Genomic DNA, 56,179 nt, shown 5'->3' on the forward strand with positions numbered 1-56,179 from the left:
CCGCCCCGCCCTGGCCGCCCCGCCCCGGCCGCCCCGCCCCGCCCTGGCCGCCCCGCCCCGGCCGCCCCGCCCCGCCCTGGCCGCCCCGCCCCGGCTGGCCGGCTCCGGCCGCCCCGTCCGGCTACCCGAGTCCGGCCGCCGGCCTGCGCTGTCGGCCGGCACGGGCTTGGGCGGCCGGCGGGCACGGGTTTGCGTGGCTGGCGGGCACGGGCTTGCGTGGCCGGCGGGCGCGTGTCCGGGCTGGCCGGCGCCGGGACGCGACGGAGCCCCCGGGTCGGTCGACCCGAGGGCTCCGTCGTGCGTGCGTCAGCCGGCCTGCTCGGCGAGCTGGAGGAACTGCCGCTTCGAGGCCAGCGCCGACTCGGCCTCCTTGACCCGGCGGGCGTCACCGGCCGCCTGGGCCCGGGCCAGCCGGTCCTCGGCCTCGGCGACCTGGGCGCGCATCTGCGCCAGCAGCGGATTGTCCTCCTTGGAGGTGCGCCGCCACGCCGAGTCCATCACCTCGCGGACCTTCTCGTCCACGGCCCGCAGTCGCCGCTCCAGACCTGCGGCCGCCTCGCGCGGCACCCGGCCGGCCTCGTGCCACTGCGCCTGGATGTCCCGCAGCTTCGCCTGGGCGCCCTTCGGGTCGCCGTCGACGTCGAGCGCCTCGGCCTCGGCCAGCAGCGCCTGCTTGCGCTCCAGGTTGGCCTTCTGCTCGTTGTCCCGCGCGGAGAAGACCTCGCTGCGCCGGGTGAAGAACTCGTCCTGGGCGGCGCGGAACCGTTCCCAGAGCTTCTGCTCGGCCTCCTTGGCGGCGCGCGGCGCGGCCTTCCACTGGGCCATCAGGTCCTTGAGCTGGCCGGCGGTGACGCCCCAGTCGGTCGACTCCTTCAGCTTCTCGGCCTCGGCGACCAACTCCTCCTTGACCGTCTGCGCCTGCTTGCGCTGCTGGTCGAGGGAGGCGAAGTGGGCGCCCCGGCGGCGGGTGAAGCCGTCCCGCGCGGCGGCGAACCGCTTCCACAGCTCACCGTCGGACTTCTTGTCGACGCCGCGGATGGTCTTCCACTCGTCGAGGATCTCCTTGAGCCGGTCGCCGGCGGTCTTCCAGCCGGTCGACTCGGCGGCCAGCTTCTCGGCCTCCTCGACCAGGGCGGTCTTGCGGGCCAGCGCCTCGCCGCGGGCGGCCTCGCGGGCCGCCTTGGCCTCGCCGGCCTTCTCCTCGGCGACCGTGGCCAGCTTGTCCAGCCGGGCGGCGAGGGCGTCGATGTCCCCGACCACGTGCGCCTCGGGCAGCGACGCCCGGATCCGGCGGATGGTGGTCAGCGACCCGCCGGCGTCGGCCGCACCCGAGTTGAGCCGGGCCTCGGTCAGGTCGACCTCCGTCACCAGGTCGGAGAAGCGCCGGGCGAAGTGGGCGAGCCCTTCCTCCGGGGCCCCCGCCTGCCAGGATCCGACCACCCGCTCGCCCTCGGCGGTCTTGACGTAGACGGTGCCGTCCTCGTCCACCCGTCCGAAGGCAGTCCAGTCGCTCATGTGCCCATCCTCGTTCTCCCGGCGTCGGGGGAGCAGCCCCCGGTCGCCGCCACGGCGCAGCAAACTTTCTCCCGGCATTGTCACAGGTCCGCCCCCGTCCGTGTCGAGCGCCTGTCGTCGACCGTGACCATACGGTGTCGTACGCCCTCGATGACCGGATCGGCGCGGAGACGCACCGGGTGGCGGCGATAGGTTGGAGCCGTGCCACTGGTCGCTGCCGCCGTCTGCCCCCACCCGCCCCTGCTCGTGCCCGAGGTGGCCGGCGCCGCCGCGCCCGAGCTGGACGACCTGCGCGCCGCCGCCGACGCCGCGGTCGCCCGGCTGCTCGCCGCCGAGCCCGAGGCGCTCCTGCTGCTGGGCGCGGGGCCGGAGACGGCCCGGTTCGACGCCACCGACCACGGCTCGCTGCGCCCGTTCGGGCTGCGGCGCGACGTGCGGCTCTGGAAGGTGAACCGCGCGGGTGGCGACGTGTTGCCGCTGAGCCTCACCATCGGCGCCTGGTTGGTGAACCGGTCCGGCACGGCGCTGCCCCGGCTGGCCCGGGCGGTCGCCACCGACGCCTCCCCGGCCGAGTGCGCCGCCCTCGGCGCGGAGGTGGCCGCCGACCTGGACCGGCGGACCGCGTTGCTGGTGCTCGGGGACGGGTCGGCCTGCCGCGGCGTCACGGCGCCCGGCTATGACGACCCGCGCGCGTCCGCGTACGACGAAGGGGTCGCCACGGCCCTGGCCGGCGCGGACGTCGAGGCCCTGCTCGGCCTGGACCCGGTGCTCTCCGCCGAGCTGCGGGCCGCCGGGCGGGCGCCGTGGCAGGTGCTGGCCGGCGCGGTCCGAGCGGCGGGCGGGGACTGGCGCGGTGACGTCGGCTACCACCGGGCCCCGTACGGCGTCGCCTATCTCGTGGCGAACTGGGAGCGGGTGTGAGCGCGGGCGGCGCGGTGGTCGCGGTGGTCGGGCCGACCGCGGCCGGGAAGTCGGCACTGAGCATCGCGCTGGCGCACGCCCTCGACGGCGAGGTGGTCAACGCCGACTCGATGCAGCTCTACCGGGGCATGGACGTCGGCACCGCGAAGCTGACCCCGGCCGAGCGGGAGGGCGTGCCGCACCACCTGCTGGACATCTGGCCGGTGACCGAGCCGGCCAGCGTGGCCGAATACCAGCAGTTGGCCCGCGCGGCGGTCGACGACATCCTGGCCCGGGGGCGGGTGCCGCTGCTGGTCGGCGGCTCCGGGCTCTACGTGCGGGCGGTGCTGGAGCAGTTCGAGTTCCCCGGCACCGATCCGGCGCTGCGGGCACGGCTGGAGGCGGAGCTGGCCGAGGTGGGCCCGGCGCCGCTGCACGCCCGCCTGGCCGAGGCGGACCCGCGGGCGGCGGCCGGCATCCTGCCCGGCAACGGTCGCCGGATCGTCCGGGCGCTGGAGGTGATCGAACTGACCGGCGCGCCGTTCACCGCGTCGCTGCCGGCGCCCACGCCCTACTACCCGTCGGTGCAGCTCGGCGTCGACCTGGACACCGCCCGGCTGGACGAGCGGATCGGGCTGCGGGTGGACCGGATGTGGGCCGACGGCCTGGTCGACGAGGTGCGCACGCTCGTCGGCGCGGGGCTGCCCGAGGGACGGACGGCGAGCCGGGCGCTCGGCTACCAGCAGGTGCTGCGCTTCCTCGCCGGCGAGCTGACCGAGGCCGAGGCGTACGAGGAGACGATCCGGGCGACCCGGCGCTTCGTCCGGCGGCAGCGCTCGTGGTTCCGGCGCGACCCCCGCGTGCACTGGCTGGACTCCGCCGCCGGGGACGTCGTCGACACGGCCCTGCGGTTGGCCGCCGGGGATCGGGGATGATGGGGGCGTGGAGTTCACCAAGGGGCACGGCACCGGCAACGACTTCGTCATCCTGCCCGACCCGGACGGCGCGCTCGATCTGACGCCCGGCCTGGTCGCCGCGCTCTGCGACCGGCGGCGCGGGCTGGGCGGCGACGGCGTCCTGCGGGTGGTACGCGCCGCGAAGCACCCCGACGGCGTCGCGCTGGCCGGCGAGGCCGAGTGGTTCATGGACTACTGGAACTCCGACGGCTCGTTCGCCGAGATGTGCGGCAACGGCGCCCGGGTGTTCGTGCGCTACCTGCTGGAAACCGGGCTGGTCGCGCCGTCGGGCGGGGCGCTGCCGGTGGCCACCCGGGCCGGTCTGGTGCGGGCCCGGGTCGAGGGCGCGGACGTGGCGGTCGAGATGCGCCGCCCCCGCTTCCACGACGCGGCCACCGCCACCCTGGGCGGGTTGACCCTCCCCGGCGCCGCGGTGGACGTGGGCAACCCGCACCTGGTGTGCGCGTTGCCCGCCGCGCTGGAACTGGCCGGCCTGGATCTCACCCGCGCCCCCGAGGTCGACGCCGCGGCCTTCCCGACCGGGGTGAACGTCGAGTTCACCACGCCGGGCGAACCGGTCGACGGCACCGACGCCCACGTGCTGATGCGGGTCTACGAGCGGGGTTCGGCCGAGACGCTCTCCTGCGGCACCGGGGCCTGCGCGGTGGCGGCGGTGGCGTTGCGGGACGCCGGCCGGGAGACCGGCATCGTGGCGGTGGACGTCCCGGGCGGCCGCCTCACGGTCACCGTGACCGCCGACTCGTGCTGGCTGTCCGGCCCCGCCGTGCTGGTGGCGACCGGAGCCCTCACCCCGGACGCCCTGCGCCCCTGACAGCCCCCAGCCGGTGGCACGGTGTCGGTGTGGCAGATGGCGCCCCCGGCGTGCTTTCTCGTGGCCAGGCCCGGGCGCGGCGCCGCGAACCGCGGTCGACAACAGGCGTTCCGACGTCCCGCACCGGCGTTGACTACGCTGTGTGACGGCTCCCGGATGATTTGATCTTTTCTGCGGTATGCCTGAGAGTCATAAATATGCCCCTGAGGTATACGACTCTCAGGACTACCTTCTTTCCTGGCGCGACACGCCCGGGTTCCCGCAAACCCACCTGGCCCGACAGCAACCGCGCCGCCCGGTCCGGTATCCGGCCCGTCGCCCCGTCGATCGGCACACCCGCGTTGGCCAGACGGTCGCCAGCAAGCCGAACGGCCGGCGTGGGCCGGGCGACCGGCGTGGGCCGGGGGTCTGCGGGGCGCGTCAGGGGGTGGCGCTGGCGTTGGCGGCGATCTCGGGGAGGTCGGCCGGGCCGGGGTCGGCAGCCGGCGGGGGAGTGACGGCCGGGTTCTGCGCGGCGGCGCGCACCGCGGCGGCCACCGCGGGAGCCACCCGCGAGTCGAACACGCTCGGCACGATCACCGTCGGGTTGATCTTGTCTTCGCCGACCACGTCGGCGATGGCCCGAGCCGCCGCGAGCGCCATCTCCTCGGTGAACTCCTCGGCGTGCGCGTCGAGCATGCCGCGGAACACGCCGGGGAAGGCGAGCACGTTGTTGATCTGATTCGGCTGGTCCGACCGGCCGGTGGCCACCACGGCGGCGTGCTTGCGCGCCTCCCGCGGGTCCACCTCCGGGTCCGGGTTCGCCAGCGCGAAGACGATCGCGTCCTTGGCCATCGCGGCAACGTCCTCGCCGGTGAGCAGGTTCGGCGCGCTCACCCCGATGAACACGTCCGCGCCGCGCACCGCGCCGGCCAGGTCGCCGGCGTAGTTCTCCTTGTTGGTGTTCTCCGCCAGCCACTGCCAGGCCGGGTTCAGGTCGGGCAGCCCACGGTGCAGAGCGCCCTGCCGGTCGTACGCGATGATGTCGCCCACGCCCTGGCGCAGCAGCAGCTTCATGATCGCGGTGCCGGCCGCGCCGGCGCCGGAGACCACGACCCGGACGTCCGGGAGCTGCTTGCCCACCACACGCAACGCGTTGGTCAGCGCGGCCAGCACGCAGATCGCGGTGCCGTGCTGGTCGTCGTGGAACACCGGGATGTCCAGCGCCTCGCGCAGCCGGGCCTCGATCTCGAAGCAGCGCGGCGCGGCGATGTCCTCCAGGTTGATCCCGCCGTACGCCGGCGCGATCGCCTTGACGATCGACACGATCTCGTCGGTGTCCTGGGTGTCCAGCACCACCGGCCAGGCGTCCACCCCGCCGAAGCGCTTGAACAGGGCCGCCTTGCCCTCCATCACCGGCAGCGAGGCGGCCGGTCCGAGGTTGCCCAGGCCGAGCACGGCCGAGCCGTCGCTGACCACGGCCACCGTGTTGCGCTTGATGGTGAGCCGACGGGCGTCGGCGGGGTTCTCGGCGATCGCCTGGCAGACCCGGGCCACCCCCGGGGTGTACGCGCGGGACAACTCGTCGCGGGTGCGCAGCGCGACCTTCGGGGTCACCTCGATCTTGCCGCCGAGGTGCAGCAGGAACGTCCGGTCGGAGACCTTGCGCACGTCCACCCCGTCGAGCCCGGTGAGCGCGTCGACGACCTGGTCGGCGTGGGTGGCGTCGGCGGTGTCGCAGGTCAGGTCGACGACCACGTTGGTCGGGTCGGAGTCGACCACGTCCAGCGCGGTCACGATGGCGCCCGCCTCGCCCGCCGCGGTGGTCAACCGGCCGATGGAGGAGGCGTCCGCGGGTACCGCGATCCGGATCGTGATCGAGAATCCGGCACTCGGCAGTCGGGTGATGGCCACGAGAAAACACTCCTCCGTCGGCGCTGAGCGGCTCGACTGGCATTTCTACCCCCAGGTCGGGGCCGGCCGGCAGCCGGCCCCACTACCGGTGGGTAGCGCCACGGGCATAACACACGTGCGCGTGGCGTTGTCACATGTCAGGATTGCTGTCACGCGCCGAAAATTCCCGGCGATGCACATAACGGACAGGAGACGCAGTTTGCGCGAGCAGGAGACCTTCCATCCCTACGAGGACGACGAGCTCGACGCCACCACCGGCGAGTACGAGCTGTCGGAGCGGCAGGCACTGCGGCGGGTCCCCGGCCTCTCCACCGAACTGACCGACATCACCGAGGTCGAATACCGCCAGCTCCGGCTGGAGCGGGTCGTCCTGGTCGGGGTCTGGACGGAGGGGAAGCAGTCCGACGCGGAGAACAGCCTGACCGAGCTGGCGGCGCTGGCCGAGACGGCCGGCTCGCAGGTGCTCGAGGGGCTGATCCAGCGCCGCACCCGGCCGGACCCGGCCACCTACATCGGTCGGGGCAAGGTCGACGACCTGGGCGCGGTGGTGCTCTCCACCGGCGCCGACACGGTCATCTGCGACGGTGAGCTGTCGCCGTCGCAGCTCCGCAACCTCGAACAGCGCACCAAGGTCAAGGTGGTCGACCGCACCGCCCTGATCCTCGACATCTTCGCCCAGCACGCCAAGAGCAAGGAAGGCAAGGCGCAGGTCGAGCTGGCCCAGCTCGAATACCTGCTGCCGCGCCTGCGTGGTTGGGGTGAGAGCCTCTCCCGGCAGACCGGTGGTAGCGGTCGCGGCGGTGGCGCCGGCGGCGGCGTGGGTCTGCGTGGTCCCGGTGAGACCAAGCTGGAGACCGACCGGCGCCGGATCCGGCACCGGATCGCGCGGCTGCGCCGCGAGATCAAGAGCATGACCACGGTACGCCAGACCAAGCGCGCCCGGCGCTCCCGCAACGCGGTGCCCGCGGTGGCCATCGCCGGCTACACCAACGCCGGCAAGTCCAGCCTGCTCAACCGCCTCACCGGCGCGGGCGTGCTGGTGGAGGACGCGCTGTTCGCCACGCTGGACCCGACCACCCGCCGGGCGACGACGTCCGACGGTCGGCTCTACACGCTCTCCGACACGGTCGGTTTCGTCCGGCACCTGCCGCACCAGATCGTCGAGGCGTTCCGCTCGACGCTGGAGGAGGTCGGCGACGCGGACCTGGTGGTGCACGTGGTCGACGGCACCCACCCGGATCCGGAGGAGCAGGTCCGGGCGGTCCGCGAGGTGCTCGCCGAGGTGGGCGCCGACCGGCTGCCGGAGCTGCTGGTGGTGAACAAGACCGACGCCACCGACGAGGAGACGATGCTGCGGCTCAAGCGGCTCTGGCCGGATGCGGTGTTCGTCTCCGCGTACCGCGGGCGCGGGATCGACGAGCTGCGCGAGGCGGTCGAGCGGCAGCTGCCGCGGCCGGCCGTCGAGGTCCGCGCGGTGCTCCCGTACGACCGGGGTGACCTGGTGGCCCGGGTGCACCGGCAGGGTGAGGTGCTGAGCACCGCGCACCTGCCCGAGGGCACGCTGCTGCACGTGCGGGTCGGCCAGGCGCTCGCCGCCGAGCTGGCTCCCTACCGCGCCGGTGACCGGCTCACCAGCGAGGAGCGGGTGGGCGCCGGGCGGTGAGCCGTCCGGCGTCACCCGCCGGAAACCCGGGTCGTGCGACACTGAGCGCCATGCGGCACGTTGTCTCCTCGGTCACGCTCGCGCTCGGCCTGGTCGGCGCGGTCGTGGCGCCGGCCGGGCCGGTCGCGGCGGCTCCCGCCGCGGCCCCGGTGCTGGCCGCGGCTCCCAAGAAGAAGTGCACGGTCACCGACGATCGCCTGCGTGAGCTGTCCGGCCTGGTCGCCACCGCCAACGGCTACGTCGTGATCAACGACGGCTCCGACGATCCCGCCCGCAAGCGGGTCTTCTACCTGGACGCCAAGTGCAAGGTCGACAAGGAGGTCCGCTACTCCGGTGACGGGCCCCTCGACACCGAGGACCTGGCGCTCGGGCCGGACCGTAAGACGCTCTGGATCGCCGACACCGGCGACAACGTCGAGAAGAAGACCCGGCGGGAGCGCGTCGCCATCTGGACGATGCCGCTGAGCGGGTCGAAGGAACCGGTGCTGCACCGGCTCAGCTATCCGGGCAAGCAGCCGCACGACGCCGAGGCGCTGCTGGTCGGCGACGACAACCAGCCGCTGGTGATCACGAAGGAGCTCTCCGGCAAGTCGGAGATCTTCACCCCGACCGCGAAGCTGAAGTCGAGCGGCGACCCCGAGCCGATCCCGATGAAGAAGGTCGGCGACGTCTCGCTGCCCAGGACCAACACCGAGAACAAGCTCGGTTCGCCCGGGCGGGCACTGGTCACCGGCGCGGCGCGGTCACCGGACGGCGCCAGGGTGGTCCTCCGCACCTACGCGGACGCGTTCGAGTTCGACGTGGCCGGCGGTGACCTGGTCAAGGCGCTCACCTCGGGCAAGCCCCGGGTCACGCCGCTGGCCGACCCGTTCGGCGAGGCCATCTCCTACACGCCGGACGGCAAGGCGTTCGTCACCGTCTCCGACGGCGGCTCCCTGGACCCGGCGGACCCGATCGACGTCCTCGGCTACACGCCGGCGACCACCGGGGTCGAGGCGTTGCCCAACGGCGGCAAGGTCCAGACCAAGGCTGCCGCCCAGAAGTCCTGGCTCGAAGGGCTCTCGCTCGACGAGATCACGTACCTGATCGCCGCGGTCGGGGTGCTCGGCGCGCTCCTGGTCGGCGCCGGGGTGTTCGGCATCCTGCGGGCCCGGCGCAAGCCGGCGCCCGCCGGCACGGCCAGCGGGTCCGAGCGCAGCGGCGAGTTCCCGGTGAACAGCGGTTTCCCGGCCGCCGACCGACCCGATGCTCCGCCGCGCGGCGGGGTCTACGGCGGCGGTCAGTCCGGCGGCGTCTACGGCGGTTCCGCGAGTGGCGACCGACCGGCGGGCGGCGGGGTCTACGGCGGTGGCCGTCCGCAGGGCGGCGCGGTGTACGGCGGCGCGGCGCAGGGCGGCGGCGGTCGCCCGCAGGGTGGCGGCGCCCCGGGTGGTCGTCCGCCAACCGGTACCCAGGGCGGTCGCCCGGCGGGTGGCGGCGGCGCCCCGGGCGGTCGTCCGGCGGGTGGCGGCGGCGCCCAGGGCGGTCGTCCGCAGGGCGGCGGCCGTCCCCAGGGCGGTCGTCCGGCGGGCGGTGGCCCCCAGGGTGGGGGCGGCTACGGCGGTGGTGACGGAGGCCAGGGCGGGGTCTACGGCGGCGGCCAGGGCGGCGGGCGGCCGGGTGGCCGGGGTGGCGCGCCGGGCGGTGCCGGATATCGCGGGCAGCCCGGCGGCGGTGGCCGCCGGGGTGACGGCGGCCGGGCCGAGCCGCCGCGTCGCGACTCCCGGGATCCGCGTGGCGCACGCCGCGACGACGGCTACGGCGACCCCGGGCGGTACGGGCAGGTTCCCGGCGGCCGGGAGCCGCGCGGCGACCGCTACTGACGTCCGGCACGGAAAGAGGGGGTGACCGACGTCGGTCACCCCCTCGCCCTCGTCAGCGGTCAGATCCGGCGCAGCACCGCGACCACGCGGCCCATGATGGTGGCGTCGTCACCGGGGATCGGGTCGAAGGCCGGGTTCTGCGGCATCAGCCAGACGTGCCCGTCGCGGCGCCGGTAGGTCTTCACGGTCGCCTCGCCGTCGAGCATGGCCGCCACGATGTCGCCGACCTCGGCGTTGGGCTGCTGGCGCACGACGACCCAGTCGCCGTCGCAGATCGCCGCGTCGAGCATCGAGTCGCCCTTGACCTGGAGCATGAAGACCTCGCCCTCACCGACCAGCTCGCGGGGGAGCGGGAAGATGTCCTCCACGGCCTGTTCGGCGAGGATCGGGCCACCGGCGGCGATCCGGCCCAGCATCGGCACGTAGGCCGGGGCGGGGCGCTGCGCGCGGGCGGCCTCGTCGTCGACGTCGCTGGGGGCGCGGACGTCGACCGCGCGGGGCCGGTTCGGGTCGCGGCGCAGGAAACCCTTCTTCTCCAGCTCCTTGAGCTGGTAGGCGACGCTGGACGGGGAGACCAGGCCGACGGCCTCGCCGATCTCGCGGACGCTCGGCGGGTAGCCGTGGCGCTCGACCCAGGTGCGGATGAACTCCAGGATCCGGCGCTGCCGGGCGGTGAGGTCGACCGTCGCCGGGTCGGGGAAGCTGCTGACCACCGGGGTGACCGGGCGTACCGCGGGCTGGGCGGCCCGACTGCGCGCGGTGCGGGGGCGGCGGGACGCCGGCGGACCCGCCCCGTCGATCGGCTGCGGGTTCTTCTGCCGGCTGGCCCGGTCCTCGGTCACGTCCGTCCTCCCTGGTCGGCGCTGGGTGCCTCGTCGGCTCGTGGTGCGTGTGGTCTGACCGTATAGGTGAGATCAGCCATTTTCAAACATCTGTACGACGTCATGTCGGCGTGTCGCGGCGAAATCCTGGATATCCGAACAGGTGTTCTGATAAATGGTACGTCCTGCTCGAACGGATGTTCCATCCTGGCGCCCCGTGACCGGGCGCGGCGCCCGGGCGTTGGGCTCCTCGGTGAGGTTCTCGCCGACGTGATCCTGATGACGCGCCGGACACGCCGACCAACTTGACCTCGCTAGGGGGACGGCATACGGTCAACCCCTAGATGTAGTAGTCACATGGGCGTAAGTTGCCTACAGGTTGGGTTCAACTACCGAACGCACTCCTGCACCACGCACGCGGCGACGGTCGTCGAAGGACGGCTCCGCCGGGTCGAAGCGTGCCCGGGAGTCGATCGGGGTGCCCGTGGTCGATGAAGGAGGTCGGGCGATGCGGTGTCCGTACTGCCGGCACGCCGACTCCCGGGTGGTCGACTCGCGGGAGGCCGACGACGGCCAGCTCATCCGGCGGCGACGCTCCTGCCCGGAGTGCGGCAAGCGGTTCACCACCGTCGAGGAGGCGGTGCTCGCGGTGGTCAAGCGCAGCGGGGTGACCGAGCCGTTCAGCCGCACGAAGATCATCGGTGGGGTGCGCAAGGCGTGCCAGGGCCGGCCGGTCGACGACGACTCGATCGCGCTGCTGGCACAGAAGGTCGAGGAGACCGTACGCGCCAAGGGGGCGGCCGAGATCCCCAGCCACGACGTGGGGCTGGCGATCCTCGGTCCGCTGCGTGACCTCGACGAAGTGGCCTACCTGCGGTTCGCCAGCGTCTACCGGTCGTTCGACTCGCTCGCCGACTTCGAGCAGGAGATCGAGACGCTGCGGGCCGCCGCGCGCGCCCGGGAGGGCGCCGGTGCCGGTGTCGCGGACGCCGCCGGCGCGATCAGCTGACATTTCTGAATTTCTGACAGTGTGACCAGGCGCGGTGGGTGACCGTGCCGACGAGGGGGGCGAGGGCGTGACGACCAGCAAGTCACGGAACAAGGCCGGGGCGGGGCTGAAGATCGAGCGCGTCTGGACGACCGAGGGGGTGCATCCCTACGACGAGGTCGCCTGGGAGCGCCGCGACGTCGTCATGACGAACTGGCGGGACGGCTCGATCAACTTCGAGCAGCGCGGGGTGGAGTTCCCCGAGTCCTGGTCGGTCAACGCGGCCAACATCGTGACCACGAAGTACTTCCGGGGCGCGGTGGGGACCCCGGAGCGGGAGTGGTCGCTCAAGCAGCTCATCGACCGGGTGGTCGACACCTACCGCACCGCCGGCGAGGAGTACGGCTACTTCGCCTCCCCGGCCGACGCCGAGGTGTTCGCGCACGAGCTGACCTGGATGCTGCTGCACCAGGTGTTCAGCTTCAACTCGCCGGTCTGGTTCAACGTCGGCACGCCGTCGCCGCAGCAGGTCAGCGCGTGCTTCATCCTGGCCGTCGACGACTCGATGGACTCGATCCTCGACTGGTACAAGGAGGAGGGGCGGATCTTCCAGGGCGGCTCGGGCGCCGGGGTCAACCTCTCCCGCATCCGCTCCTCGAAGGAGCTGCTCTCCTCCGGTGGCACCGCGTCCGGCCCGGTCAGCTTCATGCGCGGCGCGGACGCCTCCGCCGGCACCATCAAGTCCGGTGGCGCCACCCGGCGCGCCGCCAAGATGGTCATCCTCGACGTGGACCACCCGGACATCGAGGAGTTCGTGGCGACCAAGGCGCGCGAGGAGGACAAGATCCGCGCGCTGCGGGACGCCGGATTCGACATGGACCTGGGCGGCGCCGACATCGTCAGCGTGCAGTACCAGAACGCCAACAACTCGGTCCGCGTCTCCGACGAGTTCATGACCGCGGTGGAGAACGGCGGCGGCTTCGACCTGCGCGGCCGGCTCGACGGGCAGACCATCGAGACGATCGACGCCAAGAACCTGTTCCACACCATCTCCCAGGCCGCCTGGGAGTGCGCCGACCCGGGCCTGCAGTACGACGACACGATCAACGACTGGCACACCTGCCCGGAGACCGGGCGGATCACCGCGTCGAACCCGTGCTCGGAATACCTGCACCTGGACAACTCCTCGTGCAACCTGGCCTCGCTGAACCTGATGAAGTTCCTCCGCGCCGACGGTGGCTTCGAGGTGGAGAAGTTCGTCCGGTCGGTCGAGTTCGTCATCACCGCGATGGACATCTCGATCTGCTTCGCCGACTTCCCGACCGAGAAGATCGGCGAGACCACCCGCGCCTACCGGCAGCTCGGCATCGGGTACGCCAACCTGGGCGCCCTGCTGATGGCCTCCGGCCTGCCCTACGACTCGGAGCAGGGGCGGGAGGTGTCCGCCGCGATCACCTCGCTGATGACCGGCACCGCCTACCGCCGCTCCGCCGAGCTGGCCGGCATCGTCGGCCCGTACGACGGCTACGCCCGCAACGCCGAGCCGCACAAGCGGGTAATGCGCAAGCACGCCGCCGCCAACGACAGCATCCGGCCGACCGGCACCGTGGCCACCGCCGTCCAGCGCGAGGCGACCAAGCAGTGGACGCTCGGCAACAAGCTCGGTGACAAGTTCGGCTGGCGCAATTCGCAGGCCAGCGTGCTCGCCCCGACCGGCACCATCGGCCTGATGATGGACTGCGACACCACCGGCGTCGAGCCGGACCTGGCGCTGGTGAAGTTCAAGAAGCTGGTCGGCGGCGGCTCGATGCAGATCGTCAACCAGACCGTGCCGCGCGCCCTGCGCAGCCTCGGCTACCCCGAGGAGCAGGTCGAGGCGATCGTCGAGCACATCGCCGACCACGGCCACGTGGTGGACGCCCCCGGCCTGAAGCCGGAGCACTACCCGGTCTTCGACTGCGCCATGGGCGAGCGGTCCATCGCGCCGATGGGCCACGTCCGGATGATGGCGGCGGTCCAGCCGTTCATCTCCGGCGCCATCTCCAAGACGGTCAACATGCCGGAGCAGGCCACCGTCGCCGACGTCGAGAAGATCTACTTCGAGGGCTGGAAGCTCGGCCTGAAGGCGCTGGCGATCTACCGCGACAACTGCAAGGTGGGCCAGCCGCTGTCGGTGGCCAAGCCGAACAAGGGCGCCGCCGAGACGCAGGCCCCGGCCGGCGAGGTCGAGAAGGTCGTGGAGAAGGTCGTCGAGTACCGCCCGGTGCGCAAGCGGCTGCCGAAGAAGCGCCCGTCGCAGACGGTCTCCTTCTCGGTCGGTGGCGCCGAGGGCTACCTCACCGCCTCGTCCTACCCGGACGACGGCCTCGGCGAGGTCTTCCTGAAGATGTCGAAGCAGGGCTCGACCCTGGCCGGCGTGATGGACGCCTTCTCGGTGGCCATCTCCATCGGTCTCCAGTACGGCGTCCCGCTGGAGACGTACGTCAGCAAGTTCACCAACATGCGCTTCGAGCCGGCCGGCATGACCGACGACCCGGACGTGCGGATGGCCGCCTCGGTGATGGACTACATCTTCCGTCGCCTGGCGCTGGACTTCCTGCCGTACGAGCGCCGCGCGGAGCTGGGCATCTTCACCGCCAAGGAGCGGGCCGCCCAGCTCCGGGCCGAGGCGGAGGCGGAGGCGAGCGGTGCGGACCTCACCGCGATGGCCGCCTCCGCCCCGGTCGAGGCGCCCGAGCCGAAGACCGGCCCGGTGGCCCAGCCGGCGCAGGAGATGGCCGACGTCGCCGCCGCCAAGCCCGCGCCGTCGGTGGGCTCCAGCACGGAACTGCTGGAGGCCGTGATCGGCAAGGCCGCCGACGCGCCGCTCTGCTTCACCTGCGGCACCAAGATGCGGCCGGCCGGCAGCTGCTACGTCTGCGAGGGCTGCGGCTCCACCAGCGGCTGCAGCTGACCCGTTCCACCGCACGTCCCGCGAGCGCGGCAGGGCTTTCCTGCCGCGCTCGCGGCATTTCATGATCCACGCCACCTCGGGGATCCGGCGGCATCCACCCGTCCCCGAACCGGCCACTTCCCCGAACCGGCGGCGAAGCCGCCGTCCGGGTCGGCGACGGCCGGCCGGGAGCTGCCATGCTCGGGCGATGAGCACCGCCGACACCTATCAGGCGTTCGCCGACCGCGAGGCGCGCGACGTCTCCCCGACGTACCACCGGTTGTCGCGGGCCGTGGCGCGCGACCCGGAGCTGCTCGCGTTGCTGGACACGCTCCCCGAGGCCAAGCGCCAGCCGAACCTGCTGTTCGGCGTGGTCCGGCTGCGCGGCGGCCCGGTGGCCGACCCGGCGGCGTTCCGCGACCACGTGCTGGCGCACTGGCCGGACATCGCGGCGCAGATGCGGGTCCGCGCGACGCAGACCAACGAGGCCGGGCGCTGCGCGGTGCTGCTGCCGGTGCTCGCCGCGTTGCCGCAGCCGCTGGCGTTGCTGGAGGTCGGCGCGTCCGCCGGCCTGTGCCTCTACCCCGACCGGTTCGGCTACCGCTACGGCGACCGGCGGGTCGGCGACGGCGAGCCGGTGCTCGACTGCGCGCTCGCCGGCACCGCCCCGCCGGACCGGCGGCCGGAGGTGGTCTGGCGGGCCGGGTTGGACGTGCACCCGCTCGACGTCACCGACCCGGCGGACCTGGCCTGGCTGGACGCGCTGATCTGGCCGGAGCACACGCACCGCCGGGACCGGCTGCGCGCCGCCGCGGCGGTCGCGGCGGCCGACCCGCCGCTGCTGGTCCGCGGCGACCTGGTCGACGACCTGCCGGCGCTCGCGGCGCGGGCGCCGGCCGGCGCGACGCTCGTGGTGTTCCACAGCTCGGTGCTCTACCAGGTGCCGGCCGCCCGTCGGGCGGCCTTCACCGCGCTGGTACGCACGCTGCCCGGGCACTGGCTCGCCAACGAGGACCCGGCCGTGCTGCCGCACGCGGCGATGCCCGCTCCACCGGACGGCGGTTTCCACAACGTGCTCGCGCTCGACGGCCGGCCGCTCGCCTGGACCCGGGGTCACGGTCAGGCGGCCACCTGGTTCGGCTGACGGGCTACTCGGGCAGCGAGTCGACCGCCGAGGCGAGGACCCCGCGCAGGTCGGCCTCCGCGCCGGCCGGCAGCTTCTCCGGCTTGACCACCTGGTACGCGACGCGTACCTCGTAGTGCTCGCCACGCCAGGCATAGCCGTCGAACCGGGTCTCGCCGCCGTCCCACGGCGTCACCGCCACGCAGGAGCTGTCACCCGGTCCCTCGCCGGTCGGGTCGGTGGCGATCCGGGAGCACCGGTCCCGCCGCCATGTCTCGTCGTACATGCCGTCGGCGTCGACGGCCACGGTGACGGCGAGGTCGCCACGCATCGAGGTGCCGCTGGTCAGGTCGACAGCGCACTCCCGGGTGCCGCTGCGGTCACCGAGGTTCGCCGAGGCGCTGGGCCGCGCGCCGGGCGCGAGCCGGGTCAGCAGGTCGGCCGGGAGCAGCGCGCAGGGGTCGCGAAGCTCGTCCGGCGGGGCTGTGTCGTCGGCGGCGCAACCGGCGGTGGCCAGGAGCGCACCGGTGACCACGAGTATTGCGGCCGATCTCGTCATCTGTCCTCCTTGGACGGTCGCGGGGGACCGTAGCAGCGCCGTGCTACCCGCAGATTTCGCGGTCGCCACCTGTCCACATCCCGACCCGCAGCCCGGTGATCATGAAGTTGACGGTGCGACACGCCGTCCCGCGCACCGCCAACTTCATGATCGACGAGGAGGCCGGGGTGGGTGAGTAGGGTCGGAGAGGTGAGTGGACCGGGCTGGCTCAGCGAGATCCGCGACGCCTACGACACCGTCGCCGAGAGCTACGCGCGGGTGCTGCCGGACGTGGTGGAGCCGCCGCTGGACCGGGCCGTGCTGGCCGCGTTCGCCGAGACGGTCGGGCCGGGCCGGCCGGTGCTGGAGGTCGGGTGCGGCACCGGCCGGGTCGCCGCCCACCTGCACCGCCTCGGCCTCGACGTGTCCGGCGTCGACCTGTCGCCCGGGATGGTGGCGGTGGCCCGCCGGGTCCACCCGCAACTGCGCTTCGACGTCGGTTCGATGACGGAGCTGACCGCGCCGGACGCGTCGCTCGCCGGGCTGTTGTCCTGGTATTCGATCATTCACCTGCCGCCGGAGCTGCTGCCCGGGGTGTTCGCCGGCTTCCAGCGGGTGCTCGCTCCCGGCGGTCACCTGCTGCTCGCCGTCAAGGTCGGCGACCGGCTCGACCGGCGGGAGCAGGCCTACGGCCACCCGGTCGGGTTCGACGTGCACTGGCTGCCGCCGGAGCGGCTGGCCGCCCAGCTCACCGCCGCCGGGTTCACGGTGACGGCCACGCTGGTCCGCGAGCCGGTGGGCGCCGAACGCCAGCCGCAGGCATTCCTGCTCGCCGAGCGGGCCGACCAATGAGCATCGCCCTGTTCACCCTCGGCGGAACCATCGCGATGGCCGGCGCCGGCGCCGGGGGAGTGGTCACCCGGCTCACCGGCGCCGACCTCACCGCCGCCGTACCCGGTCTCGCCGACATACCGCTCGACGTGCGCGACGTCGAGGCGGTGCCCAGCGCCGCGCTCGCGTACCGGCAGATCCTCGACCTGGTGGACGCGGCGGCCGCGGCGGTCGACGGCGGGGCGACCGGCGTGGTGGTCACCCAGGGCACCGACACGCTGGAGGAAACCGCGTGGCTGGCCGACCTGGTGTGGCCGCACGCGGCGCCGCTGGTCTTCACCGGCGCGATGCGCAACCCGACGCTGGCCGGCCCGGACGGGCCGGCGAACCTGCTCGCGGCGGCCCGGGTCGCGGCCGCGCCGGCCGCCCGCGACCTCGGCGTCCTCGCCGTGCTCAACGACGAGATCCACGCCGCGCGGTTCGTCCGCAAGACGCACAGCACGAGTACGGCCACGTTCGCCTCGCCCAACGCCGGGCCGCTCGGGCACGTGATCGAGGGACGGGTACGGGTGCTGGCCCGGCCGCCACGGCGCGCGCCGCTGCCCGCGGTGGACCGGGACCGGCTGGCCGCCACCCGGGTGGCGCTGCACACGGTCACCCTCGACGACGACGTGTCCCTGCTCGACGCGGTGGCCGCCGGTCGGGACGGGCTGGTGGTGGCCGGGTTCGGGGTGGGGCACGTGCCGCCGTCGTTCGCCCCGGCGCTGGGCGCGCTGGCCGGACGGATGCCGGTGGTGCTCACGTCGCGGACCGGGGCCGGGTCGGTGCTGCGGGACACCTACGGCGCGGTCGGCTCGGAGCGGGACCTGCGGCGGCGTGGGCTGGTCGACGGCGGGTTGCTCGACCCGTACAAGGCGAAGGTGCTGCTGCGGGTGCTGCTCGCCGTCGGCGCCGACCGCGCGGCGATCGGCGAGGCCTTCGGGCGGCGCGGTTGAGAGGTGTTAAAAGGGGCCCCCGCCTATGCGGAAAACGTTAAGAAGGGGCCCCTCCTTACACTTCAGCGGTGGGTGACGAGCTGGCCGACCGGGCGCTGACCGAGCCGCACCCGTCGCGGCTGCCGCCGGCGCATCCGGAGCGGGCGCGGATCCTGGCCGCGCACGCCGCCGCGCTGGCTGCCGGGGAGGCCGGCTACCTCGACCCGGACACCGGGCTGTTCGTGCTCAGCGCCGGGTTCCTGGCCCGGCGGGGCACGTGCTGCGGGCGAGGATGCCGGCACTGTCCGTACGTGGCCGATTAGGGCCTTCCGTCCCCGTCGTACGCCCCGTACGGTGTCCGACGGAACTCCGGCGGGTCACCCGCCCGCCGCCGATCGCGGAGGTCTCCCCGTGCGCGCCCGTACCTGGCTGGCCGTCTCGGCCGTCCTGCTCGCCACCGGCTGCGCCGAGGACGCCCCGGCGGTCGAGGTGCCGGCCGCGCCGCCGCCGGCGGCCGACGTCGCCGCAGCCTCCTCCGGCGGGGCCTGCCGGCTGCTCGACTTCGCGGTGATCGCCGCGCACACCGGTGGCACGTTCGACGTGGCCGCCGCCACCGACCGGGGCGACACGCACACCTGCGTGGTCCGCGCCCAGGCGGCGGCGCTGCCGGAGCTGACGCTCTCGGTGACCGACACGTCGATCGACGCGGCCACCTTCACCGCCGACGTGCAGCCGCGCGGCGCGGCCAAGGTCACCAAGCTGGGGAAGATCGCCTACCGGCGCACGGTGTCGAAGACCGGGAAGGCCGGCCCGGTCGCCGAGGTGGGCTGGCTGGCCGGCGAGGACCGGCTGGCCAGTCTCCGCTGGGCCACTCCGCCCGGCACCGCCTCGGCGGAGGCGGACCGGGCGACCGCCAAGCTGGTCGCCCTGGCCAAGGTGATCGACACCCGCAGGTTGTGAGCCCCGGACCGGGAGGTCAGCGGGCCGCGACGAAGACCCGGGAGGCGACCTCGCGGGGCAGCCGCACCCGGTCGCCGGAGCGGTCGATGGAGACGCCGTCGCGCTCCTGCGCCACCGTGACGGTCGCGCCCGGGTCGACGCCGGCGGCGTGCAACTGCCGGAGCACGTCGGCGTCGGTCTGCACGCTCTCGCAGATCCGCCGCACCACCACCGGGCCGGACAGGCCGGGGAAGGCCAGGTTGCGCTCGCCCTCGACGGTCTCGGCCGGGTGCTGGCCCGGGTCGCCCAGCTCCTCCAGGCCCGGGATCGGGTTGCCGTAGGGCGAGCGGGACGGGCGGTTGAGCAGGTCGTAGACCCGCTTCTCGACCGCGTCGCTCATCACGTGCTCCCAGCGGCAGGCCTCCTCGTGGGCCTCCTCGTAGGGCATCCCGATCACGTTGACCAGCAGCAGCTCGGCCAGCCGGTGCTTGCGCATCACCGAGACCGCGCTGTTGCGGCCCAGCGCGGTGAGGGTCAGGTGCCGGTCGCCCTCGACGGTGAGCAGGCCGTCCCGCTCCATCCGGGCGACGGTCTGGCTGACGGTCGGACCGCTCTGCCGCAGCCGCTCGGCGATGCGCGCGCGCAGCGGTGGCACACCCTCCTCCTCCAGCTCGAGGATGGTGCGCAGGTACATCTCGGTCGTGTCGACCAGGTCATGCTTCACGTCAGCGGCCTCCCGGCGTCCGATGCTACCCGTAACGACCGACGGCCCGCCGCAGGCGAACCCGGAGGTCGCTGCCCGGATGGTGTTGACTGGACCGCATGTCCGGAACCGCAGAGCTGCTGGTCGAGCCGGACCGGCTCGCCGTCGAGCTCGACCGCGCCGACCCACCCGTGCTGCTCGACGTCCGGTGGCGGCTCACCGGCCCGCCCGGCCGCGACGACTACACCGTCGGTCACCTGCCCGGCGCCGTCTTCGTCGACCTGGACACCGAGCTGTGCGGGCGACCCGGCGCTGCCGGGCGGCACCCGCTGCCCGACCCCGCCGCGTTGCAGGCGGCGCTGCGGGCCGCCGGCGTCCGGGCCGGTCACCCCGTGGTGGTGTACGACGGCGGCGACGGGATGTCCGCCGCGCGGGCCTGGTGGACGCTGCGCTGGGCGGGCCACCGGGCGGTGCGGGTGCTGCACGGCGGCTTCCCCGCCTGGACCGCCGTCGGGCTGCCGGTGGACACCACGGTGCCCGAGCCGGCCCCCGGCGACGTGACGGTCGCCCCGGGTGGGCTTCCGGTGCTCGACGCCGCGCGGGCCGCCCGGCTCGCCGCCGCCGACGCCGGGGTGCTGCTCGACGTGCGGGCCGCCCCGCGCTACCGGGGCGAGACCGAGCCGGTCGACCCGGTCGCCGGGCACGTCCCGGGCGCGGTCAACCTGCCCGCCCCGGGGTACGTGACGCAGGGTCGGTTCCCCGCCGCCGAGGCGCTGCGGGCGCGCTTCGCCGAGGCCGGGGTGGACGGCGCCGCGCCGGTCGGGGCGTACTGCGGTTCCGGGGTGACCGCCGCGCAGGCGGTGCTGGCGTTGCACCTGGCCGGCCGGCCCGACGCCGCCCTGTACGTCGGCTCGTGGAGCGAGTGGGTGACCGACCCGGACCGTCCGGTGGCGACCGGCGACGCCGCCGGCCGGTGAGCGCGCGGCTGGTGGGCGCGCCCCGGCCCGCGTGCGACGATGGCCGCATGGCCGACGACACGGTGGTGGTGTGGGATCCCGCCCTCCTCGCCTACGACATGGGGGACCATCCGCTCGACCCGGTGCGGGTCGAGCTGACCATGGCGCTCGCCCGTGAGCTGGGGGTGCTCGACCGGCCCGGGGTGCGCCTGGTCACGCCGGAACCGGCCGACGACGCGCTGCTGACCCGGGTGCACGATCCGGCCTACCTGGACGCGGTCCGGGCCGCGCCGCACGACCCGCTCTTCGCCGGCTTCGGCCTGGGCACCTCGGACAACCCGGTCTTCGACGGCATGCACGAGTCCAGCGCGCTGATCGCCGGCGCCACCGTGGCCGCCGCCGAGGCGGTCTGGCGGGGCGAGGCCCGGCGCGCGGTCAACGTGGCCGGCGGCCTGCACCACGCCATGCCGGCCCGGGCCGCCGGCTTCTGCGTCTACAACGACCCGGCGGTGGCCATCGCCCGCCTGCTCGACCTGGGCGCCGAACGGATCGCGTACGTGGACGTGGACGTGCACCACGGCGACGGCGTGCAGGAGATCTTCTACCGGGACCCGCGGGTGCTCACCGTCAGCCTGCACGAGACGCCGCTCGCGCTCTTCCCCGGCACCGGTTTCCCCGACGAGACCGGCGGGCCGGGCGCGGAGGGCACCGCGGTCAACGTGCCGCTGCCGCCCGGGATCGGCGACGCGGGCTGGCAGCGGGCGTTCCACGCGGTGGTGCCGTCGGTGCTGCGCGCGTTCCGGCCACAGTTGCTGGTCACCCAGTGCGGGGCGGACGGGCACCGCGCCGACCCGCTGGCCGACCTGCACCTGTCCGTGGACGGGCAGCGGGCCACCTACCGGGCGCTGCGGGCGCTCGCCGACGAGTTGTGCGACGGCCGTTGGGTGGCCACCGGCGGCGGCGGGTACGCGCTGGTCGAGGTGGTGCCGCGGGCCTGGACGCACCTGTTGGCGGTGGCCACCGGCGAGCCGATCGACCCGGCCGCGCTCACCCCGCCGGCCTGGCGGGAGCTGGCCGCGCGCCGGCGGCCCGGGCACGACGTCCCGCTGCGGATGACCGACGACGTCGACCCGGAATACCAGCCGTGGCAGCCCAGCGGCGAGCCGAACGCGGTGGACCGGGCGGTCGCGGCCACCCGCAAGGCGGTCTTCCCGCTGCTCGGCCTCGACCCGCACGATCCGCGCGACTGATCCCGTGACCACAGTCGAACAACCGGTGGACGTGCTGCTCAGCGACGGCAGCACCGTCCAGTTGCGACAGATCCGCCCGGACGACGCGGCGGCGATCGTGGCGATGCACGCCCGCTTCTCCGAGCGCACCCGCTACCTGCGCTACTTCTCGCCGTACCCGCGCATCCCGGAGCGGGACCTGAAGCGTTTCGTCACCGTCGACCACCGCGACCGGGAGGCGTTCGTGGTGCTGGCCGGCGAGCGGATCGTCGCCGTCGGCCGCTACGAGCGGCTCGGCCCCGCCTCGCCGGAGGCCGAGGTGGCGTTCGTGGTGGAGGACGCCTACCAGGGCCGGGGCATCGGCTCGGTGCTGCTGGAGCACCTGGCGGACGCCGCCGGCCGGCACGGCATCGTGCACTTCGTCGCCGAGGTGCTCCCCGCCAACGGGACGATGCTGCGGGTCTTCGCCGACTTCGGCTACCAGGTCCAGCGCCAGTACGCCGACGGCGTCGTGCACCTGAGCTTCCCGATCGCGGCCACCGAGGCGACGCTCGAGGTGCAGCGCGGCCGGGAGCACCGCACCGAGGCCCGGTCGATCGCCCGGCTGCTCGCCCCCCGTGGCATCGCCGTCTACGGCGCCAGCACCACCGGCCAGGGCGTCGGCGCGGCGCTGCTCGGGCACCTGCGCGACGGCGGGTTCACCGGCGCGATCGTCCCGGTGCACCCGAGCGCGGCGACGGTGGCCGGGCTGCCGGCTTACCCGTCGGCGGTCGACGCCGGCCTCGACGTCGACCTGGCGGTGGTGGCGGTCGCGCCGGAGGCGGTGACCGAGGTGGTCGACGACGCGGCCCGGGCCGGCGCGCACGGGCTGGTGGTGGTCTCGGCCGGGTTCGCCGAGTCCGGCCCGGCCGGCGCGGCGGCGCAGCGCGCCCTGGTCCGCGCCGCGCACCTGGCCGGCATGCGGGTGGTCGGCCCGAACTGTCTCGGCGTCGCCAACACCGACCCGGCGGTACGCCTCAACGCCACGCTCGCCCCGGTGCTGCCGGCGCCGGGCCGGGTCGGCGTGTTCAGCCAGTCCGGCGCGTTCGGGGTGGCGCTGCTCGCCGAGGCGTCCCGGCGCGGGCTCGGCCTGTCCAGCTTCGTCTCGGCCGGCAACCGGGCCGACGTGTCCGGCAACGACCTGCTGCAATATTGGCAGGACGACCCGGGCACCGACGTGATCACGCTCTACCTGGAGACGTTCGGCAACCCGCGCAAGTTCGCCCGGCTGGCCCGGCGGATCGGCCGGAGCAAGCCGGTGGTGGCGTTGGCGTCGCTGGCCCGGCCGCCGGGCGTGGGCGAGGCGCCGGCGCTGGACGCCGCCGCGGTCAGCGCGTTGTTCGCCCAGTCCGGCGTGATCCGGGTGGACACCGTGTCCGAACTGCTCGACGTGGGCGTGCTGCTGGCCCACCAGCCGCTGCCGGCCGGGCGGCGGGTCGCCGTGGTCGGCAACTCGTCGGCGCTGACCGGGCTGGCGGCGACCGCCGGCACCGGGCAGGGCCTGGTCGTCGCCGACGGTTACCCGCACGACGTCGGGCCGCGCGCCGGCGCCGCCGCGTACGCTGCCGCGCTGGCCGCCGCGGCGGCCGACGACCGGGTGGACGCCGTGGTGGCGGTCTTCGCCCCGCCGCTGCCCGGCCAGCTGAGCGACCCGGAGGCCGACTTCGCGGCGGCGCTGCCGGACGCGCGGGCCACCGGCAAGCCGGTGGTGGCGACGTTCCTCGCCGGCCGGGTGCCCGCCGGGGTGCCGGCCTATCCGAGCGTGGAGGAGGCGGTGCGGGCGCTGGCCCGGGTCACCCGGTACGCGGACTGGCTGCGCCGGCCGCCGGGCGCGCTGCCCGAGCTGACCCGGGTCGACCGGTCGGCCGGGCAGGCCGCGCTCGGTCCCGACGGGGCGGAGCCGGCCGCGCTGCTCGGCGCGTACGGGATCGACGTGGTGGAGTCGGCGCCGGCCGGCTCGGTCGACGAGGTGCTGGCGGCGGGGGAGCGGCTCGGCTGGCCGGTGGCGCTCAAGGCGGCCGACCCGGGGCTGCGGCACCGCCTCGACCTGGGCGCGGTCCGGCTCGACCTGGCCGACGCCGACGCGCTGCGCCGCGCGTACGCCGAGATGGCCCCGGTGTTCGGGGCGGAGGTGCTGGTCCAGCCGATGGTCGCGCCGGGTGTGGCGTGCGTGGTGGAGCTGGTGGAGGATCCGGCGTTCGGGCCGGTGGTCGGCTTCGGGCTGGGTGGGGTGGCGACCGAGCTGCTCGGCGACCGGGCCTGGCGGGCGGTGCCGCTGACCGACCGGGACGCCGCCGAGCTGGTCGACGAGCCGCGTGCCGCGCCGCTGCTGCACGGGCACCGGGGTGCCGCCCCGGTGGACCGGGCGGCCCTGGTGGACCTGCTGCTGCGGGTGGGCCGGCTGGCCGACGAGCAGCCCCGGGTGCGTTCGCTCACGCTCAACCCTGTGCTGGCCCGCCCGGACGGCATCTCGGTGCTGCACGCCACCGTCGGCGCCGGCGCGGCTTCGCCGCGCCCCGACACCGGCCCCCGCCGGTTGTAAGGAGGGGCCCCCGCTTAACGCATTCGGTATAGGCGGGGCCCCTTCTTAACAGGTTCAGGCCCGCGCGGAGATCTGCTGCACGGTCCACTCGTTGCCGTCCGGGTCGCGGAAGAAGACGAAGCCGACGTTGTCCAGCGGGTGCGGCACCGGGCCCGGGTTGCGCCCGACCACCTGGATCTCGCTGACCTCGACGCCGCGCTCGACCAGCTCCGCGCGGGCCTGCTCCAGGTCGGCCACGACCAGTTGCAGACCCTTGAGCGAGCCCGGCGGCATCTCCGGCACCACGCCCCGGCCCAGCACGATCGAGCACCCGGAGCCGCGGGGCGTGAGCTGCACGATCCGCCCCACCCCGCCCAGGTCGGTGTCGTGGTCGACGGCGAAGCCGACCCGCTCGGCGTAGAACTCCTTGGCCCGGTCCACGTCGGAGACGGGCACGATCACCACTTCCAGGGTCCAGTTCACCGCACCAGGGTGGCCGTGCCGGGGCGCCGGTTCAAGCGCGACAGGCCCCGGCGAACCGCCGGGGCCTGTCGGTGGCGCGTGCGGTCAGCAGGCGTACGCCTCCAGCCGGTTCGCCCGCTCCGGGTCACGCAGCTTGAGCAGCGTCACCTTCTCGATCTGCCGGATCCGCTCCCGGGACAGCCCGAACTCGCGGCCCACCTCGTCGAGGGTGCGCTGCCGGCCGTCGTCCAGGCCGAAGCGCAGCCGGATGACCGCCTGCTCCCGCTGGGAGAGGGTGGCCAGCACGATGCGGACCTCGTTGCGCAGCTCGCCGTTGGCGGCGGCGTCGCCGGGCTCGGTGCGCGGGTCGACGGCGGCGACGAAGTCGCCGAGCGCGCTCTCGCCGTCCTCGCCGACCGCCTGGTCCAGGCTCACCGGCTCCCGGTCGTAGGAGATCAGCTCGATCACCTGGTATTCCGGGACCTCCAGCGCGGTGGCGACCTCGCCGACGGTGGGCTCGCGGCCGAGCGTCACGGACAGCTCGCGGCGCACCCGGACCATGCGGTTGACCTGCTCGACCATGTGCACCGGGATGCGGATGGTGCGGGCCTGGTCGGCCATGGCGCGGGTGATGGCCTGGCGGATCCACCAGGTGGCGTACGTGGAGAACTTGTAGCCCTTGGTGTAGTCGAACTTCTCGACGGCGCGGATGAGGCCGAGGTTGCCCTCCTGGATGAGGTCGAGGAAGGCCATGCCCCGCCCGGTGTAGCGCTTGGCGATGCTCACCACGAGCCGCAGGTTCGCCTCCAGCAGGTGGTCCTTGGCGGCGCGGCCCTCGGCCGCGATCAGCGCCAGGTCCGCGCGCAGCTCGTCGGAGACCGGGGTGCAGGTGGCCAGCTTCTCGTCGGCGAAGAGGCCGGCCTCGATCCGCCGGCTCAGCTCGACCTCCTGCGCCGCGGTGAGCAGCTTGGTGCGGCCGATGCCGTTCAGGTACGCCCGGACCAGGTCGGTGGAGACGCCGCGCTCGTCGGTGGCGTCCAGGTCCGTGAGGGTGACGTCCATGTCCTGGTGCTCGATCATCTGCTGGGTCATCTCTGTCTCTCCCCGTGTCCTACGAGCCGTACCGGCCCCGTGCCGCCGGCGTGGTGGGCCGGTGACAAACAGCTTGGCGGTCGGGGCGTGAGACGGGAGTGAGGCGATCGGGGACCCGACAGGAATCCGCGTCGAACTCCGGTCGTCGCTTGCCGGAGCCGGTTACCGTGCCAGCGGACCGGCCGGCCCGGCCGGGCAGCACAGGCGATCGGAGAACACAGGTGGTCTTCAAGCGGCTCATGCAGGCGATGGGTGTGGGCGGGCCGTCGGTGCAGACGGTTCTGACCAACCCGAACTGCCGCCCCGGCGGCCTGCTGGAGGGCCGGATCCAGGTGGTCGGCGGCGACCACCCGGCGGATGTGAGCTACGTCTCGCTGGGCCTGGTCACCCGGGTCGAGGTGGAGAGCGGCGACTCGGAGTACGACACCAACCAGGAGTTCGGCCAGGTGCGGGTGACCGGCGCGTTCCGGCTGGAGCCGGGGCAGCGCCACGACGTGCCGTTCCGTTTCCAGGTGCCCTGGGAGACGCCGCTGACCGACCTGTACGGCCAGCACCTGCACGGCATGACCATGGGGTTGCGCACCGAGCTGGAGGTGGCCCGCGCGGTCGACTCGACCGACCTGGACGCGGTCGCGGTGCACCCGCTGCCGGCCCAGGAGCGGCTGCTGGAGGCGCTGCTGCGGCTGGGCTTCCGGTTCGCCCGCGCCGACGTCGAGCGGGGTCACATCTACGGCGTACGCCAGCAGTTGCCGTTCTACCAGGAGATCGAGTTCTACCCGGCGCCGCAGTACGCCCGGGCCATGAACCAGCTCGAGGTCACCTTCGTCACCGACCCGCACCAGGTGCAGGTGGTGCTGGAGATGGACAAGCGGGGCGGGCTGTTCTCCGAGGGCCGGGACGCGTTCGGCCGCTTCACCGTGGACCAGGCGACCGCGGACCGCACCGACTGGGCGGCGCAGCTCGACGGCTGGCTCCGCCAGTCGCTGTCCCGCCGCGGTTTGTTCTTCTAGGGGCCCGGTCCGTCAGAGGTCCAGCAGGAGGGTGCGGGGGCCGACGTTGACGCTCTCCACCAGCATGTGGGTGCGGAAGCGTCCGGTCTCCACCTTCGCGCCCCGGGCCCGCAGCTCCTCGACCACGGTTTCCACCAGGGGTTCCGCGAGCTGCGCGGGGGCGGCGGCGGTCCAGCTGGGCCGCCGTCCCTTGCGGGCGTCGCCGTAGAGCGTGAACTGGCTGACCACGAGCAGCGGCGCCCCGGTGTCGGCGGCGCTGCGCTCGTCGTCCAGGATGCGCAGCTCGTGCAGCTTGCGGGCCATCGTGGCGGCCACCTGCGGGGTGTCGGTGTGGGTGACGCCGAGCAGCACGAGCAGCCCGTCGGCGATCTCGCCCACCACCGCGCCGTCGACGGTCACCGAGGCCCGGCCGACGGTCTGCACCAGCGCCCGCATCAGTCGACCACCGGCTCGACGAGGCCGCGCTCGACCAGGTGCGCCACGATCGGGCCGGCCGCCTCGGCCAGCTCGCCGGGCGTCACGTCGTGCGCGGCGGCGAGCAGGGCGAGCTGGTCGCGCAGCGGCAGCCGGCCGTCCGCGCCGCCGACCAGGGCGAGCACCAGCGGGTCGATCTCCTCGGACCAGCGCAGCCCGCGCGGCGCGGCCAGGACCTGCCGGTCCACCGCCCAGCCGTCGTCGCCCATGGTGGCCTCCTGGCGCAGTTGCAGCCCGTCGGCGGCCCGGTAGCGGGCGGCGAGCAGCCCGTCGGCGTCCCGGGCGCGCAGCCAGTCCTGCCTGTCGAACCACTCGCCGATCCGGTCGCCGAGCGGCGGCTCGACCCGCTGGCGCAGGTCCTCGACCCGGACGATCGGCTGGTCGTGCCCGGCGCGGCGCAGCGACACGATGCCGAACCCGATCGCCTCCACCTTGTGCGCGTCGAACCAGTCCAGCCACGCCTCCATCCGGTGCGGGTCGGCGCTCTCCCCGACGTCGGTGAGCCACAGGTTCACGTACGCCATCGGGTCGGCCACCTCGCGCTGGATCACCCAGGCGTCCAGCCCGGTGCCGGCGAACCAGCCGGTGACCCGCTCCGCCCAGTCCTCGCCGGTGACGTGCACCCAGTTCGCCAGGTACTGCATGGTGCCGCCGTCGGTGAGCAGGCGCGGCGCGGCGGCGGCCAGCTCGGCGCCGATCGCGTCGCCGACCCGCCCCGAGTCGCGGTAGACGTGCGTGGTGGTACCGGGTCCGACCACGAACGGCGGATTGCTGACGACCAGGTCGAAGCGGCGCCCGGCGACCGGGGCGACCAGGTCGCCGCGGAGCAGCTCCCAGTCCTGACCGTTGAGCGCGGCGGTGGTGGCGGCGAAGCGCAGCGCCCGCTCGGAGACGTCGGTGGCGGTGACCCGGCGGGCGTGGGTGCTCAGGTGCAGCGCCTGCACCCCGGAGCCGGTGCCGAGGTCCAGCGCGGTCTCCACCGGGCGGCGTACGGCGGCGCCGATGAGGGTCTGGGTGGCCCCGCCGATGCCGAGCACGTGCTCGGCGTGCAATGGCCGGCCGGGACGGGCGCTGGCCGGCACGTCGGCGAGCACCCACCAGTCGTCGGCGTAGGGTTCCAGGTCGATGCCGGCGCGCAGGCCGTCGCCGTGCCGTTCGACGATGCCGCCGGCGAGCGCCTCGTCCACGCCCAGCGGGGCCAGCGCGGCGGCCACCACCGGTTCCGGTTCGGTCCGGTCGCAGATGAACACCCGGATCAGGGTGGCCAGCCGGTCGCGGTCCTCGGTGGCGCGCAGCGCGGCGCGGTAGTCGTTGCGGGCCACCCCGCCGGTGGCCTGGGAGCCGAGCCGCCCGGCGATGCCGTTGGCGGTGAAGTCGGCCCGCGTCAGCGCGGTGCGCAGCGCGTCGACCCCGGCGGGGGAGAGCAGCATGTCGTGACGGTCCACGTGGCCATCCTGCCTCGACGGCCGCCCGGCGCGGCGCGCACCCGCCGGATCGCCGGCGGTCGACGGTATTACCCGGCAACTATCTCTTTCATGAGCATCGATGTGTGGTTAGCATTCCTGCCAACATCCGTCGATGGGCGGCCCGCCGGCCACGAACCGGCCCGCCCGGTAGGGAGCCAGACGATGCCCGACGTGTCCGTTCCCCGGCGTCGCGCGCTGCGTGCGCTCGCCGTCACGGCCGCCGCCGCGGCCCTCACCGCCGCCGCCTCCACCCCGGCCCTCGCCGCGCCCACCGGCCAGATCCGGTACGCCGGGGCCGCCGACGCCGTCAGCGGCAGCTACCTGGTCGTGCTCAAGGGCGACGCGGTCGGCGCCGCGAACAGCCGTACCGCCCGCACCGCCGTGCCGGACCGGGCCGCCGGCCTGGCCAAGCGCTACGGCGGCAGCGTCGGCGCGGTGTGGACCGCCGCGCTCACCGGCTACCAGGCGAAGATGAGCACCGGACAGGCGCGCCGGCTGGCCGCCGACCCGGCCGTCGCGTACGTCGAGCAGGACCGCCGGGTCACCGTGCAGGGCACCCAGACCGGCGCCACCTGGGGCCTGGACCGGATCGACCAGCGGAACCTGCCGCTCAACAGCACCTACACCTACCCGAACACCGCCACCAACGTGCGCGCCTACATCATCGACACCGGCATCCGGACCACCCACAGCCAGTTCGGCGGCCGGGCCACCTGGGGCACCAACACGGTGGACAGCAACAACACCGACTGCAACGGCCACGGCACGCACGTCGCGGGCACGGTCGGCGGCAGCACCTACGGCGTGGCCAAGGGCGTGCGGCTGATCGCGGTGAAGGTGCTCAACTGCTCCGGCAGCGGCTCCACCGCCGGCGTGGTCAACGGCGTCAACTGGGTGACCTCGAACGCGGTCAAGCCCGCCGTGGCCAACATGAGCCTCGGCGGCGGCGTCAGCACCACGCTGGACAACGCGGTCGCCAGCTCGATCAGCTCCGGCATCACGTACGCGCTGGCCGCCGGCAACTCCAGCGCCAACGCGTGCAACTCCTCGCCGGCCCGGGTCGCCTCGGCGATCACGGTCGGCTCGACCACCAGCAGCGACGCGCGGTCGTCGTTCTCCAACTACGGTTCCTGCGTGGACATCTTCGCCCCGGGCTCGTCGATCACGTCGTCGTGGAACAGCAGCGACAGCGCGACCAACACGATCAGCGGCACCTCGATGGCCTCGCCGCACGTGGCCGGCGCGGCGGCGCTGGTGCTGTCGGCCAACCCGTCCTACAGCCCGTCACAGGTGGCCAGCTACCTCACCAGCAACGCCACCACCGGCAAGGTGACCAACCCGGGTTCGGGTTCGCCGAACCGGCTCCTCTTCGTGGTGAACTGACCCGCGTTTCGGGTCACGCGGCCCGGTGGACCCGTGGGAGTCCGCCGGGCCGCGTCGTGCGCGTCGGGGAGTCGGCGGCGGGACCGGCGCCCGGGGCGGCAGGATGGGGACATGACGCTCTCCCTGCCCATCGACCCGCAGGCCAACGAGCTGCTGACGCGCAGCCCGCTGGCCCTGCTCCTCGGCATGGTGCTGGACCAGCAGGTGCCGATGGAGAAGGCGTTCTCCTCGCCGCACGTGCTGGCGCAGCGGCTCGGCCACGAGCCGGACGCCCGGGAGCTGGCCGGGTACGACCCGGAGGCGCTGGTGGAGCTGTTCGCCCGGCCGCCGGCGCTGCACCGCTTCCCGAAGGCGATGGCGGCCCGGGTGCAGGAGGTCTGCCGGGCGCTGGTGGAGCGCTACGACGGCGACCCGGCCCGGCTCTGGTCCGAGGCGTCCGACGGCGGTGAGCTGCTGCGCCGGGTCGGTGAGTTGCCGGGCTTCGGCCGGCAGAAGGCGCAGATCTTCGTCGCGCTGCTGGGCAAGCGCTTCGGCGTGACCCCGGCGGGCTGGCGCGAGGCGGCCGGGAGCTACGGCGACGCGGACGCGTACCGGTCGGTGGCCGACGTGACCGACCCGGACTCGCTGCGTCGGGTGCGCGAGTTCAAGCAGCGGACGAAGGCGGAGGCGAAGGCCGCGAAGGGGTGACCGGGCAGCGGGGCGGGGCGCTGCTGCGCACCACGTCCAGCGCCGAGCGCGCCACGTTCCTGGAGCTCTTCTTCGACCTGGTCTTCGTCTTCGCGCTGACCCGGGTGTCCCAGCGCCTGGTGGCCGATGTCGACGGCGCGCAGATGACGACCGGCGTCCTCCGGACGCTGCTGCTCTTCCTGGTGCTCTGGCACGTCTGGACCATCACCACCTGGGTGACCAGCCGGTACGAGCCGGAGCGGGTGGTCATCCAGGCGGTCGTGGTCGGCGTCATGTTCGGCAGCCTGGTGCTCGGGGTGACGCTGCCGCGCGCGCTGGAGGAGCGGGCGCTGGCGTTCGCGCTCGCGTACGTGGTGATCATGGTCGGGCGTCCGCTGGTCCTGGTGGTGGCGTTGCGCGGGCATCCGCGGCGGATGGTGCCGGTGCGGCTGACCGGCTGGGCCGCGGCGACCGCCCCGCTCTGGCTGGTCGGCGCGCTGGTGCCCGACCTGCGCCTGCCGCTCTGGGTGGCGGCGTTGGCGGCCGACTATCTGGGCGCCTTCCTGGGCTGGCCGCTGCCCCGGATCGGTCCGTCCCGCATCCGGAGCTGGCTGGTCGCCGGGGAACACCTGGCCGAGCGCTACCAGCAGATCTTCCTCATCGCGCTGGGCGAGTCGATCCTGGTGATCGGCGTGTCCTACAGCGGGGAACGGTTCTCCGGCCGGTCGGCCGCCGCGTTCGCGCTCGCGTTCGGTGTCACCGCGCTGCTCTGGCGGCTCTACTTCCACCGGGCCGGGCACCTGCTCGCGGAGGCGCTGCGGCTGGCCGGCACGCCGGGGCGGCTGGCCGAGTCGGCCGCGCGGACCCACCTGTTCATGGTGCTCGGCGTGCTCACCGCCGCGGTCGGCTACGAGCTGGTCATCGCCCACCCGCACGAGGACGCCGACCCGCGCTGGCTGGTCTTCGTGGTGGGCGGCCCGGCGCTGTTCCTGGCCGCCCGGTCCCGCTTCGAGTACGAGATCTTCGGCCGGGTGTCCCGCTCCCGGCTGATCGGCCTGGCGGCGCTGGTGCTGGTCGCGCCGGTGCTGACGACCGGGCCGGCGGTCCTGGCGCTCGGTGTGGTGGCCGGGGTGCTGGCGCTCGTCGCGCTCGCCGACGCGCGGCGGGCCCAGGGCGCGCCACCGGAGTCCTCCGCGTCGCCGGTCGGGCGGGAGGCGCTCGGCGAGGCCGGCCCCGAGGCCTGAGCGCTCAGGCGGCGGTCGGGCGGGACAGCGAGGCCAGCGCGCGCCGCACGTCGGCCAGCGAGACCGTGGCCGAGTCGTCCAGGTCGGCGAGGCCGGCCTCGATCCACTGCCGCATCAGCGTGGTCACCCCGATGCCGCGCGCCTCGGCGGCGGCCCGGACCCGGTCGTAGGTCTCCAGCGGAAGCCGGACCGACCGGCTGACCATCGGCACGTCGGTGTCGGGGGTGGGCAGTTGCGCCGGCGGCGTCTCGTCGATCAGGTCGGCGAACGCGTCGCCGCCGCCGTGGAACCGCTTGGTCGCCTCGTCACGGTGCATCGTGACCGCCTCCTCGTCGGCGTGACCTCCGCACCGCCTCGTCGTAGCGCTTGGCCTCGACGTCGCTCAGCTCGCGGGCGGAGAGGATGTCCCAGTCGTTGTCGGTGCCGTCGGCCTCGGCCAGCAGCACGGCGAGCCGCCGGCCGCGGTGGTCGGTGGCGTAGACCACCATGACGTCGTCACCGAGGTGCCGGATGACCCGGCGGTTGCTGTGCAGGGCCTCCCAGACTTCCCCGGGCGTGACGTCGTAGACCCGCAGGTTGGCCAGCGCCTCGTCGGTGAAGCTGAACCGGTTGGCCACACTCCGGAGCGTACCACGGGCGTAACACGTGGACCGATTGTCGCCGATCGTCCGGGTGGAGTGACAGGATGGGCGTATCCCCTCGTAGGAGGTCCGTGGTGAAGCATCAGGCCTACCAGCCGATCCTGATCACCGACGCCTCGCGCAGCCAGGACGACCAGCTCAGCAGCCGGCAGAAGCGTTACGTGCTGATGATGGGCATCCGTGTCGCCTGCCTGGTCGTGGGCGCGATCCTGGTCGGCGTCCAGGCCCCGCTGCTGTGGCTGTGGTTGTCGCTGTGTGCGCTCGGCATGGCGATCATCCCGTGGCTCGCGGTGCTGCTGGCGAACGACCGCCCGCCCAAGGAGGAGCACCGCCTGGCCAACCGGTTCCAGCCCCGCGCCCGCGACGAGACCCCGCCGATGGCGCTGTCCGCCGAGGAACGCCCGCACAAGGTCATCGACGCCGAGCCCTGACCCCGAGCACTCTCCGTGACGCGCGCGGAGAGCGGTCCGGGAAAAGTCCCTATGACTGTCGGTCATATTTATGACTCACAGTCATAGCGCGGAAAAAGCAGTGCCTCGTCCCCGGCGCGACACGCCGGCAGCGGGGGGGCGAGGGCCGGGCCGGCGTGGCACCGGCCGGCCCTCCACCGGGTCAGGCTTCCGGGCGGGCCCCCACCCGGGTCACGGCAAGCGCGCCCAGGTCGCCGGCCCGGGCCAGCGCCGCGCCGGGCGAGGCGCCGGTCAGCCAGGCGGTGAGCAGGCCGGCGGCGAACGCGTCCCCCGCGCCGGTGACGTCGACCACGGCCACCCCGGGCGCCGGGGCGGCCTCCACCCGGCCGCCGCGCTCCACCCAGACCGCCCCGGCCGCGCCGCGTTTGACCACCACCCGGTGCGCCACCGAGGTCAGCGCCCGGGCCTGCGCCGCCGGGTCCAGGCCGCCGGCCAGCACCGTCGCCTCGTCCGTGTTGACCAGCAGCAGGTCGACGTCGCGTACCCAGGTCAGGAACGCCCCGCCGACGCGCCGCAACGGCGCCGCGGAGGCCGCGTCGACGCTCACCGTCAGCCCGCGTTCGCGGGCGGCGGCCAGCGCCCGCAGGCCCGCGCCGCGCGACCCGACGTCCAACAGGGTGTACGCGGACAGGTGCAGGTGCCCGGCGTCGGGCGCCCCGGCCAGCGCGGCGTCCACGTGGCGCGCGGTCAGCCGCAGGTTCGCGCCCCGCTGGCTGACCATGGTGCGCTCCCCGTCGTGGGTGAGCACGATCACCGTGCCGGTCGGGTAGCCCTCGTGCCGTTCCACCGCACAGTCCACGCCGATCCGGGTCAGCTCGGCCACCCGTTCCCGGCCGGTCTCGTCGTCGCCCACCGCGGCCACCAGCGTCACGGCCGCGCCCTGCCCGGCGAGCCAGGCCGCGGTGTTGGCCGCCTGCCCGCCACCGCTGAACCGGATGCCGGCCGCGGTGTCCGAGCCGGTCGCGAGCGGCCCGGACAGCATGGCCACCACGTCGGTGATCACGTCGCCGACCACGACGACGCGCGGCGCCGCGCTCACGGGGTGCCGGCGCGCAGGCCGGCCGCGGCGACCGCGATCCGCGCCGCCAGGTCGGCGTTGCGCAGGATGATCCGGACGTTCACCGCCAGGCTGGCGCCCTCGGTGGCGGCGTGGAAGTGGGCCAGCAGGAACGGGGTCACCGCCTTGCCGGTGATGCCCTCGCGGGCCAGTGCGGCCAACCCGTCGGCCAGGGTGCGGTCGTGCAGCGCCGGATCGAGCTGCTCGTCGGCCGGCAGCGGGTTGGCCACGATCAGCGCGCCCCGGTGCACGCCCTGCGCGGCCCGGGCGGCCAGCACGTCGGCCACCCGTTCCGGCGAGTCCACCGACCAGTCCAGGTCGAAACCGGCGTCGGTCAGATAGAACCCGGGGAACCGGCGGGTGCGGTAGCCCACCACGCCCACCCCCAGCGTCTCCAGCCGCTCCAGCGTGGCGCCGACGTCGAGGATCGACTTCACCCCGGCGCAGACCACCGCGATCGGGGTCCGGGCCAGCGTGACCAGGTCGGCCGACTCGTCGAACGTCTGCGCCGCCTCCCGGTGCACCCCGCCGAGCCCGCCGGTGGCGAACACCGGAATGCCGGCCGCCGCCGCCACCGCGCTGGTGGCCGCGACAGTGGTGGCCCCGTCCGCGCCGGTGGCCGCCGCCGGAGCCAGGTCGCGGACCGAGAGCTTGCTCACGCCGTCGACCGTGGCGAGCCGGGTCAACTGGGCGTCGTCCAACCCCACCCGCAGCTCACCGGCGACCATGCCGACGGTGGCCGGCACCGCGCCCGCGTCCCGGACCGCCTGCTCGATCTGCCGCGCCACGCGCAGATTGTCCGGCCGGGGGAGGCCGTGCGAGACGATGGTGCTCTCCAGCGCCACGACCGGACGGCCGTCCCGCAGGGCGTCGGCCACCTCACCACCGAGGCTGATGCGAAAGTTGGTCACTTCCGTTACGTTACGGGCCGCCCGCCGGGAGGGCTGTGGTGGACCCGACCCGGCCGGCCTGCGAAACTGGAAAGCCGGAGGTGGGACGTGAGCACTGAGATTCTCGAACGCCCGGAGCAGAAGGACGCCGACACCGGCCCCGAGATGTTCCACTACGTGCGTAAGGACAAGATCGCCGAGAGCGCGGTCATGGGCACGTACGTCATCGCGCTGTGCGGGGAGACCTTCCCGGTGACCAAGGCCGCCAAGCCCGGTTCCCCGGTCTGCCCGAAGTGCAAGGAGATCTACGAGTCCTGGGGCGAGTGATCGCGGGCGGCTCCGCCGCCCGCCCACGTAACCTGCGGCGGTGACCACCTCCACCGCCCTGCTCCTCGCCGACCTGACCGGCGTGGCGGTCTTCGCCGCCTCCGGCGCCTCCGCGGCGGTCGCCAAACGGCTCGACCTGTTCGGGGTGGTCTTCGTCGGCGTGGTCGCCGCCCTCGGCGGCGGCATCTTCCGCGACCTGGTCATCGACGAGGTGCCCCCGCTGGCGTTCGCCGACTGGCGCTACGCGGTCACCGCCGCGGTCACCGCCGCCGCGGTGTTCCGGCTGCATCCCCAGCTCGCCCGACTCCGCACCACGGTGCTGGTGCTCGACGCGGCCGGGCTGGCGCTGTTCACCGTCACCGGCACGCTCAAGGCGCTCGACGCGCACGTGCCGGCGGTCGGCGCCTGCATGATCGGCATGCTCACCGCGATCGGCGGCGGGCTCGGCCGGGACCTGCTCACCGGCGAGATCCCGGTGGTGCTGCGCCGGGAGATCTACGCCGTGGCCGCGCTCGCCGGCTCCGTCGTGGTGGCGCTGCTGTCGACGTACGGGCGGGCCACCACCGTGCCGCTGACCGGCGCGGCGGTCTTCGTCTTCGGGCTGCGCCTGATCTCGCTGCGCCGGCGCTGGTCCGCCCCGGTGCCGACGGTGCGGATGTGACCAGCGTGGCGTCGGGTGGGGCGGCACGCCCCCGCTGGTTATGCTGGGTCGGCCTTCGCGGCACCGGATGCGCGAGGGTCTTTTCATGGGGAGAGGAGCACGCGTGCCACCGCGGTTGCCGGCGCTCGACACGTTCCCGCCCCTCCGTTCCTGGCAACGCAGGGCGATGGTGGAATACCTGCGCCGCCGCGCCGAGGACTTCACCGCGGTCGCCACGCCCGGCGCCGGCAAGACCACGTTCGCCCTGCGGATCGCCGCCGAGCTGCTCGCCGACGGCACCGTCGAGGCGGTCACCGTGGTCGCGCCCACCGAGCACCTGAAGACCCAGTGGGCGCAGGCCGCGGCCCGGGTCGGCATCCAGCTCGACGCCGCGTTCCGCAACGCCGACCTGCACTCCGCCGCCGACTTCCACGGCGCGGTGGTCACGTACGCCCAGGTCGGCATGGCGCCGCAGGTGCACCGGCGGCGCACGATGACCCGGCGGACGCTTGTCATCCTCGACGAGATCCACCACGCCGGCGACGCCCGGACCTGGGGCGACGGCGTCAAGGCGGCGTTCGAGCCCGCGGTCCGCCGGCTGATGCTGACCGGCACGCCGTTCCGCTCCGACGACAACCCGATCCCGTTCGTCAGCTACGAACGCGGCGGGGACGGGCTGCTGCGCTCCCGAGCCGACTCCGTCTACGGCTACTCCGACGCGTTGCGCGACGGCGTGGTCCGGCCGGTGCTGTTCCTGGCCTACTCCGGGGAGACCCGGTGGCGCACCAACGCCGGCGACGAGCTGGCCGCCCGGCTGGGCGAGCCGATGACGCAGGACCTGATCGCGCAGGCGTGGCGCACCGCGCTGGACCCGGCCGGCGACTGGATGCCGCAGGTGCTGCGCGCCGCCGACGCCCGGCTGAGCGTGCTGCGGGCCAACGGCATGCCCGACGCGGGCGGCCTGGTCATCGCCAGCGACCAGCAGGTGGCGCGGGCGTACGCGAAGCTGCTGGAGCAGGTGACCGGCGAGAAGGCCGCCGTGGTGCTCTCCGACGACCAGGGCGCGTCCGCGCGGATCGCGACGTTCGCGACGTCCGAGCAACGCTGGTTGGTCGCGGTGCGGATGGTGTCCGAGGGCGTGGACATCCCCCGGCTGGCCGTCGGGGTGTACGCGACCAGCGCCAGCACCGCGCTCTACTTCGCGCAGGCGATCGGCCGGTTCGTCCGGGCCCGCCGGCCCGGCGAGACCGCCTCGGTGTTCCTGCCCAGCGTGCCCCACCTGCTCGGGCTGGCCAGCGAGATGGAGGTCGAGCGGGACCACGTGCTCGGCAAGCCCAAGGACCGCGAGGGCTTCGACGACGACCTGTTGGAGCGCGCCCAGCGCGACGACGGCGCCAGCGGCGAGCTGGAGAAGCGGTTCGCCGCGCTCTCCGCCACCGCCGAGCTGGACCAGGTCATCTTCGACGGCGCGTCCTTCGGCACCGCCGCCCAGGCCGGCACCCCGGAGGAGGAGGAATACCTCGGCCTGCCCGGTCTGCTCACCGCCGACCAGGTCTCCCTGCTGCTGACCAAGCGGCAGGCCGACCAGCTCGCCGCGCAGAAGCGCCGGGCGGCCCAGCGGACCGCTGAGCCGGCCGCTGCCGCGCCGGTGGCGGCGCCCCCGGTGCTGAGCGCGGCCCAGCGTCGGGTGGCCCTGCGGCGGCAATTGAACGCCCTGGTGGCCGCCCGACACCACCGCACCGGCCAGCCGCACGGCAAGATCCACGCCGAGTTGCGCCGGCTCTGCGGCGGCCCGCCCAGCGCCCAGGCGACGATCGAGCAGCTCGAGGAGCGCATCGCCACCGTGCAGACCTTGTAAGGAGGGGCCCCTTCTTAACGCCTGCGGTAGAGGCGTGGCCCCTTCTTAACACCACCGACGGCAGGGCACGAAAAACCGACCGGAGGCGCCCGTCTGGGCGTCTCCGGTCGGTTATGTCGCGTTGCGGATTGTTTGTCGGCTCAGTTCGCCATCAGATCGGTGCCCCGCCAGCTGAACTCCGGGTCCGTCGCGTACCGCACGGTGATCTTCACGAGATCCTCCGCGTACTTGTTCGCGTGGTGCCCACAGAACACCAGCTCACTCCCACCCGACAGGGTGATGCGGAGCTTGCCGGCAGCATTACAGCGGTCGCACCGTTCATCGGCGGCCGGGGGGCTCACCGTCTCGGGCGGCGGCGTGAGGGTCGGGGTCATCGCCTTCCTCCTCTGGTCGTCACCGATGAACACACTCGTCGGTCGTTGCTCACCTATCGTGCAACACCCATCTCGGGCCCTGCCTTCCCTGTGTGCCCGCGGGGGACCGAGGTCACACCTGGCGTGGAAGACAGTGTGCCGTGCACCAAGGGTGCCACGTCAACGATCACAAACGTGCAACCGACCGATCACTGATCAGTGTTCTACGGCTGGTGATCAAAGCGACACGTCTGGTTGACGTGTGCGGTCAGTCCAGGTAGTCGCGGAGCACCTGGGAACGCGAGGGGTGCCGCAACTTGGACATGGTCTTGGACTCGATCTGGCGGATGCGCTCCCGGGTCACGCCGTACACCTGGCCGATCTCGTCCAGGGTGCGCGGCTGGCCGTCGGTGAGACCGAAGCGCAGCCGCACCACACCCGCCTCACGCTCGGACAACGTCTGCAGGACCTGCTGGAGCTGGTCCTGCAGCAGCGAGAACGACACCGCGTCGACCGCCACGACGGCCTCGGAGTCCTCGATGAAGTCACCGAGCTGGCTGTCGCCCTCGTCGCCGATGGTCTGGTCGAGCGAGATGGGCTCCCGGGCGTACTGCTGGATCTCCAGCACCTTCTCCGGTGTGATGTCCATCTCCTTGGCCAGCTCCTCCGGGGTGGGCTCGCGGCCCAGGTCCTGGAGCAGCTCGCGCTGGATCCGGCCGAGCTTGTTGATCACCTCGACCATGTGCACCGGGATGCGGATGGTGCGGGCCTGGTCGGCCATGGCGCGGGTGATGGCCTGGCGGATCCACCAGGTGGCGTACGTGGAGAACTTGTAGCCCTTGGTGTAGTCGAACTTCTCGACGGCGCGGATGAGGCCGAGGTTGCCCTCCTGGATGAGGTCGAGGAAGGCCATGCCCCGCCCGGTGTAGCGCTTGGCCAGCGACACCACCAGCCGCAGGTTCGCCTCGAGCAGGTGGTTCTTGGCCCGCTCGCCGTCCCGGGAGATCCACATCAGGTCGCGCTGCATGTCGCGGACCAGCTTCTCCTCGCCCTCGTCGGCGGCGCGCAGCCGCTCGGCGGCGTAGAGGCCGGCCTCGATCCGCTTGGCGAGCTCGACCTCCTGCTCCGCGTTGAGCAGGGGGACCTTGCCGATCTGCTTGAGGTAGGCGCGGACCGAGTCGGCGGAGGCGGTCAGCTCGGCGTCGCGACGCGCCTGCTTGAGCGCCTCGGACTCCTCGTCGTCCCACTCGAAGTCGCCGTCGGTGGCGGAGCTCGCCGCGTCGGCGGCGGCGGCCTGGGCCAGCTCGGCCGGCTCCTCGACCACCACGTCCTCGATCTCGGCGGCCAGCGTCTCCGGGTCGACGTCACCCTCGGCGCCGGGCTTCGCCGGCTTGGCCGCGGCCGTCTTGGCGGCCACGGTGGCCTTGGTGGCCCGGGTCGCCTTGGTGGCCTTCGCCGGGGCGGCGACCTTCGCGGCCACCTCGGCGCCGCCGGCGGCCTTGCGGGCCGTGGCCTTGCGCGGGGCCGGAGCGGGGGCCTCGTCGGCGGCGGGCGCCTGCTTCGGGGCGGGCGCGGCGGCCTTCTTGGTGGTCTTGGCGGTGGTGGCCCGGGAAGCCGGTGTGGCGGAGCGGGCCGCGGCGACCCGGCGTCGGGTGCTCGCGGAGCCGTCCACCACCACCGTCACGCCCGCCTCGGAGAGCGCGCGGAGGATCTTCTTGGCCTGGGCCGGGGTCACCTCAGCGGACTCGACGGTGCGCGCGAGCTGGGCCGACGTGAGCTGACCGCCGGCGCTCTGCGCGTGGGCGATCAGGGTGTCGGTGAGCGAGCGAACGTCGGCGCCGGTCTGGCGGGGTTCTGTCACGAATGACCTTCCGGAGGCGAAGAGCGAGCACGGCCGGGTCGTCCGGCGCAGCACGAACGGCCGTGCCGGGCGAGTCTTTGAGGGACCCCCGTGTCCCGGTCCGTCCGGTCGCTGGCGGTCCGTGGCGCGTGGGCAGGGTGAATTGTAACGCCGTCTGCCGCGATCATCCCGCGCCGCACGGCGTAACCGTGGCCGGGACCGCCGATTCGGCGCAGATGTGGACTTTGTAAGGATGATACCCACGCGCGAACCGGGCGGTCCCGGTCGTGCGGGAAGGGACGAACATGACCACCTCGGCGCCCTCGCCGCAGGAACTGCTCACGATCGCCGTCGAGGTGGCGCGGGACGCCGCCGCCACCGCTCACCGGATGCGGTCCGAGGGCGTGTCGGTGGCCGCGACCAAGAGCACGGTGACCGACGTGGTCACCGCCGCCGACCGCGCGGTCGAGCGGCAGGTGCTGGCCGCGCTGCGGGATCGGCGGCCCGGCGACGCGGTGCTGGGGGAGGAGTACGGCGCCGGGGAGACCGGCCCCGCCGCGCCGGACGGCGTGCGCTGGGTCGTCGACCCGATCGACGGCACCGTCAACTACCTCTACGGGCTGCCCTACTGCGCGGTGTCGCTCGCCGCCGAGGTGGCCGGCGAGGTCGTCGCCGGGGTGGTGCGCAACGTGTTCACCGGGGAGGAGTGGACCGCGACCGTGGGCGGCGGGGCCTGGCGGGACGGTCGGCGGCTGCGCTGCTCCGCCGAGACCGATCTCGGGCAGGCGCTGGTCGCCACCGGCTTCGGCTACGACGCCGGCCGCCGCTCCCACCAGGCCCGGGTGGTCGCCGAGTTGATCCCGCACGTGCGGGACATCCGCCGGATGGGCGCTGCCGCGCTCGACCTCTGCCTCGCCGCCGAGGGGCGGGTGGACGCCTATTTCGAGAAGGGGCTGGCCGCCTGGGACCTCGCCGCCGGCGGGCTGGTGGCGCGGGAGGCCGGGCTGCTGGTGACCGGGGTGTCCGGCCGGCCGGCCGGGCCGGACCTGGTGCTCGCCGCGCCGCCGGCGCTGCACGGGCCGCTGCACACCCGCCTCACCGACCTGGACGCCTCCGGCGGCCCCTGACCCGCACTCCGGCGTGCCGGGCGGCCGTGCCCGTGCTCCGGCGCGTGTGGCGGCTGTGCCCCCACTCCGGCGTGCCGGGCGGCCGTGCCCGCGCCGCGGTACGGCGGAGAAGCCGTGCCGGCGCCGGGACACGCGACAGGGCGGCCCCGCCCGGATGCCCGGGGGACCGCCCTGTGTCGTCGTCGGGCCGGTGGTCCGGCCCGCCGGTCACTTCTCGACCGGCATCGGGCACGTCTGGGCCGGCGCCTCGGGCGCGCCGAGGTCGCCGAGCGACTGGTTCACCTCGGTGGTGGTGGCCAGCTGCTGGTAGCTGTTGCCGAGGACCACGTCGACGGTGTCGTCCTTGCGGGTGGGTTGGAACACCTGCTCGGCCTCGTTGAGGAAGTAGGCGCGCAGCAGGTGGGCGGAGCCCACGCCCTTGGGGCCGAAGCGCAGCACCGCCACGCCGTCGACCGCCTTCTTCTCGTTGCCGACCTTCTTGACCTGGAACTTCCGGTTGCGGAAGTCGTCCGCGACACTGCCGGCCCGGCCGGCCTCGTCGGTGGCGTTGAAGACGTTGATCTTCACGTCTTTCTGCTCGCGTAGTCGCAGGTCGACCAGCGGCCAGCCGTCGGGGCAGCCGGCCGCGGTGCCGGCCTCGCTCTGACTGTCGCGAACCACCGCGACGATCACGAAGACCAGGGCGATGACCGCCAGCAGTCCGACGACAACGAGTGCCCGCACTCGCGCAAAACTCATCCTGGGCGCTCCCCGGACAGTGATTGGGTGGCGGCGGCCGCCGCGGTCGGGCCGCGTCTGTCGACCGTCGGAGTACGCCGCTGAGGTTAACCCTTGTCCGGCTCCCGCGTGGAAACAGTCCGACATGCCGGCGCGCCACGGAGGGAACGGGTAGGACTACCCCTATCTTCGTGTCGCCTGAGTCACATTGGGAACAACTTCGGGCCCAGGGGCGTACATCTCTCCCGCGAGGGCGGTATACATGCCTCGCCCAAAGGGGGGGTAAGGTTCCGCGCTCGCCGGGGGGTTCCGCTCCGGCAAGCCCGACCCAACGGTCGTCGGGTCGGGTGCCCGACACAGATGGTGGCCGGCCAGGGGAACCGAAACGGCGTCGTCCGGCGTTACAACCGGCAGCGACCATATCGATATTGGAGAGTGAAACCGATGGCCACCGACTACGACGCCCCGCGTCGCGACGAGGTCGACCTCGGCGAGGACAGCCTCGAGGAGCTCAAGGCCCGGCGGGTCGACTCACAGTCGGGCGCCGTGGACGTGGACGAGGCCGAGGTGGCCGAGAGCTTCGAGCTGCCCGGCGCCGACCTGGCCGACGAGGAGCTCACGGTCAAGGTCCTCCCGATGCAGCAGGACGAGTTCCGGTGCGCCCGCTGCTTCCTGGTCCACCACCGCAGCCAGCTGGCGGTCGAGCGCAACGGCGACCTGATCTGCCGCGAGTGCGTCTGATCCCGAGCCGGGACACCGGCGGCGGCCTCCTCGACGGGGCCGCCGCTGTTCGAGCCGCCGTGCGCCGGTGGCGGGAAGCTGCTTGACTCGTACGGGCGGCCTCCACGCCGCGCGGAGCAGGAGGGCGGACGGGTGAGCGAGCGCAGCGAGCGGGCCGGCGGGACCGACCGGACGCCGGTCCCGGGGACGGGACCGAAACCGTCCACCCGGGAGGCGACGAGCGACCCGGTCGCCCCGGACCCGACGAGCGACCCGGTCGCCCCGGAGGCGGCCCACACGCCGTCCGGCGAGGGCGGCGCGGGCGGCGACTCCGGCGAGGAGTTGGGCGCCACGGTCGCCGCGCTGACCGCCGACGACATCGCACCGGCCCGTCGCCGGCAACTGCTGGTCCGGCTGGTCGGCCAGGCCCGGGCCCGCGGGATCAGCGACCTGTTCAAACCCAGGGCGGCACTGCGCTGGATGACCGAGACGGTCGCCGAGGTCGCGCCGCACGTGCCGATCCGTGACGTCGCCACGCTGCGGCGACACTTCCCCGGCCTGGACGACGACGCGCTCGCCGACCGACTGGTCCGCAACGCGTCCCGGGCCACCGCCGGCATCGGCGCGGCCGGTGGCGGCGTCGCCGCGGTCGAGTGGGCGGTCACGCCGACCCTGCTCTCCGCCCCCGTCCTGCTGGCCGCCGAGACGGTCGCCGTGGTGGCGATCGAGCTGAAGCTCATCGGGGAGCTGCACGAGCTGCACCGGATGCCGCTGCCCACCGGCGGCACCGCGCGTACGGTCGCGCTGGTGCAGTCCTGGGCCGGCCAGCGGGGGATCAACCCGATGATGCCCGGCGTCGGGGTGAGCGCCGTGCTCGGCACCGCCGCCCGCCGGGAGCTGCGGGACAGCCTGTTGCGCCGCTTCGGCCGCAACCTCACCACGCTCGGGCCGTTCCTGACCGGCGCGGCAGTGGCCGGCTATCTCAACCGCCGGGCCACCCGGGCGCTGGGCGAGCAGCTCCGCAAGGACCTCCGGCACACCGCCCGAGGGTTGCCCGGCAAGCCGACCTGAGGGGCCCGGCCGCGCTCAGGCGGCGTCGCGGGCGGCCAGCAACGCCGCGGCCAGCTCCACCGGGTGCCGGGTGCTGACCACCCAGAACGGGGTGGGGTCGGCCGGGTCGTCCAGCACCACCTGGACGGCGCCGCCGACCCACGGGCGCTGCACCACGAAGGCGAGCGGGTCGGCGCCCACGCCGAGCACCTCGCGCCGGCCGGCCGCGTCCAGCGGCACCGCGTCCGCGACGTGACGCACCGGCAGGCGGGCGTCGTCGACCAGCAGCTCGCCGTCGCGGACCGCCACCCGGATCCGGCCCAGCCATGCCAGCGCCGCCACCGTGGCGGGGATCAGCAGCACGAACGGCAGCCAGGCCCGGAACCCGGTCGCGCCCAGCCACAGCTCGGCGGCGAGCAGCCCGGCCACGGCCAGCCCCGCGGGCCAGGCCCACCAGGGCAGCCCCAGACGCTCCGCGTAGGGCGCGGGGGTGGCCGTCGGGGCGGCCGGGGATGACGACTGACGCACACTGCGAGGGTACGGCGCGTGGCGCGCCGACCAACCGGCAGGATGGCAGGGTCACCCCGCGAGGACCGGACGGAAGAGGATGACCGTGACAGATGTCGTGCCCGTGCCCGTACGGCAGCTCGACCCGGAGCTGCCGCTGCCGGCGTACTCCCATCCCGGCGACGCCGGCGCGGACCTGGTGGCCGCCGCGGACGTGGAGCTGCCGCCCGGCGGCCGGGCCCTGGTGCCCACCGGCGTCGCGGTGGCCCTGCCGGAGGGGTACGTGGGGCTGGTCCACCCCCGATCGGGGTTGGCCGCCAGGCTCGGCGTGACGGTGCTCAACGCGCCCGGTACGGTCGACGCCGGCTACCGGGGTGAGATCCTGGTCAACCTGATCAACCATGATCGGGACACGCCGGCGACGATCAGCCGGGGCGACCGGATCGCGCAGCTCGTCGTCCAGCGGGTCGCCCGGGCCGAGTTCCGGCCGGTGGCCGAGCTGCCCGGGTCCCGGCGCGGCGCCGGGGGCCACGGGTCCACCGGCGGGCACGCCGGGCTGGTTCCGGCTGCGGCCGGCGGGCAGAACGAAGAGGTGGCAGGGTGAGTGCGAACAGCGGAGGGTGGACGCAGTGATCTTCTCCCGGAAGCGGGCCGACGAGGCGCGGCAGGCGCGTGACAACGGCGCCCTGGCCGCCGAGGAGACCTCGACGGGTCCGGCCCGCGGGCCGTACGACGTCAGCGAGGCGCCCGACGAGCCCCGGCTCGACCTGGGCAGCCTCCAGATCCCGGCGGTGCCGGACGTGGAGGTGCGGGTGCAGGCCGACCCGCAGGGCGTGATCCAGCAGGTGGTGCTGGTGCACGGGCAGAACGCCCTGCAGCTCGGCGTCTTCGCCGCGCCCCGCTCGGACGGCATCTGGGACGAGGTCCGCGAGGAGATCCGCACCTCGCTGGCGAACGACGGCGCCACCGCCGAGGAGGTCGAGGGCGAGCGCGGCCCCGAGCTGCGCGCCCGGGTGCGCACCCCGGACGGCGTGACCGAGCTGCGCTTCGTCGGCATCGACGGGCCGCGTTGGATGGTGCGCGGCGTCTTCCAGGGCCGGGCGGCCACCGACCCGGCCGCCGCCGGCCCGCTCGCCGCCTGCCTGGACGGCCTGGTGGTGGACCGCGGCCAGGAGGCCAAGCCGGTCCGGGAGCCGCTGCCGCTGCGGCTGCCACGCGAGGTCGCCGAGCAGCAGGCCGCGGAGCAGCAGGCCGCGGGCTCGCAGGAGGTCTGAGTCACCGCGTCGGGCCCGGCCCCGTCGGCGCAGGAGCCGGCGGGACCGGGCCCGACACGTGTCCGCCCCCGGCCCGCGGGTCCGCCCCCGGCCGCTGGTGGACCGGCAGGTCGGGCCCGCGACGCGTGCCCGCCGGTGCCCGGCGGTGCCGCCGACGGGCCGGACCGGCGTACGCTGGCCTGACGGTTCCGCCGTCCGCGGAGCCCCGCCGGTGGAGAGGGTGACGCGGAGGTCATGACGACCGACCAGGGCCGGGTGTCGCTGCGGCGGCTCCTGCAACGGCTCACCGCGAGCGAGGCCGAGATCGAGGCGCAGGAGCTGCGCCGGGAGAGCGCCGAGTCCGGTGGCACCCCGACCCACCAGTGCAACCGCGGCCAGGTGGTCTCGGTGGCCGGGCGGCTGCGCACGGTGGTCTACACGCCGCGCACCAACCTGCCCACGCTGGAGGCCGACCTCTACGACGGCAACGACGTGGTCACCCTGGTCTGGCTGGGCCGGCGGCACATCGCCGGGATCGAGCCGGGCCGGCATCTCACCGCGCACGGCCGGGTGGCGGTGCGCGACGACCGCAAGGTGATCTACAACCCGCACTACGAGCTGGAGCCGCCGAAGTGACGACCGGACAGCAGCACACCCCGTCGGGGCTCGACCCGCAGGACGAGGAGCGGCTGCCCAGCATGGCCGAGCAGATGGCCGACCAGCTCGGCGGGTGGCGCGGCCTGGTCGAGTCGAGCATCCCGGTGGTGGTCTTCGTGATCGCCAACGTGGTGGGCGAGCTGCGCCCGGCGGTGATCGCCTCCATCGCGGTGGCGCTGCTGATCGCCGTGCTCCGGTTGGTCCAGCGCAAGCCGGTGCGGCACGCGGTCAACGGCCTGTTCGGTGTCGGCATCGGCGCGGCCATCGCCTGGCGGACGGGCAACGAGCGCGACTTCTACCTGCCGGGCATCCTCTACGGCATCGGCTACGGCCTGGCGTTGCTGCTCTCGGCCGCGATCCGGCAGCCGCTGGTCGGCTGGATCTGGTCGGTACTGGTGGCCAAGGGCCGCTCCGAGTGGCGCGACGACCCCCGGCTGGTGCGCACGTTCACCCAGCTCACCGTGCTCTGGGGCGTGGTGTGGCTGGCCAAGGTCGGCGTGCAGGCCGGGCTCTACCTGGCCCACCAGGACACCGCGCTCGGCGTGGCCCGGCTGGCCCTGGGCTACCCGCCGTACGCGCTGCTGCTGCTGATCACGGTCTGGGTGGTGCGCCGGGTCACCCGGGAGGGCGCCGCCGCCACCCCGCTGCCGGGCGCCTGACCCCGGGCCGGCGTCAGGCGCGTCCGCGCTGCCGTTCGGTGCTCTCCGGGCCGAGGATCACCGCGCGGACCTCGTCCTCCACCTCGGCGGTGCACACGAAGACCAGCTCGTCGCCGGCCTCGATCGGGTCGTCCGGGGTGGGCACCAGCACCCGCTTGCCGCGCAGGATGGCCACCAGCGCCGCGTCCCGGGGGATCGGCACCGCGTGGATCGGCTGCCCGACGTAGGGCGCGGTCGGCGGCAGGGTGATCTCGACCAGGTTCGCCTCGCCCTGCCGGAACGTCATCAGCCGGACCAGGTCGCCGACGGTGACCGCCTCCTCGACCAGCGCCGCCATCACCCGCGGCTTGCTGACCGCCACGTCGACGCCCCACTGCTCGGTGAAGAGCCACTCGTTCTCCGCCCGGTTGACCCGGGCCACCACCCGGGGCACCGCGAACTCGGTCTTGGCCAGCAGCGAGACCACCAGGTTGACCTTGTCGTCGCCGGTGGCCGCCACCACCACGTCGCAGCCGGCCACGTTGGCCTCCTCGAGGCTGGCCAGCTCGCAGGCGTCGGCGAGCACCCAGTCGGCGGTCGGCACCCGGTCGGGCCGCAGCATCTTGGGCTGCCGCTCGATCAGCATCACCTGGTGGCCGTTGTCGATCAGCTCCTGGGCGATCGAGCGGCCCACGTTGCCGGCGCCGGCGATGGCGATCCGCATGGCTCAGTGCCCCCCTTCCGGCGGCGCCGCCGCCACCGACGTGACCGAGGCGGCGATGTCGTCGGTCACCAGCATGAAGACCTGGTCGCCCTCCTGCACCACGGTGGAGGCGGTGGGCAGGGTGCCGATGCCGAACCGGGTCAGGTAGGCCACCCGGGCGCCCGCGGACTCCTCGAGCTGCCGCAGCGACCGGCCGATCCAGTCCTTGTGCACCGGCACCTCGACGATCGACACGGTGCTGGTCAGGTCGCGGAAGATCTCCACGTTGCCCTCGGGGACCAGGTGGCGCAGCATCCGGTCGGCGGTCCACCGGACGGTGGCCACGGTCGGGATGCCGAGGCGCTCGTAGACCTGGGCCCGGCGCTGGTCGTAGATCCGGGCCGCGACCCGGGACACGCCGAACGTCTCCCGGGCCAGCCGGGCCGAGATGATGTTGGAGTTGTCGCCGCTGGAGACCGCGGCGAACGCGTCGGCCCGCTCGATGCCGGCCTCGCGCAGCACCTCGCCGTCGAAGCCCGCGCCGGTGACCGTGATGCCCGCGAAGTCCGGCCCGAGACGGCGGAACGCGTCCGCGTCCTGGTCGATCACCGCCACCGAGTGCCCCCGGGACTCCAGGCTGTGGGCCAGGGTCGACCCGACCCGGCCGCAGCCCATGATCACGACATGCACGGTGTCCGCTCCTCCCACGGTGCCGCCCGCCGACCCGTCCACTGCGAAGCCTGCCACGTCCCCGCCCCCGACGGGGCACCGACCGTACCGTGCGGGCGCGCACGGCGGTGATCAGCCACCCCACCGCCCCGCGCCGGGTGGCCGTACGCTTGTCGGTTGTGGCCAGCCCCACCTCGCTGCTGAAGCGACTCCTCCTCGGTCGACCGTTCCGGTCCGACCGCCTCCAGCACACCCTGCTGCCGAAGCGCATCGCGCTGCCGGTCTTCGCGTCCGACGCGCTCTCGTCCGTGGCGTACGCCCCGGACGAGATCCTGCTGACGCTCTCCATCGCGGGCGCCTCGGCGTTCTTCTTCTCGCCGTGGGTCGCCCTCGCCGTCGTCGTGGTGATGCTGACCGTGGTGGCGAGCTACCGGCAGAACGTGCACGCCTACCCCTCCGGCGGCGGCGACTACGAGGTGGCCACCGTCAACCTGGGGCCGCGCGCCGGCCTCGCGGTGGCCAGCGCGCTGCTCGTCGACTACGTGCTGACCGTCGCGGTGTCGGTCTCCTCCGGGGTGGCCAACCTCGGCTCGGTGGTGCCGTTCGTGGCCACCCACAAGGTGCTCATCGCGGTCAGCGCGGTGGTGCTGCTCACCGCGATCAACCTGCGCGGCCTGCGCGAGTCGGGCACCGCGTTCGCCATCCCCACCTACGGCTTCGTCATCGTCATCGGCGGCATGCTGCTGACCGGCGCGGTACGGATCTTCGTGCTCGGCGACGACCTGCGCGCCCCGAGCGCCGGCCTGGAGATCCACGCCGAGCACAGCGTGACCGGGTTCGCGTTGATCTTCCTGCTGCTGCGGACGTTCTCCTCCGGCTGCGCCGCGCTCACCGGCGTCGAGGCGATCTCCAACGGCGTACCGGCGTTCAAGTCGCCGAAGTCCAAGAACGCGGCGACCACGCTGCTGTTGCTCGGCGGCATCGCGGTCACCATGCTGGTCGGCATCATCCTGCTGGCCCGCAAGACCGGCCTGCAGTTCGTCGAGAGCCCCAGCCAGATCGTCTCCGGCCCGGACGGGTACGTGCAGAAGACGGTGACCGTGCAGCTCGGCGAGACCGTGTTCGGCGGCGGCTCGGTGCTGCTCTACGTCGTCGCCGGGATGACCGCGCTGATCCTGTTCCTGGCGGCGAACACCGCGTTCAACGGCTTCCCGGTGCTCGGCTCGATCCTGGCGCAGGACCGCTACCTGCCCCGCCAGCTGCACACCCGCGGCGACCGGCTGGCGTTCTCCAACGGCATCGTCTTCCTCGCCGTCTCCGCCGTGGTGCTGATCGTCGGCTTCCAGGCCGAGGTGACCCGGCTCATCCAGCTCTACATCGTCGGCGTGTTCGTCTCGTTCACGCTGTCGCAGGCCGGCATGATCCGGCACTGGAACCGGCACCTGCGCAACGAGCGGGACCCGGAGGCGCGCCGCCGGATGGTCCGGTCCCGGGCGATCAACGCGTTCGGCATGGCCATGACCGGCGTGGTGCTGGTCATCGTGCTGGTCACCAAGTTCCTGCTCGGCGCCTGGATCGCGATCGTCGCGATGGCCGTGATGTACGTGGTCATGCTCGGCATCCGCCGCCACTACGACCGGATCTCCGCCGAGCTGGAGCCGACCGAGCAGCGCGGCGTGCTGCCCGCCCGCAACCACGCCATCGTGCTGGTCAGCAAGCTGCACAAGCCGACGCTGCGGGCGGTCGCCTACGCCCGGGCCACCCGGCCGGACACGCTCACCGCGGTCACCGTCAACGTCGACGAGAAGGACACCCGGGACCTGCAGGCCGACTGGGAGCGCCGCGAGCTGCCGGTGCCGCTGACCGTGATCGACTCCCCGTACCGGGAGATCACCCGGCCGATCATCAACTTCGTCGCCTCGGTCCGCCGCGAGTCGCCCCGCGACGTGGTCACCGTCTTCATCCCGGAGTACGTGGTGGGCCGCTGGTGGGAGAACCTGCTGCACAACCAGAGTGCGTTGCGGCTCAAGGGCCGGCTGCTGTTCGAGCCGGGCGTGATGGTGACCAGCGTGCCCTGGCAGCTCGCGTCCACCGCCAGCAAGAACCTGGACCGCCTCGACGCCACGCTCAGCCGGGGCCCGGCCCGCGGCCCCCGGGTCGCGCCGCAGAGCACCCTGCCGCCACCGGTCGGCACCACCGCCTCGGGCGAGCCGGAGGGCCGCTCATGAGCGCGGATCCGCGACCCGGGCTGGCGGAGGCCGAGCGGGTCGAGCTGACCGTCGACGCGGTCGCCCCGGGCGGGCACTGCGTGGCCCGGGTCGGCGGCCAGGTGGTCTTCGTCCGGCACGCCCTGCCGGGCGAGCGGGTGGTGGCCGAGGTGACCGAGCTGCACCGGGGCTTCGCCCGCGCCGACGCGGTGGAGATCCTCGACGCCTCGCCGGACCGGGTCACCCCGCCCTGCCCGTACGCCCGGCCGGGCGCGTGCGGCGGGTGCGACCTCCAGCACGTCGCGCCGGCCGCCCAGCTCGACTGGAAGGCCGCCGTGGTGCGCGAACAGCTCACCCGGCTGGGCGGGCTCACCGACGCCGAGGTGGACGCGCTCGCCGTCCGAGTCGAGGCGCTGCCCGGCGGGTCGCTGGGCTGGCGCTCCCGGGTCCGCTACGCGGTCGACGCCGCCGGCCGGGCCGGGCTGCTCAAGCACCGCTCGCACGAGGTGGTGCCGATCGACCGCTGCCTGATCGCCCACCCGGCGATCCAGGAGCTGCCGGTGCTCCCGGTCACCGGCGCCCGCTGGCCGGACGCCGACGCGGTGGAGACGGTCGCCAGCAGCGGCGGGGACGTCGCCGTGGTCGCGTACGCCGACGGGGTGGCGACCGGGGTGAGCGGGCCGGAGCGGGTCCGGGAGACGGCGGCCGGGCGGTCGTTCACGCTGCCCGCCGCCGGCTTCTGGCAGGTGCATCCGGCCGCCGCGGACGCCCTGGTCGACGCCGTGCTCGACCTGGTGGACCCGAAGCCGGGCGAGACCGCGTGGGACCTCTACGGCGGGGCCGGGCTGTTCGCCGCCGCGCTGGCCGGGCGGGTCGACGGGTCCCGGGTGACAGTGGTCGAGTCGGCCCCGGACGGGGTGGCCGCGGCCCGGACGAACCTGGCCGACCTGTCCGGCGTCGAGGTGGTCGCGGCCCGGGTGGAGACCGCGCTGGCCCGCCGCCGGATCACCGGCCCGGTCGACCTGGTGGTGCTCGACCCGCCGCGTTCGGGCGCCGGCGCGGCGGTGGTGCGCGGCGTGGTGACCGCGAGCCCGCGTGCGGTGGCCTACGTGGCCTGCGACCCGGCCGCGTTCGCCCGGGACGTGCGGACGTTCGCCGAGACGGGCTGGCGGCTGACCGGGCTGCGCGGGTTCGACCTGTTCCCGATGACCCAGCACGTCGAGCTGGTCGGCCTGTTCCTGCCCCCGGCACAGTGACTAGCCTGGCCCGATGAAGATCGTCGGGTTGATGTCGGGGACGTCGTACGACGGGGTGGACGTCGCGGCCGGCGAGTTCACCCTCGACGGGGACACGCTGCGGCTGCGGCCGCTCGGTCACCGCGAGCTGGCCTACCCGGACGACCTGCGGGAGCGGATCGGCGCGTTGCTGCCGCCGGCGGCCACCACGATCGAGGCGGTCTGCCGGCTGGACAACCGCCTCGGCGAGGTGTTCGCCGAGGCGGCTTCCGTCGGCGTCGAGCTGGCCGGCGGCGCGGCCGACGCGGTCGTGTCGCACGGGCAGACCGTCTTCCACTGGGTCGACGGCGGCCGGGTGCGCGGCACGCTCCAGCTCGGCGCGCCGGCCCGGGTGGCCGCGCGGGTGGGCGTACCGGTGCTGCACGACCTGCGCTCGGCGGACGTGGCGGCCGGCGGGCAGGGCGCGCCGCTGGTCCCGGCGTTCGACGCGCTGCTGCTCGACGCCGGCACCTCCCCGCGCGCGGCGCTGAACCTCGGCGGGATCGCGAACCTCACCGTGGTCGCGCCCGGGGCGCCGGTCCTCGGGTACGACGTGGGCCCGGCCAACGCGCTGCTGGACGCCGCCGCCCGTCGGTTCCTGGGTCGGCCCTGCGACGTCGACGGGGCGCGGGCCGCCGCCGGCCGGGTGCACGGGGCGCTGCTGGCCCGGCTGCTCGCCGAGCCCTACTACGCCGCACCGCCACCCAGGTCGACGGGGAAGGAGCTGTTCCACGCCGGCTACCTGGACGCCGCGCTGGGCGCCCTGGGCGAGCCGGTGGCCGCCGACGACGTGCTGGCCACGCTCACCGAGCTGACCGCCCGCACGGTCGCCGACGCCTGCGACCGGCACCGGGTGACCGAGGTGGTGGCCGCCGGCGGGGGAGTGCGTAATCCCACACTTCGGGCACGGCTGGCCGCGCTCGGGGCGGGTCGCTGGCGGCTGCGCACCACCGACGAGCTGGGCGTGCCGGCGCAGGCCAAGGAGGCGTACGCGTTCGCGCTGCTGGGCTGGCTGAGCTGGCACGGGCTGCCCGGCGCGGTGCCCTCGGTGACCGGCGCGACCCGGGCCGCCGTGCTCGGCTCCTGGACCCCGGCCGGCCCTCCGTTCGGGGCGCCGACCCCGGCACCGCCGCGCCGGCTGGTGGTGGCCTCCTGATCCACGGCTCGGCTGCGGACTGTGCCACGGCCGATAGACTCTCCGGTCATGAGTGTTGAAGAGGGCACGGCCAACCACGGTCGGCTGCTGGGCGCCGTCCGCGGCCCGCAGGACGTGAAGCGGATGACCGCCGAGCAACTGGACATCCTCGCCGCCGAGATCCGGGACTTCCTGATCGCGAAGGTCTCCCGCACCGGCGGGCACATCGGCCCCAACCTCGGCGTCGTCGAGCTGACGCTGGCCATGCACCGGGTGTTCGACTCTCCGCGCGACCGGCTCCTCTTCGACACCGGCCACCAGGCGTACGTGCACAAGATCCTCACCGGCCGGCAGGAGGGCTTCGACAAGCTCCGCCAGCGCGGTGGCCTCTCCGGCTACCCCAGCCAGGCGGAGAGCGAGCACGACCTGATCGAGAACTCGCACGCCTCCACCGCCCTGTCCTACGCCGACGGCCTGGCCAAGGCGTACGCGCTGCGCGGCGAGAAGCGGTCCGTGGTGGCCGTGGTCGGCGACGGCGCGCTCACCGGCGGCATGTGCTGGGAGGCGCTGAACAACATCGCCACCGCCGGCAACCCGCTGGTCATCGTGGTCAACGACAACGGCCGGTCCTACTCGCCGACCATCGGCGGTCTCGCCGACCACCTGTCGTCGCTGCGGCTCAACCCCGGCTACGAGAAGGTGCTCGACACCGTCAAGGACGCGCTGGGCAACACGCCGTTCGTCGGCAAGCCGATGTTCGAGGTGCTGCACGCGGTCAAGAAGGGCATCAAGGACGCGGTCGCCCCGCAGGCCATGTTCGAGGACCTCGGCATCAAATACGTGGGCCCGGTCGACGGCCACGACGTGCCGGCGGTCGAGGCGGCGCTGCGCGCGGCGAAGAACTTCGGCGGCCCGGTGATCGTGCACGCGGTCACCCGCAAGGGCTACGGCTACCGCCCCGCCGAGGACGACGAGGCGGACTGCCTGCACGGTCCCGGCGCCTTCGACGTGGAGACCGGCCAGCTGGTCGCCGCGCCGTCGGTGAAGTGGACCCACGTCTTCGCGAACGAGCTGGTGACCATCGCCGACGAGCGCCCCGACGTGGTGGGCATCACCGCCGCCATGGCCGAGCCGACCGGCATCGCCACGCTGGCCCGCAAGTACCCGGAGCGGGTCTACGACGTGGGCATCGCCGAGCAGCACGCGGCCACCTCCGCCGCCGGCCTGGCCATGGGCGGCCTGCACCCGGTGGTCGCGGTCTACGCCACGTTCCTCAACCGCGCCTTCGACCAGGTCCTGCTGGACGTGGCGATGCACAAGCTGCCGGTCACGTTCGTGCTGGACCGGGCCGGCATCACCGGCCCGGACGGGCCCAGCCACTACGGCATCTGGGACATGTCCGTCTTCGGCGTGGTGCCCGGCCTGCGCATCGCCGCGCCCCGCGACTCGGCCACGCTGCGCGAGGAGCTGCGCGAGGCGATCGCCGTCGACGACGGCCCGACCATCCTGCGCTTCCCGACCGGCACCGTCGCCGCCGACCTGCCGGCCGTGCGCCGGGTCGGCCCGGTCGACGTACTGGCCGAGTCGGCGCGTACCGACGTGCTGCTGGTCGCGGTCGGCTCGTTCGCCGGCCTCGGCATGGAGGTCGCCGCCCGGGTCGCCGAGCAGGGCTACGGCGTCACCGTGGTCGACCCGCGCTGGGTCCGCCCGGTCCCCGCCGAGCTGGTCGAGCTGGCCGCCGGGCACCGCCTCGTGGTCACCGTCGAGGACGGCGTGCGGGTCGGCGGCGTGGGCTCCGCGCTGGCCCAGGCGATGCGGGACGCCGACGTCCGCGTGCCGGTGCGCGACCTGGGCGTACCGGCCGACTGGCACCCGCACGGCAGCCGCGCGCAGATCCTGTCCGACCTGGGGCTGACCGCGCAGGACGTGGCCCGCGACGTCACCGGCTGGATCTCCGGCCTGGACGCCGCCCCGGTCGACCCGGCCACCGACGGGGCCGCCGCGCAGAACTGATCCGGCTACGGTGCACGGGCGGTCCCGCTGTCGCGGGGCCGCCCGCTCCCTGCCCGGAGGCGTGATGGATGTTCGTGCGGCCGGCCCGGCCGACCTGGACCGCATCGTCGACCTGCACACCCGTGCCCGGATCGCCTACTACGGCGAGGGCGGTCTGCCCGTCGGGGAGATCGTCACCCCGGAGCTGGCCCGGGAGCAGCGCGCCGGATGGATGGCGGCGATCGACGCGCCCCACAAGCACGTCCGCTGCGCCACCGTGGACGGTGTGCTGGTCGGCCTGCTGGCCATGGGTCCGCCGCACACGCCGGAGACGAACGCCGCCCAGCTCTACCAGATCCACGTCGACCCGGACCGGTGGGGCCGGGGCATCGGTGGCACCCTGCACGGCCTGTTCCTACGCCACCTGGAGACCGAAGGGCTCTCCGTGGGCCTGCTGGAGGTGTGGGAGCGGAACACCCGGGCCCGCGCCTTCTACACCCGACACGGCTGGCACCTGGACGGCACCACCCGCCCCGGCCCCGCCGACGCCCCCTATCTCGGCATGCGCCGCTCCGCTCCCTGACCGGCCGGTCGAGCCCCGACCCGCGGTCCCGAGCCGCTGTTCCCGGCCGCCGGCCGCGCCTCGCGCCCGTGCCCGTGCCCGTGCCCGTGCCCGTGCCCCGCGCCCGTGCCCCGTGCCCCGCGCCCGTGCCCCGTGCCCCGCGCCCGTGCCCCGTGCCCCGCGCCCGTGCCCCGTGCCCCGCGCCCGTGCCCCGTGCCCCGCGCCCGCGCCCCGTGCCCCGCGCCCGCGCCCCGTGCCCCGCGCCCGCGCCCCGGGCCCGCGTGTCCCGGGCCGGCCTACGCGTCTCCACCGCTCGGGCTCAGGCCGAGGCCCTCGATCGTGGACTTATGGCGCCCGTGATGTCCATTACCCCCGACTCCACAGGCACCACAACCCCACGATCGCGTCGCGCGACCTTCGACGGGCGACGATCTCGTCGATCATGAGGTTGGCCGGGGCCTGCCGTCCGATTTGTCGCCGCCAACTTCATGATCGACGCTTCCTGGCCGGGTGAGGCTTGGTGATCAAGGAGTTTGGGGGCTGGGGAGTGCGGGATCGTGACGCGAAGTCCTTGGGCGGGGCGGGGGCGGGGGCGGGGGCGGGGCGGGGGTGGGGGGTCAGGGGCGGGTGGTGTAGGTGCGGAGGGCTCGGAGGAAGTCGAGTTTGCGGAAGCCGGGCCAGTAGACGTCGCAGAAGTACAGTTCCGAGTGGACGGCCTGCCAGAGCAGGAAGCCGGACATCCGCCGCTCGCCGCTGGTGCGGATGACCAGGTCGGGATGCGGCCGGCTGCCGGTGTAGAGGTGGGCGCCGATGGCCTCCTCGGTGAGGTGGTCGGCCACCTCGCGGAGCGTGACGCCGTTCTCCGCCGCCTCGTGCAGGA

At 74.1% G+C, this 56,179-nt stretch carries 55 protein-coding genes (1 of these 55 cut by a window edge); 35 read left to right on the plus strand and 20 right to left on the minus strand.

The genetic code is table 11. From position 1 onward, the window contains the following. Positions 1–306: 306 nt before the first annotated feature. Positions 307–1,515, minus strand: a complete 1,209-nt coding sequence (locus tag GA0070213_RS26375) for a DUF349 domain-containing protein (protein WP_091070448.1) — start codon at positions 1,513–1,515, stop codon at positions 307–309. 201 nt (positions 1,516–1,716) lie between these two features. On the opposite strand from GA0070213_RS26375, the gene GA0070213_RS26380 reads away from it, so the two are divergent. The 3 genes from GA0070213_RS26380 to dapF are packed head-to-tail and all read left to right on the plus strand — an operon-like array spanning position 1,717 to position 4,203. Next, positions 1,717–2,436 carry a class III extradiol dioxygenase subunit B-like domain-containing protein gene (locus tag GA0070213_RS26380; RefSeq protein WP_091070450.1) on the plus strand — a complete coding sequence of 240 codons (720 nt, stop codon included), beginning with the start codon at positions 1,717–1,719 and terminating at the stop codon, positions 2,434–2,436. Then, complete coding sequence (gene miaA, locus GA0070213_RS26385) at positions 2,421–3,350, plus strand: tRNA (adenosine(37)-N6)-dimethylallyltransferase MiaA (protein ID WP_425412867.1); 930 nt, start codon at positions 2,421–2,423, stop codon at positions 3,348–3,350. The genes GA0070213_RS26380 and miaA overlap by 16 nt, the downstream gene beginning before the upstream one ends. Positions 3,351–3,357: 7 nt before the next feature. Continuing rightward, complete coding sequence (gene dapF, locus GA0070213_RS26390) at positions 3,358–4,203, plus strand: diaminopimelate epimerase (protein WP_091070453.1); 846 nt, start codon at positions 3,358–3,360, stop codon at positions 4,201–4,203. 420 nt (positions 4,204–4,623) lie between these two features. Here the strand turns inward: dapF and GA0070213_RS26395 are convergent, their stop codons facing one another. Continuing rightward, entirely contained in the window at positions 4,624–6,096 is a 1,473-nt protein-coding gene (locus tag GA0070213_RS26395; protein WP_091070455.1) for an NAD-dependent malic enzyme, read from the minus strand. A gap of 199 nt (positions 6,097–6,295) precedes the next feature. Here GA0070213_RS26395 and hflX point away from each other — a divergent pair, with 199 nt between their 5' ends. Together hflX and GA0070213_RS31700 are read left to right on the plus strand one after the other, a co-directional pair. Further along, positions 6,296–7,759, plus strand: coding sequence for a GTPase HflX (hflX, locus tag GA0070213_RS26400; RefSeq protein ID WP_091070458.1), 1,464 nt, complete (start codon positions 6,296–6,298; stop codon positions 7,757–7,759). A 50-nt stretch (positions 7,760–7,809) separates the two neighbouring features. Then, positions 7,810–9,621: a hypothetical protein gene (locus GA0070213_RS31700; protein ID WP_175441511.1), complete on the plus strand. Its 1,812-nt coding sequence runs from the start codon at positions 7,810–7,812 to the stop codon at positions 9,619–9,621. 59 nt (positions 9,622–9,680) lie between these two features. Here GA0070213_RS31700 and lexA read toward each other — a convergent pair whose 3' ends face one another. Beyond that, positions 9,681–10,463 carry a transcriptional repressor LexA gene (gene lexA, locus GA0070213_RS26410; protein ID WP_091070461.1) on the minus strand — a complete coding sequence of 261 codons (783 nt, stop codon included), beginning with the start codon at positions 10,461–10,463 and terminating at the stop codon, positions 9,681–9,683. Positions 10,464–10,950: 487 nt separating this feature from the next. Here lexA and nrdR point away from each other — a divergent pair, with 487 nt between their 5' ends. The 3 genes from nrdR (at position 10,951) to GA0070213_RS26425 (ending at position 15,506) form a co-directional block, all read left to right on the plus strand. Then, positions 10,951–11,451, plus strand: coding sequence for a transcriptional regulator NrdR (nrdR, locus tag GA0070213_RS26415; RefSeq protein WP_091070463.1), 501 nt, complete (start codon positions 10,951–10,953; stop codon positions 11,449–11,451). Between the two features lie 34 nt (positions 11,452–11,485). Further along, a complete protein-coding gene (locus tag GA0070213_RS26420; protein ID WP_091070465.1) occupies positions 11,486–14,383 on the plus strand; it encodes a vitamin B12-dependent ribonucleotide reductase in 2,898 nt (965 codons plus the stop codon). 187 nt (positions 14,384–14,570) lie between these two features. Then, on the plus strand, positions 14,571–15,506 hold the full coding sequence (locus tag GA0070213_RS26425) for a DUF2332 domain-containing protein (RefSeq protein ID WP_091070467.1): 936 nt from the start codon (positions 14,571–14,573) through the stop codon (positions 15,504–15,506). Between the two features lie 4 nt (positions 15,507–15,510). Here the strand turns inward: GA0070213_RS26425 and GA0070213_RS31705 are convergent, their stop codons facing one another. Continuing rightward, on the minus strand, positions 15,511–16,044 hold the full coding sequence (locus tag GA0070213_RS31705; RefSeq protein ID WP_175441512.1) for a hypothetical protein: 534 nt from the start codon (positions 16,042–16,044) through the stop codon (positions 15,511–15,513). Positions 16,045–16,233: 189 nt separating this feature from the next. On the opposite strand from GA0070213_RS31705, the gene GA0070213_RS26435 reads away from it, so the two are divergent. The 4 genes from GA0070213_RS26435 (at position 16,234) to GA0070213_RS26450 (ending at position 18,788) form a co-directional block, all read left to right on the plus strand. Then, positions 16,234–16,875 carry a class I SAM-dependent DNA methyltransferase gene (locus GA0070213_RS26435; RefSeq protein ID WP_091070473.1) on the plus strand — a complete coding sequence of 214 codons (642 nt, stop codon included), beginning with the start codon at positions 16,234–16,236 and terminating at the stop codon, positions 16,873–16,875. Further along, on the plus strand, positions 16,872–17,849 hold the full coding sequence (locus GA0070213_RS26440; protein WP_091070476.1) for an asparaginase: 978 nt from the start codon (positions 16,872–16,874) through the stop codon (positions 17,847–17,849). The genes GA0070213_RS26435 and GA0070213_RS26440 overlap by 4 nt, the downstream gene beginning before the upstream one ends. A gap of 68 nt (positions 17,850–17,917) precedes the next feature. Next, complete coding sequence (locus GA0070213_RS26445; RefSeq protein ID WP_091070479.1) at positions 17,918–18,151, plus strand: DUF5522 domain-containing protein; 234 nt, start codon at positions 17,918–17,920, stop codon at positions 18,149–18,151. 88 nt (positions 18,152–18,239) lie between these two features. Beyond that, positions 18,240–18,788 carry a hypothetical protein gene (locus tag GA0070213_RS26450; protein WP_091070483.1) on the plus strand — a complete coding sequence of 183 codons (549 nt, stop codon included), beginning with the start codon at positions 18,240–18,242 and terminating at the stop codon, positions 18,786–18,788. A gap of 16 nt (positions 18,789–18,804) precedes the next feature. Here GA0070213_RS26450 and GA0070213_RS26455 read toward each other — a convergent pair whose 3' ends face one another. After that, the gene (locus GA0070213_RS26455; protein WP_091070486.1) at positions 18,805–19,491 is read right to left on the minus strand and encodes an iron-dependent transcriptional repressor DtxR; all 687 of its coding nucleotides are present in this window, start codon (positions 19,489–19,491) and stop codon (positions 18,805–18,807) included. Between the two features lie 98 nt (positions 19,492–19,589). Between GA0070213_RS26455 and GA0070213_RS26460 the strand changes: the two genes are divergently transcribed. The 3 genes from GA0070213_RS26460 to GA0070213_RS26470 are packed head-to-tail and all read left to right on the plus strand — an operon-like array spanning position 19,590 to position 24,236. Next, positions 19,590–20,447, plus strand: a complete 858-nt coding sequence (locus GA0070213_RS26460; protein ID WP_091070489.1) for a sulfurtransferase — start codon at positions 19,590–19,592, stop codon at positions 20,445–20,447. A 47-nt stretch (positions 20,448–20,494) separates the two neighbouring features. Next, positions 20,495–21,676, plus strand: a complete 1,182-nt coding sequence (locus GA0070213_RS26465) for an acetoin utilization protein AcuC (RefSeq protein ID WP_091070715.1) — start codon at positions 20,495–20,497, stop codon at positions 21,674–21,676. 4 nt (positions 21,677–21,680) lie between these two features. Next, positions 21,681–24,236 carry a bifunctional acetate--CoA ligase family protein/GNAT family N-acetyltransferase gene (locus tag GA0070213_RS26470; RefSeq protein WP_091070492.1) on the plus strand — a complete coding sequence of 852 codons (2,556 nt, stop codon included), beginning with the start codon at positions 21,681–21,683 and terminating at the stop codon, positions 24,234–24,236. A gap of 54 nt (positions 24,237–24,290) precedes the next feature. Here the strand turns inward: GA0070213_RS26470 and GA0070213_RS26475 are convergent, their stop codons facing one another. After that, positions 24,291–24,698: a VOC family protein gene (locus tag GA0070213_RS26475; protein WP_091070495.1), complete on the minus strand. Its 408-nt coding sequence runs from the start codon at positions 24,696–24,698 to the stop codon at positions 24,291–24,293. 84 nt (positions 24,699–24,782) lie between these two features. After that, on the minus strand, positions 24,783–25,769 hold the full coding sequence (sigB, locus tag GA0070213_RS26480; protein ID WP_091070498.1) for an RNA polymerase sigma factor SigB: 987 nt from the start codon (positions 25,767–25,769) through the stop codon (positions 24,783–24,785). Positions 25,770–25,990: 221 nt separating this feature from the next. On the opposite strand from sigB, the gene GA0070213_RS26485 reads away from it, so the two are divergent. Next, positions 25,991–26,779, plus strand: a complete 789-nt coding sequence (locus GA0070213_RS26485) for a sporulation protein (protein WP_091070500.1) — start codon at positions 25,991–25,993, stop codon at positions 26,777–26,779. Positions 26,780–26,791: 12 nt separating this feature from the next. On the opposite strand, the gene dtd is transcribed toward GA0070213_RS26485, so the two are convergent. Beyond that, entirely contained in the window at positions 26,792–27,214 is a 423-nt protein-coding gene (dtd, locus tag GA0070213_RS26490; RefSeq protein ID WP_091070503.1) for a D-aminoacyl-tRNA deacylase, read from the minus strand. Then, positions 27,214–28,698 carry a DUF7782 domain-containing protein gene (locus tag GA0070213_RS26495; protein WP_175441513.1) on the minus strand — a complete coding sequence of 495 codons (1,485 nt, stop codon included), beginning with the start codon at positions 28,696–28,698 and terminating at the stop codon, positions 27,214–27,216. Before GA0070213_RS26495 ends, dtd begins: the two co-directional genes overlap by 1 nt. A gap of 183 nt (positions 28,699–28,881) precedes the next feature. Between GA0070213_RS26495 and GA0070213_RS26500 the strand changes: the two genes are divergently transcribed. The 3 genes from GA0070213_RS26500 to GA0070213_RS26510 all read left to right on the plus strand — a co-directional run bounded on the left by GA0070213_RS26500 (position 28,882) and on the right by GA0070213_RS26510 (position 32,012). Further along, on the plus strand, positions 28,882–30,102 hold the full coding sequence (locus tag GA0070213_RS26500) for a S8 family peptidase (protein ID WP_091070505.1): 1,221 nt from the start codon (positions 28,882–28,884) through the stop codon (positions 30,100–30,102). 111 nt (positions 30,103–30,213) lie between these two features. Beyond that, on the plus strand, positions 30,214–30,789 hold the full coding sequence (locus GA0070213_RS26505; RefSeq protein ID WP_091070507.1) for an HhH-GPD-type base excision DNA repair protein: 576 nt from the start codon (positions 30,214–30,216) through the stop codon (positions 30,787–30,789). Next, positions 30,786–32,012: a low temperature requirement protein A gene (locus tag GA0070213_RS26510; protein ID WP_091070509.1), complete on the plus strand. Its 1,227-nt coding sequence runs from the start codon at positions 30,786–30,788 to the stop codon at positions 32,010–32,012. The genes GA0070213_RS26505 and GA0070213_RS26510 overlap by 4 nt, the downstream gene beginning before the upstream one ends. A gap of 4 nt (positions 32,013–32,016) precedes the next feature. Here GA0070213_RS26510 and GA0070213_RS26515 read toward each other — a convergent pair whose 3' ends face one another. Further along, the gene (locus tag GA0070213_RS26515; protein WP_091070512.1) at positions 32,017–32,328 is read right to left on the minus strand and encodes a hypothetical protein; all 312 of its coding nucleotides are present in this window, start codon (positions 32,326–32,328) and stop codon (positions 32,017–32,019) included. Further along, the gene (locus GA0070213_RS26520; RefSeq protein ID WP_091070514.1) at positions 32,318–32,629 is read right to left on the minus strand and encodes a hypothetical protein; all 312 of its coding nucleotides are present in this window, start codon (positions 32,627–32,629) and stop codon (positions 32,318–32,320) included. The genes GA0070213_RS26515 and GA0070213_RS26520 overlap by 11 nt, the downstream gene beginning before the upstream one ends. Positions 32,630–32,727: 98 nt before the next feature. On the opposite strand from GA0070213_RS26520, the gene GA0070213_RS26525 reads away from it, so the two are divergent. Beyond that, on the plus strand, positions 32,728–33,084 hold the full coding sequence (locus GA0070213_RS26525) for a DUF3099 domain-containing protein (protein WP_091070517.1): 357 nt from the start codon (positions 32,728–32,730) through the stop codon (positions 33,082–33,084). Between the two features lie 181 nt (positions 33,085–33,265). On the opposite strand, the gene GA0070213_RS26530 is transcribed toward GA0070213_RS26525, so the two are convergent. Both GA0070213_RS26530 and GA0070213_RS26535 read right to left on the minus strand, forming a co-directional pair. Beyond that, complete coding sequence (locus tag GA0070213_RS26530; protein ID WP_091070519.1) at positions 33,266–34,162, minus strand: carbohydrate kinase family protein; 897 nt, start codon at positions 34,160–34,162, stop codon at positions 33,266–33,268. Then, positions 34,159–35,091 carry a pseudouridine-5'-phosphate glycosidase gene (locus GA0070213_RS26535; protein ID WP_091070521.1) on the minus strand — a complete coding sequence of 311 codons (933 nt, stop codon included), beginning with the start codon at positions 35,089–35,091 and terminating at the stop codon, positions 34,159–34,161. The genes GA0070213_RS26530 and GA0070213_RS26535 overlap by 4 nt, the downstream gene beginning before the upstream one ends. Before the next feature lie 87 nt (positions 35,092–35,178). On the opposite strand from GA0070213_RS26535, the gene GA0070213_RS26540 reads away from it, so the two are divergent. The 3 genes from GA0070213_RS26540 to GA0070213_RS26550 all read left to right on the plus strand — a co-directional run bounded on the left by GA0070213_RS26540 (position 35,179) and on the right by GA0070213_RS26550 (position 37,895). After that, positions 35,179–35,397 carry a DUF3039 domain-containing protein gene (locus GA0070213_RS26540; protein ID WP_091070524.1) on the plus strand — a complete coding sequence of 73 codons (219 nt, stop codon included), beginning with the start codon at positions 35,179–35,181 and terminating at the stop codon, positions 35,395–35,397. A 40-nt stretch (positions 35,398–35,437) separates the two neighbouring features. Further along, positions 35,438–36,058 carry a trimeric intracellular cation channel family protein gene (locus GA0070213_RS26545; protein ID WP_091070526.1) on the plus strand — a complete coding sequence of 207 codons (621 nt, stop codon included), beginning with the start codon at positions 35,438–35,440 and terminating at the stop codon, positions 36,056–36,058. An 85-nt stretch (positions 36,059–36,143) separates the two neighbouring features. Then, positions 36,144–37,895: a DEAD/DEAH box helicase gene (locus GA0070213_RS26550; protein ID WP_091070529.1), complete on the plus strand. Its 1,752-nt coding sequence runs from the start codon at positions 36,144–36,146 to the stop codon at positions 37,893–37,895. A 140-nt stretch (positions 37,896–38,035) separates the two neighbouring features. Here GA0070213_RS26550 and GA0070213_RS26555 read toward each other — a convergent pair whose 3' ends face one another. After that, positions 38,036–38,269, minus strand: a complete 234-nt coding sequence (locus GA0070213_RS26555; protein WP_091070720.1) for a DUF7455 domain-containing protein — start codon at positions 38,267–38,269, stop codon at positions 38,036–38,038. 247 nt (positions 38,270–38,516) lie between these two features. After that, on the minus strand, positions 38,517–40,109 hold the full coding sequence (locus GA0070213_RS26560; protein ID WP_091070531.1) for an RNA polymerase sigma factor: 1,593 nt from the start codon (positions 40,107–40,109) through the stop codon (positions 38,517–38,519). Positions 40,110–40,393: 284 nt separating this feature from the next. On the opposite strand from GA0070213_RS26560, the gene GA0070213_RS26565 reads away from it, so the two are divergent. Beyond that, entirely contained in the window at positions 40,394–41,215 is an 822-nt protein-coding gene (locus tag GA0070213_RS26565) for an inositol monophosphatase family protein (RefSeq protein WP_091070532.1), read from the plus strand. 207 nt (positions 41,216–41,422) lie between these two features. Here GA0070213_RS26565 and GA0070213_RS26570 read toward each other — a convergent pair whose 3' ends face one another. Then, entirely contained in the window at positions 41,423–41,938 is a 516-nt protein-coding gene (locus tag GA0070213_RS26570) for a LytR C-terminal domain-containing protein (protein ID WP_175441518.1), read from the minus strand. Between the two features lie 438 nt (positions 41,939–42,376). Here GA0070213_RS26570 and GA0070213_RS26575 point away from each other — a divergent pair, with 438 nt between their 5' ends. Both GA0070213_RS26575 and GA0070213_RS26580 read left to right on the plus strand, forming a co-directional pair. Next, the gene (locus GA0070213_RS26575; protein WP_013284790.1) at positions 42,377–42,673 is read left to right on the plus strand and encodes a DUF4193 domain-containing protein; all 297 of its coding nucleotides are present in this window, start codon (positions 42,377–42,379) and stop codon (positions 42,671–42,673) included. Positions 42,674–42,994: 321 nt separating this feature from the next. Further along, positions 42,995–43,723, plus strand: a complete 729-nt coding sequence (locus tag GA0070213_RS26580; protein WP_091070723.1) for a hypothetical protein — start codon at positions 42,995–42,997, stop codon at positions 43,721–43,723. Between the two features lie 15 nt (positions 43,724–43,738). Here the strand turns inward: GA0070213_RS26580 and GA0070213_RS26585 are convergent, their stop codons facing one another. Next, complete coding sequence (locus tag GA0070213_RS26585) at positions 43,739–44,230, minus strand: DUF3093 domain-containing protein (protein ID WP_091070536.1); 492 nt, start codon at positions 44,228–44,230, stop codon at positions 43,739–43,741. Between the two features lie 85 nt (positions 44,231–44,315). Here GA0070213_RS26585 and dut point away from each other — a divergent pair, with 85 nt between their 5' ends. The 4 genes from dut to GA0070213_RS26605 all read left to right on the plus strand — a co-directional run bounded on the left by dut (position 44,316) and on the right by GA0070213_RS26605 (position 46,778). Further along, positions 44,316–44,813 (plus strand): dUTP diphosphatase, encoded by a 498-nt coding sequence (gene dut / locus GA0070213_RS26590; protein WP_175441514.1) that lies wholly within the window; start codon positions 44,316–44,318, stop codon positions 44,811–44,813. Positions 44,814–44,838: 25 nt separating this feature from the next. Then, complete coding sequence (locus GA0070213_RS26595) at positions 44,839–45,483, plus strand: DUF3710 domain-containing protein (protein WP_091070541.1); 645 nt, start codon at positions 44,839–44,841, stop codon at positions 45,481–45,483. Positions 45,484–45,717: 234 nt separating this feature from the next. Further along, positions 45,718–46,098: an OB-fold nucleic acid binding domain-containing protein gene (locus GA0070213_RS26600; protein WP_091070543.1), complete on the plus strand. Its 381-nt coding sequence runs from the start codon at positions 45,718–45,720 to the stop codon at positions 46,096–46,098. Beyond that, positions 46,095–46,778, plus strand: coding sequence for a DUF3159 domain-containing protein (locus tag GA0070213_RS26605; RefSeq protein ID WP_091070547.1), 684 nt, complete (start codon positions 46,095–46,097; stop codon positions 46,776–46,778). Before GA0070213_RS26600 ends, GA0070213_RS26605 begins: the two co-directional genes overlap by 4 nt. A gap of 13 nt (positions 46,779–46,791) precedes the next feature. Here GA0070213_RS26605 and GA0070213_RS26610 read toward each other — a convergent pair whose 3' ends face one another. Next, the gene (locus tag GA0070213_RS26610; protein ID WP_091070549.1) at positions 46,792–47,481 is read right to left on the minus strand and encodes a potassium channel family protein; all 690 of its coding nucleotides are present in this window, start codon (positions 47,479–47,481) and stop codon (positions 46,792–46,794) included. A gap of 3 nt (positions 47,482–47,484) precedes the next feature. Beyond that, entirely contained in the window at positions 47,485–48,150 is a 666-nt protein-coding gene (locus GA0070213_RS26615; RefSeq protein WP_091070726.1) for a potassium channel family protein, read from the minus strand. A gap of 158 nt (positions 48,151–48,308) precedes the next feature. Here GA0070213_RS26615 and GA0070213_RS26620 point away from each other — a divergent pair, with 158 nt between their 5' ends. The 5 genes from GA0070213_RS26620 (at position 48,309) to GA0070213_RS26640 (ending at position 55,320) form a co-directional block, all read left to right on the plus strand. Continuing rightward, positions 48,309–50,357 carry an APC family permease gene (locus GA0070213_RS26620; protein WP_091070728.1) on the plus strand — a complete coding sequence of 683 codons (2,049 nt, stop codon included), beginning with the start codon at positions 48,309–48,311 and terminating at the stop codon, positions 50,355–50,357. After that, a complete protein-coding gene (locus GA0070213_RS26625; RefSeq protein ID WP_091070551.1) occupies positions 50,354–51,592 on the plus strand; it encodes a class I SAM-dependent RNA methyltransferase in 1,239 nt (412 codons plus the stop codon). Before GA0070213_RS26620 ends, GA0070213_RS26625 begins: the two co-directional genes overlap by 4 nt. Before the next feature lie 13 nt (positions 51,593–51,605). Then, a complete protein-coding gene (locus GA0070213_RS26630) occupies positions 51,606–52,766 on the plus strand; it encodes an anhydro-N-acetylmuramic acid kinase (RefSeq protein WP_091070553.1) in 1,161 nt (386 codons plus the stop codon). A 48-nt stretch (positions 52,767–52,814) separates the two neighbouring features. Continuing rightward, positions 52,815–54,758 (plus strand): 1-deoxy-D-xylulose-5-phosphate synthase, encoded by a 1,944-nt coding sequence (gene dxs, locus GA0070213_RS26635; protein WP_091070556.1) that lies wholly within the window; start codon positions 52,815–52,817, stop codon positions 54,756–54,758. Positions 54,759–54,822: 64 nt separating this feature from the next. After that, complete coding sequence (locus tag GA0070213_RS26640; protein ID WP_091070558.1) at positions 54,823–55,320, plus strand: GNAT family N-acetyltransferase; 498 nt, start codon at positions 54,823–54,825, stop codon at positions 55,318–55,320. Between the two features lie 596 nt (positions 55,321–55,916). Here GA0070213_RS26640 and uppS read toward each other — a convergent pair. Next, positions 55,917–56,179: the 3' portion of a polyprenyl diphosphate synthase gene (gene uppS, locus GA0070213_RS26645; protein ID WP_091070561.1), read on the minus strand. Its footprint extends 502 nt past the window's final position; only the last 263 of its 765 coding nucleotides appear in the window; the start codon falls outside the window, past its right edge; its stop codon occupies positions 55,917–55,919.

It is taken from the genome of Micromonospora humi (assembly GCF_900090105.1).
Taxonomy (GTDB): domain Bacteria; phylum Actinomycetota; class Actinomycetes; order Mycobacteriales; family Micromonosporaceae; genus Micromonospora; species Micromonospora humi.

Excerpts from the sequence above, each read along its gene's own strand:
- GA0070213_RS26375 (WP_091070448.1), bottom strand. The coding sequence starts at position 1,515 with ATGAGCGACTGGACTGCCTTCGGACGGGTGGACGAGGACGGCACCGTC.
- GA0070213_RS31700 (WP_175441511.1), top strand. The coding sequence starts at position 7,810 with ATGCGGCACGTTGTCTCCTCGGTCACGCTCGCGCTCGGCCTGGTCGGC.
- nrdR (WP_091070463.1), top strand. The coding sequence starts at position 10,951 with ATGCGGTGTCCGTACTGCCGGCACGCCGACTCCCGGGTGGTCGACTCG.
- GA0070213_RS26425 (WP_091070467.1), top strand. The coding sequence starts at position 14,571 with ATGAGCACCGCCGACACCTATCAGGCGTTCGCCGACCGCGAGGCGCGC.
- GA0070213_RS31705 (WP_175441512.1), bottom strand. The coding sequence starts at position 16,044 with ATGACGAGATCGGCCGCAATACTCGTGGTCACCGGTGCGCTCCTGGCC.
- GA0070213_RS26440 (WP_091070476.1), top strand. The coding sequence starts at position 16,872 with ATGAGCATCGCCCTGTTCACCCTCGGCGGAACCATCGCGATGGCCGGC.
- GA0070213_RS26460 (WP_091070489.1), top strand. The coding sequence starts at position 19,590 with ATGTCCGGAACCGCAGAGCTGCTGGTCGAGCCGGACCGGCTCGCCGTC.
- GA0070213_RS26465 (WP_091070715.1), top strand. The coding sequence starts at position 20,495 with ATGGCCGACGACACGGTGGTGGTGTGGGATCCCGCCCTCCTCGCCTAC.
- sigB (WP_091070498.1), bottom strand. The coding sequence starts at position 25,769 with ATGACCCAGCAGATGATCGAGCACCAGGACATGGACGTCACCCTCACG.
- dtd (WP_091070503.1), bottom strand. The coding sequence starts at position 27,214 with ATGCGGGCGCTGGTGCAGACCGTCGGCCGGGCCTCGGTGACCGTCGAC.
- GA0070213_RS26500 (WP_091070505.1), top strand. The coding sequence starts at position 28,882 with ATGCCCGACGTGTCCGTTCCCCGGCGTCGCGCGCTGCGTGCGCTCGCC.
- GA0070213_RS26505 (WP_091070507.1), top strand. The coding sequence starts at position 30,214 with ATGACGCTCTCCCTGCCCATCGACCCGCAGGCCAACGAGCTGCTGACG.
- GA0070213_RS26515 (WP_091070512.1), bottom strand. The coding sequence starts at position 32,328 with ATGCACCGTGACGAGGCGACCAAGCGGTTCCACGGCGGCGGCGACGCG.
- GA0070213_RS26550 (WP_091070529.1), top strand. The coding sequence starts at position 36,144 with ATGGGGAGAGGAGCACGCGTGCCACCGCGGTTGCCGGCGCTCGACACG.
- GA0070213_RS26555 (WP_091070720.1), bottom strand. The coding sequence starts at position 38,269 with ATGACCCCGACCCTCACGCCGCCGCCCGAGACGGTGAGCCCCCCGGCC.
- GA0070213_RS26565 (WP_091070532.1), top strand. The coding sequence starts at position 40,394 with ATGACCACCTCGGCGCCCTCGCCGCAGGAACTGCTCACGATCGCCGTC.
- GA0070213_RS26575 (WP_013284790.1), top strand. The coding sequence starts at position 42,377 with ATGGCCACCGACTACGACGCCCCGCGTCGCGACGAGGTCGACCTCGGC.
- GA0070213_RS26600 (WP_091070543.1), top strand. The coding sequence starts at position 45,718 with ATGACGACCGACCAGGGCCGGGTGTCGCTGCGGCGGCTCCTGCAACGG.
- GA0070213_RS26610 (WP_091070549.1), bottom strand. The coding sequence starts at position 47,481 with ATGCGGATCGCCATCGCCGGCGCCGGCAACGTGGGCCGCTCGATCGCC.
- GA0070213_RS26625 (WP_091070551.1), top strand. The coding sequence starts at position 50,354 with ATGAGCGCGGATCCGCGACCCGGGCTGGCGGAGGCCGAGCGGGTCGAG.
- GA0070213_RS26630 (WP_091070553.1), top strand. The coding sequence starts at position 51,606 with ATGAAGATCGTCGGGTTGATGTCGGGGACGTCGTACGACGGGGTGGAC.
- dxs (WP_091070556.1), top strand. The coding sequence starts at position 52,815 with ATGAGTGTTGAAGAGGGCACGGCCAACCACGGTCGGCTGCTGGGCGCC.
- GA0070213_RS26640 (WP_091070558.1), top strand. The coding sequence starts at position 54,823 with ATGGATGTTCGTGCGGCCGGCCCGGCCGACCTGGACCGCATCGTCGAC.